Here is a 56,350-nt window from a genome sequence, read left to right on the forward strand (position 1 = left end):
CCTCCATTTTGTCTCCTAACCCCCCCCCCCCCCCAGCACCCCCCCCCCCCCCCCCCCCCGCGGAGGCTCGCGTCGGCGCGGGCCGTCAGAAGATCAACCTGCGGTGACGGGCATCAGCCAGCGCCAGCACAGCAGCAGGGTGACGCCGAAGCCGGCGACCTGATTGATCCAGAGGAACCGCCGCCACCCCCGCGTCGCCGTCTGTGCGGTGTCGTCTGTCACGGCACGGAACGGCCACACGGCGGCGAGGTAGGGGATCACCAGCACCGCCGCGAGGGGACCGGGCCACGCGGTGAAGAGCATGACGACGCCCGCGGCGGTGTAGCAGGCCAGAGCGAACCACACCGTCCAGCGGGCCCCGCGTGCGGTGGCGATCGAAGCGATGCCCGCTTCGTGGTCCGCCACCACGTCCTGCACGGCGCCGAAGGCGTGCGATGCGACACCCCACAGCGCGAACGCCAGGATGACGGCCCACAACGGTGCGGTCCACGACGCGCCCGCGAGGACCAGACCATAGACGGCGGGCGAGAAGAAGTGGATGCTGCTCGTCGTCGAGTCCGCGAACGGCACTTCCTTGAGGCGCAGCGGGGGCGCCGAGTAGAACACGACGAAGAACAGGCTGATCGCCAGGACCAGCCAGGACAGGGGCGAGCCGACGATCGCCAGATAGACCACGAACGGCAGACAGCTCAGGCCGGCGGCCCACAGCGTCAGGCGATGCAGCCGGCGGTCGAGCACGGCTCCGTGCGCACCGCCCTTCCGCGGGTTGCGCAGATCCGACTCGTAGTCGAAGACGTCGTTGATCCCGTACATCGCGAGGTTGTAGGGGATCAGGAAGAACAGCGTTCCGACGACCAGCGTCGCGTCCACGTGGCGCGTGGTCATCAGGTACGCCGCCGCGAACGGGAAGGCCGTGTTGATCCAGCTCACCGGACGAGATGAGACGAACAGGGTCTGCAGGACGGATGCCGCGCTCAGGCGCGCAGCGGATCGGTCGGTCATGCGCGACCGGCCGAGAGATCGGACGGGCCGGGGCGCGCGCGACGGGAGAACAGGGTGAACAGCGCCGGCAGGAGGAACGCGGCACACAGCGGGTAGGAGAAATCCTCGAGAGGTGCCGCGCCGATGCGCAGGCCGCTCAGGTGCACCGGCGGATAGGTGAACAGGCCCGCGGCGATCATCACATTGTCGAAGATGGCCGTCAGGACGAGCAGCACGACCGCGGTGATGCCGGAGGCCGCCATACGGCGGCCGAAACGGGGGCGTGCCAGTGTGCACAGCGTGATCACCGCGGTGACCACGACGAAAGGCAGGACGATGAGCGGGTAGGTCATGAGGCGTCCTCGCGGCGCGCAGCCTTCGACATGGCGGCGGGGGAGCTCCGGCGCCCGGGGTCGCGGCGCGGTCGAGCGAGCAGGCGCTGCACCCCGGCCCAGACCACGATCGCAAGATAGCAGAGGAACGCGAGGAAGAAGGGTTCCTCGATCGGGAGCTGCGGGGCCAGATCGATGCCGACGAGGAGGGGACTGCCGCCTTTCACGAAGACGCCGGTGGCGATGCCCACCGCGTCCCAGACCAGGAAGAACGCTGTGCCGATGACGACGACGAGAGCTGTGCGGCCGGGCGCGCGCCACGCCGCCAGCCGTCCGCGGGCGTCGATCGCCGCGATGCCGGCCGCCGAGACCAGGATGGCCAGGAGGTACAGCCCCGGCACGTCAGACCTTCGCGGGGATCGGTTCGGGGAGGGGTCCGGCGGTGTGGTCGCCTCGCAGTCGCTTCACGACGAGCTCGGCCGAGATCAAGCACATGGGAAGGCCGATACCGGGAAGCACCGATCCACCCGCGTAATACAACCCTGCGACCTTCTTCGAGGCGTTCCGCGGCCGGAACACGGCACTCTGCCCGAGCGTGTGCGCCAGTCCGAGGGAATTGCCGCGCCAGGAATGCAGGTCGTGCGAGAAGTCCCCCGGAGTGACGGTGCGGCGGGTGACGACGCGCTCGGCGAAGTCGGGGATGCCGCACCACTCGCCGATCTGCCGGATCACGTGGTCGGCGGCAGCCTCGATCCGGGCGTCACCGTCTCCGTCGACCCCACCTCGTCCCAGCGACGGGTCTGCCGGGATCGGAACGAGCACGAACAGGTTCTCGGACCCCTCCGGCGCGACATCCGGATCCGTCGCGCTCGGCTTGCACACGTAGATCGACGCGGGTTCGGGGATGTGCGGAGTCGGCCCGAAGATCGCCTCGAAATTCGCCCGCCAGTCGTCCGTGAACACGAGGGTGTGGTGAGCCAGCTCGGGGATGCGTCCGCGGACGCCGAGCATGATCAGGAGCGCGCCGGGGCTCGGGGTCTTCTTCGTCCACCACGATTCGGGGTAGGTCTGAAGCGCGGGCGGCAGGAGCTTCGTCTCGGTGTGGTGCAGATCGGCTGTCGACACGACGATGTCGGCGGTGAGGGCGGTGCCGTCGGCGAGCCGGACCCCGGTGGCCGCAGTCCGATCGGGCCGCCCCGATGCCGCACGCGGCGCGTCGGTGCCGTCGCGGCCTGCGGACGTGGTGATCTCGAGCACCTCGGCGTTCGTCCGGATCTCGACGCCCCGAGCGCGCGCGAGGCCCTCGATGGCCTTGATGATCGTCGTGAAGCCGCCCTGCGGGTACACGACGCCCTCGTCGAGGTCGAGGTGGCTCATGAGGTGGTAGAGACTCGGCACGCCGTACGGAGATCCGCCGAGGAAGACGGCGGGGTAGCCGAGCACCTGGCGCAGCCTCGGGTCGTGGAAGCGCTTGTCGATGTATGAGGCGAGCGTGCGGGTGAGGAGCGGAACAAGCGTGGGCAGCCGCGTGAGCAGCGCGGGGTCTCGGAGGCCCGTCGTGGTCTCGTAGGTGTCGTACAGGAACCGCGTGACGGAGAGCTCGTAGGCGTCCGCCGCGGAATCGAGATAGGCCTCGAGGCGTGCGCCGGCGCCGGGCTCGATGTCCTCGAACAGTGCGGTGGCGGCGCCGCGACCGGAGACGATGTCGAGGGGCGCCCGCTCCGTCTCGGTGTACAGCCGATACGCCGGCTCGAGCGGCACGAGGTCCAACTGCTCCGCCGACGTGGTGCCGAGCAGCCGGAAGAAGTGGTCGAAGACCTCCGGCATGAGGTACCAGCTGGGGCCGGTGTCGAATCGGAAGCCCTCGCTCTCCCACGACCCGGCTCGACCTCCGAGCTCGCCGTGGGCCTCGAGCACCGTCACACGGTGTCCTTCGTCGGCGAGGAGGGCGGCGGTGGCGAGACCGGCGATGCCGCCGCCGATCACGATCGCGTGGCTGCTCATGCGGGCACGTCCTTGTCTGTCGCGGAAGATGTCGTCACCCTCGATTCTCCGCTGTCGCGGGAGGGTGAGGATCGGCTGAGACGGCCGGAAAACGCGCGGGCGGCGATGAGCGCCTTCACGGGGTCGGGGACGCGGACCCGGGTGTAGGGCGGGGAGTCCCGGCGAAGACGTGCGGCCAGTTCGGCGAAGAGGTCGTGTGCGAGGCGCACGGCGCGTCGGGAATCGGCCGGAAGGGCCGGGATCACGGCCGCGGCCGCCGCCAGGTCGGCGTCGATGCGCGCGAGCACCTCTGCGCGACGGACCGTGGAGTTCCGGTCGCCGAGGTAGTCCCGTCCGAGTGCCGCCGTGTCGTCCTCGATGTCGCGCAGGAAGTTGACGTCCTGGAACGCGGCCCCGAGTCGTCGAGCCCCGTCGACGAGCGCGGGGTCGGGTGCGATCGGGTGCGCACGCCCCGCGTTGACGAACACCTGCAGGCACATCAACCCGACGACCTCGGCGGAGCCGTACACGTAGGCGTCGTGCGACGCCCGATCGTGCGCCGCCTGCGTGATGTCCGTGCGCATCGACGCGAAGAACGGTGCGATCTGGTCGGCGCCGATGCCGCACTCGCGCGCCGTCAGGGCGAAAGCGTGCACGACGAGATTGGCGCTGAACCCGCGCGCGATGGCCGCCATCGTCTCGGCTTCGAGCGCGTCCAGCACCTCACGCTCGGCCGCTTGGTCCATGCCCGCCTCCGCGGCGGGTCCGTCCACGATCTCGTCGGCGACGCGCACGAGGGCGTAGATGCTGCGCACGTGTCCCCGCACGCGGGGACCGAGCAGCCGGCACGCGAGGCCGAACGACGTCGAGTAGGCGGTGATGACCGTGGCCGCGGCATCCCGCGCCGTCCTGTCGTACAGCGCGAGCCCGGTGCGCGCGGCGCGACTCACCGGAGCCTCGCCTCGAGCACGTCGGCGAGCTCCCGCAGCAGATCGCGGGCGGACTCCGGGAGAACGGGTGTCGCGGCCTGGGTCCGTGCCCGATTGAGCGTCTGGCCGATGACGGCCTCCAGGCCGATCCTCGCGCCGCTCTCGTCGAGGATCCGCTGCGCTTCGCGGACGGCGATGGGGCCGGTGTGCGCCTGGGAGAGGGCGATGTTGACCTCGGGCCACCACGCCGTGTCCCGTGCCATCGCGACCAGCGGAGTGCGCTTCGCCTCGCGCAGATCTCCGCCGGGTTCACGGCCGGCCTGATCGTGCGTCCCGAAGGCGCCGATGAGGTCGTCGCCCAGCTGATACGCGAGGCCCAGACTGCTCCCGCATTCCAGCAGGGCTTCCGCTTGGATGCTGGTGGCTCCCGCGAGGGCGGCACCGGCGCCGAGCGGGGCGCCGAACGAGTACACCGCCGTCTTGTCGTGCGTGGCGCCCATGATCGCATCGGTGTCGGCGCCGTCACCCGAGAGCGCATTCACGACGTCCGCCAGCTCGCCGGCCACCGACACGAACACGGCCTCGTCGATGAGCTCGAGGAGAGCTGTCCGCAGTGCGGTCTCGAGCGGTGCGAGCGAGATCATGCGCACGGCCTCGTGCAGGAGCAGATCGCCCGCCAGGATAGCGGCGGCGTCACCCAGAGTCGTCGATCCTGCGGCGTCGGCGCCCAGCAGGCGACCCAGCTCGCGGAACTCGCCGGAGATGTTCGGGATGCCGCGTCGCTCGATGTCGTGGTCGATCACGTCGTCGTGCACCACGAAGGCGGTGTGCAGCAGTTCGAACGCCGCTGCCACCGTGTACAGCGCGGGTGTCGCCGCGACGGAGCCGTCGAACGCACGGAAGGCGCTCACGACCAGGGCCGGTCGGAAGCGTTTGCCGCCGCCTGCCGCACGGGCGATGGCGTCGGCGAGTTGGACCGCGTGCGGACCGAGACGGGCGGACCGGTGTTGGATGCGCTGCAGGGCACCGTCGATCTCGGCGTCGATCGCGGCACGCTCGGCGGGGTCTGTGCGCAGCTTCATCAAGACGCTCGGCGACTTTCGAGGGGCGGGGATGCGGAGCGCGTGCCACCGAAGAGGTGCAGCTGCTCGGCCTGGAGGACGAGCCAGGGGCTGAACGCCCACGGCGTCGCGACGAGCGCAGCGGCGAGGTCGGTGGGATCCACCCAGCGGGAGTCGGCCACCTCGAGCGGGTTGAGAACCGGTTCCGCGTGTGCGCGGGCGATGTACACCGGGCAGATCTCGTGCTCGACGATGCCGCTCGCATCGACGGCGCGGTAGCGGAACAGGGGGAGCGACAGCTCGATGTCGGAGAGTTCGAGGCCGATCTCGTAATCCGCGCGACGCTGCACGGCCGACAGCACGGGCTCGGCAGGTCGGGGATGACCGCAGAACGAATTGCTCCAGACTCCCGGCCAGGTCGTCTTCCCCAGCGCGCGCCGCGTGACGAGGACCTGCCCGTCGTCGTTCACGACATGGCACGAGAAGGCGAGGTGCAGCGCGGTGTCCGTGCCGTGCACGCTGCTCTTGAGGGCGGTGCCGATTTCGCGGCCGTCGTCGTCGAGCAGGACGACTCTGTCTGTGTCGATCATGTATTCCTCCGCTCGCTAGCTTAGCTAGCTAAGTCGTGGGACGATATCACTGCAGCGGCGAGGGGGTGTCCGATGGCTGAGCGGTGGGTGCCGCAGACCGAACATGACCATGCTGTCATGTCTGCGCTGCTCGAGGTCCGCGCGTTCGGCGATGCCATGGATCGCATGCACAGCGGTATGAAGAGCGGGATGGACATGAACGCGACCGATCTTGCGGCGTTGCGCATGCTCATCATGCGCGAGCAGCGCGGTGTGGCCGTCAGCCCGCGCGACCTGGCTGATCACCTCCGCATCTCGACGGCGTCCACGACCAAGCTGCTCGATCGTCTGACGGAATCGGGTCATCTCGAGCGGCGGCCGCACCCGCGCGATGGTCGTGCCCGGGTCGTGGTGCTCACGGATGCGTCGCGGCGTGAGTTCTTCCAACAGCTCGGCGAGAAGATCCTCGAGATGCGGGGAGCAGCGCAGAAGTACAGCGAAGACGAACTGGCGGTTGTCACGCGTTTCATGTCCGATGTCGGCGCCGTGATGGACGGCGACTGAACGGGTCGCAGGGCGCCGGCGCCTCGATTCGCCGCCCCCCGGATCGCGTGCTAGGCTCATTTCTTGTGCCGCGGGGTGGAGCAGTTCGGTAGCTCGCTGGGCTCATAACCCAGAGGTCGCAGGTTCAAATCCTGTCCCCGCAACGAAATGACGAAGGCCCCGGTTCGCCGGGGCCTTCGTCATTGTGTCGGAGTGGTCGTGGAGAAAAACATCGCGACGCCCGAGTGCGCCCACCCTATTCACGCCGCACGTGCACCCGGCTTGCCCGAAGACCCCCGCCCGGGCAGGGTGGACGCATGGCCACGCTGCGAGACCCGGACTCCCTGGACGACCGGGCGGACGGGCGCGACGAGAGCCCGGTGGAACGGGCCGACCGCAACTGGCTGGAGGTGCTCCAGGAGTTGCGCGTGCTCCAGACCGGCACGCAGATCCTGACGGGCTTCCTGCTCGCGCTCGCCTTTCAGCCCGCGTTCACGCAGCTCACCACGGGTCAGCGGATGCTCTATCTCGCCCTCATCGTGCTGTCGGCGCTGAGCGCCATCATCGCGCTCGCCCCGGTGGCGCTGCACCGGGCGCTCTTCCGCCGACAGGTCAAACCCACGCTGGTGACGCTGGGACACGTCGCCCTAGTAGCCGCGCTCGGCGCCGTCGCCCTTCTGCTGGTGGGCGTCGTGGCCTTCGTCTTCGACGTCGTCATCGACATCCAGGCCGCGTGGATCGTCGTCGCGGGCCTGGGCCTCGTGATCGCTGTGCTCTGGCTCGTCATCCCCTTCATCGTCCGTCGCCGTCACCCCGCCGAGGAGCATTCATGACCGATCACGCAGACCCGGCGAGGGTCGTGGTGGCGGTCGCGCAGTTCGCACCGACCGCCGACCGTGCGGCCAATCTGACGCTGATCGACGAGCTCACCGGCGAGGCATCCGCTCGAGGCGCACGTGTCGTGCTGTTCCCCGAGTACTCCAGCTACTTCATCGACCCGTTCGACGCGTCATTGGCCGACCACGCGGAAGAGATCGGCGGGGACTTCACGAACGGCCTCGCAGAGATCGCCGCACGATTCGACACGCACGTGGTGGCCGGGCTGCTGGAGCGCGCAGGCGATGATCGGCGTGTACGCAACACGGTGGTCGCCGTGGATGCACAGGGTGTCCGTGCCCGCTATCGCAAGCTGCACCTCTACGACGCGTTCGGACAGCGCGAATCCGACTGGGTCGAGCCGGGGCAGATCGGCGCCCCCGAGACCTTCGAGGTGGACGGTCTGCGGTTCGGCATGCAGACCTGCTACGACCTGCGGTTCCCCGAGGTCTCCAGGACGCTTGCCGATGCCGGGGTGGACGTCATGCTCGTCGCCGCGGAGTGGGTCCGCGGACCGCTGAAGGAGCAGCAGTGGCGAACGCTGCTGCATGCCCGGGCGATCGAGAACACGTCCTACGTGCTGGCCGCGGATCACCCGCCGCCGCTCGGCGTGGGCCACTCGATGATCGTCGACCCGCAGGGGGTCGAGATCGCCGCGGTCGGCGTCACGACCGACGTCGTCGTCGCACACCTCGATCGCGCCGCCGTCGAGCGTGTGCGCCGGGTCAACCCCGCGCTGGCGCTCCGGCGCTATCGGGTGGTTCCCCGCGACTGATCCGCAGGCGGTGCCCCCGCGCCGCTCGAGTGCGCGCTCGTCGTGTCAGGCGAGAACGGCGAGACGGGATGCCGCGTCCTCGAGCACGTCGATGCGCTTGCACGCTGCGAACCTCACGAGCCGGGAGTACTCCGCCCGACGCTCGGGCGTGACGAACGCCGTGAGCGGGATCGCCACGACGCCGGCACGCTCGGGAAGGGAGCGGCAGAAGTCCGCGGCATCCGTCCCCTCATCCGTCGGTATCGCCGCGACCGTGAAGTACGACCCCTGCGGTACGGAGACCTCGAACCCGGCCGCGCGGAGTCCGGCGCCCAGCAGATCGCGCTTGACGCGGAGCTCGTCGGCCACGCCCCGGAAGAAGGCGTCGGGCAACCGCAGGCCGGTCGCGATCGCCGGCTGAAAGGGGGCCCCGTTGACGTAGGTCAGGAACTGCTTGACCGCAAGGACCGCGTCGATCAGGAAGGCCGGGCCCGACACCCAGCCGATCTTCCAGCCCGTCGTCGAGAACGTCTTGCCGGCGGACGAGATCGTCAGCGTGCGCTCCCACGCTCCGGGAAGGGTCGAGAGGGGCACGTGGGCATCACGGAAGACGAGGTGCTCGTACACCTCGTCGGTCACGATCACCGCGTCGTGGCGCTCCGCCAGCCGCACCACTTCGCTGCGCACCTCGGCGGAGAACACCGCACCGGTGGGGTTGTGCGGGTCGTTGACCAGGATCAGGCGTGTCCGGTCGGTGACCGCACGACGCAGATCGTCGAGGTCGGGCTGAAAGTCGGGCCGGCGGAGCGGCACCGTGACGAGGCGAGCGCCGGCCAGGGCGACGCACGCCGCATAGGAGTCGTAGAACGGCTCGAAGACGACGACCTCGTCCTCGGGCCCGGCGATCAACGCGAGGAGCGTGGCCGAGAGCGCCTCCGTGGCACCCGCCGTGACGAGAACGTCCCGCTCCGGGTCGAGAGTCAGACCGTAGAACCTCTTCTGGTGCTCGGTGATGGCCACCCGCAGGTCGAGGATGCCGCGGCCGGGCGGGTACTGATTCACCCCATGCGCGATCGCATCCCGCGCTGCGTCGAGCACGACGGCCGGGCCGTCCTCGTCGGGAAAACCCTGGCCGAGATTGATCGCGCCGGTTCTCGCCGCCAGCGCGCTCATCTCGGCGAAGATGGTGGGGCGGGAGGAGCCGTCCGGAGCGAGCAGTCCCGCGCCTTGCGCGGTGCGGCGCCAGGCGCCTGCGAGGTCGTGCATCTGCTTCACGCTACTCCCATAGGTCCATCCCACCCTCGGCATAAGAAATCCACAGGAACGGTTGACAATGTGAGCAGTGCCTGGAAAGAGGAGCAATCATGAGTGACACCCAGGGCGACCGCCCGGACGAGTTCGCCGCATCCACGTCATCCGACGACGGCTCAGCCGCGTCGGTCACACCCCAGTCCTCGGACGGTTCGCACGGCAGCGATGCCGGAGCGCCGGTCGAGAGCGCGCCGGTTCAGGACGCGCCGGCCCAGCCGGCCGCCGGCCAGCCGACCGCGAGCGGGTCCGCACCCGGCGAGCCCAGCCCGGACGCGCCTGCCCAGAGCGCGCCGGCCGCGCCGCCTGCCCCGCCGGCGTACACCGGGGCACCGCCCTCGGGCACCGGCTACACCGCGCAGGGGTATGACGCCCCCCGCGCCCCCCAGCAGCCGCAGCCATACTCCGGCGCCTCCGCGCCGCAGAGCCCGCAGGCGCCGCAGCAGGGCACGTACGCCTACCCGACCGGTGCCGCGTTCGGTGCTGCGCCTCAGGGCACCCACCCGACGCAGCCCACTCAGCCGCTGCATCCGACGCAGGCGTACGCCGGATCGGTCACGACCGATACGGCCGCCCCGGCCAAGAAGCGCTCCGGCGCCGGTGCCGTGGTCGGTCTGATCGTGGCGGCGGCGCTCGTCGGCGGTGCCGCGGGCCTGGGCGGCGCCTACGCGGGTGTCAACATGTGGAGCACGTCTGCCTCGGCTCCGGCGTCCGGACCGGGCACCGTCACGGTCAACAACACCGACTCGGTGACGGCCACCACGGCGATCGCCGCGAAGGTGACGCCCAGCGTGGTCACGATCGAGGTCTCCGGCGGTACGTCGGGCGGCACCGGGTCGGGCGTCGTCCTCACCGCCGACGGCTACATCGCCACCAACACGCACGTCGTCACCCTCGACGGCGCGACATCCGACCCCACGATCCGCGTCACGACGTCCGACGGCAAGGTGTACTCCGCCACGCTCGTCGGCACCGACCCGACGTACGACCTCGCGGTGATCAAGCTCGAGGATGCGTCGAACCTCACGCCCATCACGTTCGGCGATTCGAGCAAGATCAACGTCGGCGACCAGTCGGTCGCGATCGGCGCGCCCCTCGGACTCTCGAACACCGTCACGACAGGTATCGTCAGCGCGCTCAACCGCTCGATCGAGATCGCCTCGTCGGCCGCTCCGGAATCGGGCGACTCTTCGGGTGACAGCGGCGACAGTGGTGAGAGCAACGGTCAGAACGGCCCGTTCTTCTTCGACAACGGTCAGGGCACGCAGCAGCAGTCCGCGACCGAGACGATCAAGATCGCCGTGATCCAGACCGACGCGGCCATCAACCCGGGCAACTCGGGCGGCGCTCTCGTGAACGGCGACGGCGAACTGATCGGCATCAACGTCGCCATCGCGACGGCCGGCGGCACGACGAGCAGCAGCCAGTCGGGCTCGATCGGCGTGGGCTTCTCGATCCCGTCCGACATCGTCAAGCGGGTCACCACCGAGATCATCGACAACGGATCGGCGACGCACGGTCTGCTCGGCGCCGGGGTGCGTGACGCGGCGTCGGTCGACGGCTCGACCATCTCCGGTGCCTACATCTCCGAAGTCGTCGACGGCGGCGCGGCAGCGGGCGGCGGGCTCCAGGTCGGCGACACCGTGACCGAGTTCAATGGTGTCCCTGTCACCGACGCGACGGACCTGACCGCTCAGGTGCGGGCGGCCGCGGCCGGCAGCCAGGCCTCGGTCACGTACGTACGCGACGGCAAGACGGCGACGGCGGACGTCACCCTCGGGACGCTCGGCCAGTAACCCCGGCCACTCACGATCAGGACGCCACCCCGCGATAGGCTCGCGGGGTGGCGTCCTTCTCTTTCGGCGCGGGTAACGCGCGGAAGCTGATGCGCATCCCGCTGTACGTCGCGGGCCGGCTCGCCACCCTCGTCATCCCGCGCTCGCGGGACGAATGGGTCTTCGGCTGCGGTGTCGGGGTCGCCGACGGAGCGCTCGCCCTCTGGCCGGTCGTCGCCGCCGGTGGGCATCGCGCCGTGTGGCTCGGCGACAGCGCACGCGAGAGGGCGGATGCTGCGGCCCGCGGCATTCCGTTCGTCCGTCGTCACTCGCTGCAGGGGTTCTGGCGGACGGCGAGGGCCCGCGTGGTCGTCGTCACGCACGGCCTCGGCGACGTCAACCGGTATGCCGTCGCCGGGGCGTTCGTCGTGCAGCTCTGGCACGGGATCCCGCTGAAGCGCATCGGGTTGGACTCGCCCGAGACGACGCGTCTGAGCGGGCGCGCACGGCCCTCACTCGCCGCTGTCGTGGCCTCTCGCGTGCTGCACCAGCTGTATCGCCGGACCGTGAGCGGCATCCGCGTTCTGCCCGCCGCATCCCACCTCGTGCGCGGACGCCTGCAGTCCGCCTTCGCGTTGGCCGATGGCTGCGTGCCCGTCACGGGCGAGCCGCGCGTCGACGTGCTGTCGCGAGGCACCGCGGAGGAACGCCGCTCAGCCGCGCGCGCCGGTGTCGTCGCGGCGGTGGGCGAGCTTTCTGACGACACCCGATTGGTGCTCTACGCGCCGACCTGGCGCGACGGACAGGTCGATCCTGCGATCCCCACGCCGTCGGAGTGGAAGCTGCTCGAAGAGGTGCTCGCGGCGAACGACGCCGTGCTCCTCATCCGATCGCACCCGCTCGGCGCCGGGCACTACACCCCTCCCGCGGCCACCCCGCGCGTGCGCCTGATCGGGAGCGACGTCGTCGCCGATGTCACTCCACTGCTGCCGGCACTGGATGCGCTCATCACCGACTACTCGTCGCTGGCATTCGATGCCGCGCTCGTGCCGCTCCCCGTCATCTACCTGGCTCCCGATGTCGAGGAGTACGGCAGCCGTCGCGGCTTCTACGGACGCTTCGTGGACGTGGCCGGCGAGGACTGGGCGAGCGATTGGACGCGCGCGGCCGCCGACCTCGGTGCCGTGCTCGGCGACGCCGTCGAGGCGGAACGGCGCCGACAGCGGTCCCGTGAACTGAGCGACCGCGTGCACGCCTTCCGCGACGGGTCGAACACCCAGCGTGTGTATCGTGCGATCCAGTCGCGGCGGGGGCGCCGGACACCGGTCGGGCGCATCGATGCCCGCACCGGACTCACTGCAGGAGGAAGCTCATGAGCGGTCCCATCGTGTCGGCGTACTTCGAGACCGGCGACGAGCCGGCGCTCGTGCTCACCGGCGAGAAGCCGGTGCCCACGGCGGTGGTGCTGCGCGGACCGCGCGCGCACGTCGACGCCGAGGTGACGACCGACGAGGACGCAGGAACGTGGCGCGCACACGCGCCGCTCAGGGCGTCGCGCTGGGGTGGCCCCGAGCTTCCGCTGCCCGCGGGGGAGTATGCCCTCGATGTCACACCCGACGGCGGGGAGAGCTCGACCCGTGCCGGAGCGGAAGCCGCAGCATCCGTCCCCCTCGCCCAGCTCGGAACCCTGCGTGCGGAGCTGGCTGAAGGCGTGCTGACCGTGGGGCCGCCGATGGACCCCGCCTACGACTCCGGCGAGGGGCAGGACGCCCTCGAGCGACGCTACGCGACTCGTCCGGGCGGCGTGGAGAACGCCGTCTTCTTCGAGAGCTTCTACGGACGGAACGCGAGCTGCAATCCTCTCGCGATCGACCGCGAGCTCGCGCGGCGCGCTCCGCACGTCACGCGGTACTGGAGCGTGATCGACCTCTCGGTGCAGGTGCCCGAGGGCGCGGTGGCCGTGGTCGACGGTACACCCGAGTGGTGGCGCGCCCGCGGCACGGCGCGATTGCTCGTGGTGAACGACTGGCTGCGCCGCCGGTTCTCGCGCCGCACGGGACAGATCGTGCTGCAGACCTGGCACGGCACGCCGTTGAAGCGCCTCGCGCTGCATCGCCCCGGGTTCGATCCCCGGCGGGCGGTCGCGGTCGTGAAGGAGTCGCGGCGCTGGAACGTGCTCCTCGCGCAGAACCCCTACTCTGCGCGCATCCTGAGCAAGGCGTACGCGTTCCTGCGCCGCCCCATCTGGATTGAGGGATACCCGCGCAACGATGTGCTCACGACCGGCGACGGAGCCGCGACACGCGCGACACTCGGCATCGGACCCGACGAACGGGTGCTGCTCTACGCGCCGACGTGGCGCGACGACCGCACCGAGATGGTCGATTTCGTCGATCCGGCGGCGCTGGCCGCGGCATCCGATGCGGTCGTCCTGGTGCGAGGTCACTCGCGCACCCTTCAGCCGGGGCGAGATGCCGAGGGTCCGCGCGTCATCGACGTCACGGGCTTCCCCGACACCGCACAGCTGCTGCTCGCGGCCGATGCGCTCATCACGGACTACTCCTCGGTGATGTTCGACTTCTCCGCGACGGGCAAGCCGATGTACTTCCTCGTCCCCGACATCGAGCATTATCGCGGCGAGCTGCGGGGGTTCTACTTCGACCTGCCGCGCTACGCGCCCGGACCCGTCGTGCGCACGCAGGACGACCTCATCGCCGCTCTGCGCGACACCGACCCCTCGGAGTTCGCCGCACGCTACGCGGCGTGGCGCGCCAAGTTCAACGCGCGCGACGACGGAAGAGCAGCCGAACGGGTGGTCGCGCGTATCATCGATCAGGGACTCCTCGATCCGTCCTGAGCGACGGGCACGGATGCTCCGCCGTCAGGGAAGCGGCGTGTTCCGGTCGCCCAGCCTCGAGGTGTCGACGGTGTCGCGCGCACCGCGCGCCACCCCGACGAGGAAGCCGAAGCCCCAGGACAGGTGCATCGTCGGCAGCACGGCGGCCATCCACAGCTTGTCGCGCCATCCCGTCCCGCCCGAGGGTCCGATGGCGACTACCAGGACGAGCAGGACGTACGCGAGCAAGGGAAGGTAGACCACGGAAAGCACCAGCGACCACCAGCCGATAACGATGCCGGTGAGCTGGAGGACCCCGATCACGATCGCCGCCACGAGGGCGAGCAGAAGGATCGGCGGAGCGAAGAACCGCAGGGAATTGCGTCTGCCGTAGCGCCGCACGAGCTCGCCGCGCCATGCGCCGGTGGCGCGGAACTGACGAGCGAGGCGCACCCAGCTCTCGCGCGGCCAGTAGGTCACCGACAGCGCGGGGTCGAACCAGACGCGGTAGCCGGCGCGGCGGATGCGGAGGTTGAGCTCCCAGTCCTCGCCGCGCCGGATGCTCTCATCGAACAGTCCGACCTCGTCGAGGACCGCCCGGCGCATGACGCCGAGGTACGCGGACTCGGCTTCACCCTCCCGGGTGCCGCCGTGATAGGCGCCGCCACCGAGCCCGATGGGGGAGTTGTAGGCACGCGCGACGGAGCGCTGGAACGGCGTCCTGCCGTCGGCGCGCATGACACCGCCGACATTGGCCGCCCGCGTGCGCGCCAGCACGCCGAGCGCGCGGCGGGTGTAGTCCGCGGAGAGCTCCGAGTGGGCGTCGACACGCACGATGGTGGGATGCGATCCGGCCCGGATGGCGAGGTTGAGGCCGACCGGGATGTCGGCGGCCGGGTTGTCGACGAGCACGATGCGCGAGTCCTCGGAGGCCAACCTCTGCGCGAGTTCGGTGGTGCCGTCGCTCGAGGGCCCGAGGGCGAGGATCAGCTCCGCGGGCCCGGGCACGTCCTGGTCCAGGACCGTCCGCACCGCCCGCTCGAGGTAGGCGCGTTCGTTGAGCACCGGCATGACGAAAGTGACGCCCGCGCTGTCCGGCGTGGCGGGAGCATCCCGTCGTCCCGCTTCGTGCACGTGCATCCGTCGATCATGTCATGTCGCCCCTGCTGGCTAGGGTGGAGTGATGGGCCTCGGATCGGATGTGCAGACCGCCGTGGGCTTCGTCCGCAAGGCGCTGGTGAGCAGATCCGCCGTGCGTGACATCCGCCGCATGACCGCGCAGCGCGCGCCGCACCCTGCTCAGCACTACCGGGTCGCGGTGTATTTCGCGGACGGCGTCGTGAACATGTACCAGATACGCCAGTGGTATCGACCGCTCGCGGACATCGCTGCAACGTGGCCGGTCGTGGTGTTGAGCCGGTCCGCGACCGGCGCGCAGGCGCTGCTGCAGGAGAATTCGCTTCCGGTGGCTTTCGTGCCGTCGGTGCGAGACCTCGAGGACTTCCTCGCCGCGCAGGACATCCGCGTCGTGCTGTACGTCAACCAGAACACGCGCAACTTCCAGATGTTCCGCTACGGGCATCGCTGGCACGTCTTCATCAACCACGGCGAGTCCGACAAGATGTACATGACCACGAACCAGTACAAGGCCTACGACTACGCCTTCATCGCGGGCGAGGCCGCTCGCGAACGCCTCTCGCGCATGCTGTGGGACTACGATCTCGACCGCCGGACGATCCAGATCGGCCGCCCGCAGGCCGACCACTATTCGGGGATCCTCCCGTACACCCCCGACGGACGCATCGTCGTGCTCTACGCCCCGACCTGGGAGGGGGACCGTCCGTCCGCCCGGTACGGGTCGATCGCCACGCACGGCGAAGCGCTCGTGCGTGCGTTGCTCGCCACCGGGATGCATCGGGTGATCTACCGGCCGCATCCTCGGTCGGGCGTGGTCGATCCCGCCTACGGAGCGGCGAACAGGCGGATCGTGGCCGCGCTCGAAGCGGCCAACGCAGCGGATGCGGACGCCCACCACGTCTTCGACGACGGACCCGATCTCGGATGGCAGCTCGCGGCAGCCGATGTCGCCATCGTCGACATCTCCGCCATGGTGTACGACCGCCTCGCCGCCGACAAGCCGCTGCTGATCACCCGACCCGTCGAGGTGGAGGCGATCGTCGACGACCACGGCTACCTCTCGGCATGCGAATGGCTCGAGGCGTCCGACGCGCCGCAGATCGTGGCCGCGTCCGACCGGCTGCTGCGAGACCCGGAGGCGACAGCCCGCCTCGAGCACTGGGTCGGCCACTACTTCGGGGACACGGCGCCGGGCGCGGCGACCGCTCGATTCCGCGCGGCCATCGAACGACTGATGGACGACTGGCAGGTCTGGCATCGTCGGGCTCCCGCTTCCGGTGCGGACACCGTCGGGGAGGACGCGGACCTCGACGATTGACGTGCTCCCCGAGGGCGGACCGGGTCACGGGGCGTCGGCGCCGCGTGCCTCCCACGTCTCGACCGATGTCAGCGGCCCGTCCCACACCTCCGATCGCGTCAGTCCGGCTTCGCGCAAGGCACGGAGGTCGTCGGCGATATCGGCCGCCGACAACGCGCGACTGCGGACGTAGAACACGCGCGCCTTCTCTCGCATCGCGGGAACGGCCGCCGTCGCGGAGGATCGTTCCGCGAAGAGGGTCGCGCGCTCGTCACCGGGTGTGAGAAGGGTCGGATCCGTCAGGTCGGCGACGTCCCCCGGATAGACCAGTCCGATCAGACTCGGCCACGTCCGGTAGTCGATCGGCGTGGAGTAGAGAACGCCGTCGGATGGCGTCGACGAGGATGCCAGGTGGGCCGCGACGAGGGGCCAGTCCGCGTTCTTCGACGTCAGCTCGCGGTTGAGGGGGAATGCGCCGGCACCCGCGACCACGATCACGACGACCAGGACGAGCGGAACCACCCTGCCGAACGCCCGCCGAGTCGCCTCCGCGAGGAGCACGCAGAGGGCGGGCGCCGAGATCACGAGCGCGCGCGGCTGGAGGACGGACGGGCCGACGAAGGAGAGCGCGATGACGGCGACGGCCGGCAGCACCAGCCAGGGCACGAGGACCGGCCATGGGGAGGAAGACGCCGCGTGACCGGATGCCGCCGTCGTCTCCCGATGACGCCGGACCGAGATGACGGCCACGGCCACCGCCAGAGTCGACCAGGCCAGCAGCGCCTGCAGCAGTTCGCGATGGAAGAATCCGCCGACGAGCACATGACGAATGGCGTCGGCATCGAGGGGGAACGTGCCGCCGAGCTGGCCCCGCTGGGAGAGCACGACGAGTCCGAGAGGGATGCTGAGCGCCGCCGCCGTCCCCGCCGCCCCCAGGAGCCGCCACCGGCGCTCGGCGGGGATGCGCAGCCAGAGGATCGCGACCACGTGCGCTCCGACGACGAACACCAGATAGACGAACACGTGGATCGCCACCAGCGCCACAGCGCCGTAGGCGAGGGCCGGCGCGGTCGCGCGTCGCGCGCGCAGCGCGACGACCAGGAGCAGTGTGAGCACCGAGGCGAGGAGCGTCGCCAGTGCGAATGAGCGCGCTTCGGTCGACATCCACGTAGCGCGTCCCAACCCGGCGAACAGGATCGCGGCCGCCGCCGCCGACCAGGCCGTGCCGAAGAGGCGTGCGAGCGCGTACACCGCCGCCGCGGTGGCACCCACGCAGAGCGCCGACGTGAGCCGCAGGGCCGACATGTCCGGACCGACGGCGTGGGCGAGCGGGTGCAGGAGCGCGTAGTAGAGACCGTGCACGGCGTCGATCGAGCCGAGCATCGACCACAGGCTCGACCATGTCCGGGAGGCGCCGGAATAAGTCGCCGCCTCGTCGTACCACGGCGAGGGGACGCCGATGCCCTGGGCGTGCACGACCACCACGAGGACGGCACCGAGCATGACGACGAGGGGCTCGCGGTACCCGATCCGCCGATGAGCGACATCCCCGAGAGCCCGCGGGACGACGGGTGGAGCGGTGCCGGTCATGGTCCCCCTGTCGGCGGCCTTCGGCATGGCGGGTCAGCCGGAACTTTACCCGACCACCGCTGCGTGGCCCCTGGCGTCGCGCGGACGCGGTGTACGTTCGGGTCATCCGGGCTCACCCCGAGCGATCCCGGACGCGGCTTCTCATCGACGAGGACGAGCCGGAGAACGATTGCAAGATCGGCGAAACAGCGACGAAACGTTGGGGCCGAACAATGACAAGCAAGCGACACGACGGAGGCGACAATGGCGATCGTACGAGCGGCCATCACCCAGACGACCTGGACCGGCGACAAGGAGTCGATGCTCGACAAGCACGAGCAGTTCGCCCGGGACGCGGCGGCGGAGGGCGCGCAGGTCATCTGCTTCCAGGAACTGTTCTACGGGCCGTACTTCGGCATCACCCAGGACAAGAAGTACTACGAGTACGCCGAACCCGCCGACGGTCCGATCGTGCAGCGCTTCGCCGCCCTCGCCGCCGAGCTGAACATGGTGATGATCCTGCCGATCTACGAGGAGCAGCAGACCGGGGTCTACTACAACACCGCGGTCGTGGTCGACGCGGACGGCACGATCCTCGGCAGCTATCGCAAGCATCACATCCCGCACGTCGAGAAGTTCTGGGAGAAGTTCTACTTCCGTCCGGGCAACCTGGGGTACCCGGTGTTCGACACCGCGGTGGGAAAGGTCGGCGTCATCATCTGCTACGACCGCCACTTCCCCGAGGCGTGGCGGGAGCTGGGACTGAACGGAGCCCATCTGGCCTTCAACCCGAACGCCACGAAGCCAGGCCTGTCCAATCGTCTGTGGGAGGTCGAGCAGCCCGCCGCGGCCGTCGCCAACGGCTACTTCGTGCTCGCCCCCAACCGGGTCGGGCTCGAAGACAACGAGTACGGCGATGAAGCGGTGAACTTCTACGGCACGAGCCAGGTGGTCGATCCGCGAGGCAACTACGTCGGCGCCCTCGGCTCGGGCGAGCACGAGGAGATCCTCATCCGCGACCTCGACATGGACCTCGTGCGTCAGATGCGGGACGACTGGCAGTTCTACCGCGACCGTCGGCCGGATTCCTACGGCGAGATCACGGCACCGTAGGCGGCGATGATGACCACCACACTCATCTCCGGCGGCACCGTCGTCAGCGCCACCGGACGGACCGCAGCCGACGTCCTCGTCGACGGCGAGCGCATCGTCGCGGTGCTCGCGCCGGGCTCGAACCTCCTCGGAACGGATATCGCGGCATCCGTCGACCGCATCATCGACGCCACCGGGAAGTACGTGATCCCCGGCGGCATCGATGCGCACACCCACATGGAGCTGCCCTTCGGCGGCACGGCCGCATCGGACACGTTCGAGACCGGCACGCGTGCTGCGGCGTGGGGCGGGACGACCAGCATCATCGACTTCGCCGTGCAGCGGACGGGCGAACGCATCCAGGACGGACTGGCGGCCTGGCACGAGAAGGCGGCAGGGAACTGCGCCGTCGACTACGGCTTCCACCAGATCATCGGCGGGGTCGACGGCGATGCACTCGCGGCGATGCCCGGCCTGATCGACGAGGGGATCACAAGCTTCAAGCTGTTCATGGCCTATCCGGGCGTGTTCTATTCGGATGACGCCCAGATCCTCAAAGCGATGCAGGTGTCGCGCGACACGGGCATGCTCACGATGATGCACGCCGAGAACGGCCCGGTGATCGATGTGCTCGCCGAGCAGCTCGTGGCCGAGGGCAAGACCGACCCCTACTTCCACGGCATCGCGCGGGCGTGGCAGATGGAGGAGGAGGCCACACACCGCGCGATCATGCTCGCGAACCTCACCGGTGCGCCGCTCTACGTGGTGCACGTCAGCGCCAAGCAAGCGGTCGAACAGCTCGCAGCGGCGCGCGACAAGGGTCAGAACGTCTTCGGCGAGACGTGTCCGCAGTACCTCTACCTCTCGCTCGAGGAACAGCTCGGCGCGTCCAGCGAGCAGTGGGGGCATTTCGAGGGTGCGAAATGGGTGTGCTCCACGCCGCTGCGCTCCCATGAGGAAGGCCATCAGGGCGCGATGTGGCAGGCGCTGCGCACGAACGACCTGCAGATGGTCTCGACCGACCACTGCCCGTTCTGCATGAAGGACCAGAAGGAGCTCGGCCTCGGGGACTTCCGCAAGATCCCGAACGGCATCGGTTCGGTGGAGCACCGCATGGACCTCATGTACCAGGGCGTCGTCACGGGCGAGATCACGCTCGAGCGCTGGGTCGAGCTGACCAGCACGACCCCGGCCCGCATGTTCGGCCTCTACGGCAGGAAGGGGGTGATCGCTCCGGGGGCGGACGCCGACATCGTCGTCTACGACCCGCGCGGTCACACGTCGATCGGGTACGACAAGACCCACCACATGAACATGGACCACTCCGCGTGGGAGGGGTTCGAGATCGACGGACACGTCGACACCGTGCTCTCGCGCGGACGCGTCGTCGTCGACGACGGGCAGTATCTCGGCGCCGCGGGACACGGATCCTTCCTCAAGCGCGGGTTGAGCCAGTACCTCACGTGATGACCCCACGCCTCCTCCCGCAGAAAGAGGTCCGATGATGGATTTCGGTGCCGTCCTCCAGACCAACCCTCCCGCGTCCCGCACGATCGCGCTGGCCAAGCTCGCCGAGCAGCACGGGTTCTCGCACGTATGGACGTTCGATTCGCATCTGCTCTGGCAGGAGCCCTACGTCATCTACAGCCAGATCCTCGCCGAGACGCGGCGCATCACGGTGGGACCGTTCGTCACCAATCCCGCGACGCGGGATTGGACGGTGACGGCGTCCGTCTTCGCCACCCTCAACGAGATGTTCGGCAACCGCACCATCGTCGGGATCGGCCGAGGCGATTCCGCGGTGCGCGTCACCAACGGCGCGCCGACGACGCTGAAGGCGCTGCGGGAATCGATCCACGTCATCCGCGAACTCGGGAACTCACGCGAGGTCGAGTACAACGGCGCGACCCTGCGGTTCCCGTGGTCGGTCGGCAGCACCCTGGATGTGTGGGTGGCCGCTTACGGCCCCCTGGCCCTCAAGCTGGCGGGAGAGGTCGGCGACGGTTTCATCCTCCAGCTCGCCGACATCGACATCGCGCGGTGGATGATCACGACGGTGCGACGCGCGGCAGAAGCGGTCGGACGCGACCCGATGAGCGTCAAGATCTGCGTCGCTGCGCCGTTCTACATCGGCGAGGACTGGGCGCACATGCGTGATCAGTGTCGCTGGTTCGGAGGAATGGTCGGTAACCACGTCGCCGACATCGTCGAGAAGTACGGGGCGTCCACCGGGTCGGTCCCGGCGGCGCTCACCGACTACATCGCGGGGCGCCAGGGATACGACTACAACCAGCATGGACGGGCGGGCAACACGCACACGGACTTCGTGCCCGACGAGATCATCGACCGGTTCTGTCTGCTCGGGACGGCCCCCGATCACATCGCGAAACTCGAGGAGCTCAAGGCGCTCGGCGTCGATCAGTTCGCCGGCTACCTCCAGCACGACAACAAGGAGGAGACCCTGCGCGTGTACGGCGAGACCGTGATCCCCGCACTCGCCGACCACGTGACGGCGAAGTCGTGACGGCATCGGTCCTCGCAGATCGTGCCGTCCCACCCCCATCCCTGCACCGGCGCCCCCGACGGCGGTCCCGCGCCTGGCTGTGGGGCATCGTCGGACTCGTCTCGGTGGCGGTGCTCTGGGAGGTGTACAAGCTCATCGCTCCGGCGGACGGCGTCGTCGTCGGCGACCTGCGCGTGCTTCCCCGTCCCACCGATCTCGCCATGCCGCACGTGTGGGACATGGCAACCCGTCTGCTCGAGCCCGTCACGAGTGCGCCCGGCGCCCGCCCGCTCTGGGTCGAAGTGCTGCTGGCGGCCCTCGTCACGCTCGGCATCGCGGCCGCCGGGTGGGTGGTCGGCGTCGTCGTGGGCATCGGACTCGCCATGCTCATGCAGCGCTGGCGCCTCGCCGAATGGGGCCTCCTGCCGTGGATCGTCCTCTCTCAGACGGTGCCGCTCATCGCCTTCGCCCCGATCGTGAAGAGCTGGGGGTCACGGATCCAGGTCGGGGCGTTCGAGTGGCAGGACTGGATGAGCGTGGCGCTCATCGCGAGTTACCTGGCGTTCTTCCCCGTGGCCATCGGGGCGCTGCGCGGCCTCCAGGCTCCCGATCGGCTGCACCTCGAACTCATGCACACGTACGCGGTGGGACACTGGTCGACGCTCCGCCACCTCCGGTTCCCCGCGGCGGTGCCCTACCTCATCCCCGCGCTCCGACTGGGCGCCGCCAATGCTGTCGTCGGCGCTGTCGTGGCCGAGGTGTCGACCGGCCTCCAGGGCGGTATCGGCCGCATCCTCATCCAGTACGCGGGCCAGGCCTCCGGCGACCCCGCCAAGGCGTGGGGGCCGATCTTCGGCGCCATCGTCCTCGGGCTCGTCGCCGCGGGTTCCGTCGCCATCCTCGGACTCATCCTCAAGGACTACCGACGCGTGGAGGTCAGCGCATGACTGGAAGCACCGCACGCGACGAGACATCCCGCACCGGTCTTCCGGGGGCGGACGCGGTCACCGTGGAGGGCCTCGAGAAGGTCTTCGACACGCGAACGGGCCCGGTGCACGCACTCCAGGCGATCGACCTCACCGTGTCGGCGGGGGAATTCGTGTCGCTGATCGGACCGTCCGGCTGCGGCAAGTCGACACTGATGCGACTGATCGCCGATCTGGATCAGCCCACGGCCGGAAGTGTGCGGGTGTTCGGGAAGACCGCCGACCGTGCGCGTCGCGATCAGGACTACGGCATCGCGTTCCAGCAGGCGGGGCTGCTGCCGTGGCGCACGGTGGCCGGGAATGTCGGCCTTCCGCTGCAACTGCACGGGACGGATGCCGCAGCCCGACGAGCCCGGATCGCCGAGCTGCTCGAGATGGTGGGCCTCTCGGACTTCGCCGACCGCTACCCCGACCAGCTCTCGGGGGGGATGCAGCAGCGGGTCGCGATCGCGCGGGCGCTGGCGGAGCGACCGAGCCTGCTGCTCATGGACGAGCCTTTCGGCGCACTCGACGAGATGACCCGCGAGCGCATGCAGACCGAGCTCGTGCGCATCTGCGCGGAGACCGGTGCCGCTGTCGTCTTCGTCACGCACTCCATTCCCGAAGCGGTCTTCTTGTCGGACCGCGTCGTCGTGATGTCGCCGCGCCCGGGCCGCATCCAGCAGATCGTGCCGATGAGCCTCGAGCAGACCGCAGCTCGCACCGACGAACTCCGCGAGGACGCCTCGTTCTTCGAGATGGTGACGGCGGTGCGCGAGGCTTTGCATCAGGGGACTCCGACCGCGCGCGGTGTGGAGAACAGATGACGTCGGCCATGTCCGGGGCGGTGCGATCCCTGGCTCGCGCGCGGGACCGGCGGGATGCCTGGCTTCGCGTGATCGCGCCGGCCGTCGTGGGCGCGATCGTGCTGGGCGGCTGGCAGTTCCTGGTGGGGGTCGTGGGAGTGAGCGACTACCTGCTGCCCAGCCCGGCCGCGATCGCCGCTCAGTTCGTCGAGTTCGGCCCCGCGATCCTCTCCGCCACCGCCATCACCGGCACGAACGCGCTGGTCGGATTGATCGTCGGCTCCCTGGGGGGAGTCCTCCTCGCAGCGCTGGCTGCGCGGTGGAGGGTGCTCGACCAGATGGCCGCACCGGTCGTCGCGAGTCTCGCGGTGATCCCCATCGTGGCCCTGGCCCCCGTCCTGAACTCCATGTTCGGCGCCGACAGCCAGTTCGGCCGGCAGGCGATCGCCGCCCTGGCATCGTTCGTTCCCGTGTTCCTCAACACCCTCCGCGGCTTCCGTCAGGTCATCCCCGTGCACCGTGACCTGATGCGCGTCTACGCGGCGCGGGGCGGTCAGGTGCTGCGCACGGTCACGCTTCCCACGGCAGCGCCCTTCGTCTTCACGGGCATCCGCATCGCATCGTCGCTCGCGGTCATCTCCGCGCTCGTCGCCGAGTACTTCGGAGGGCCGCGCGGCGGGCTCGGCGGCCTGATCTCGACGTCCGCCGCGACGAGCGCCTACGCCCGCGCCTGGTCGTACGTGTTCGCAGCCATCCTCCTCGGGCTCGTGTTCTACGTCGTCGCCCTTCTGCTCGAACGACTCGTCACCCGCAGACGGTCAGCGTGACGACCCCGTCGCATCGACCCGACCGCACCCGACCGAACCATCACCGCACGAAGACATGAAAGGGAACGACATGAGACACAGCACACGCCGCATGCTCGCCGCCGGGGCGATCGCCCTCACCGGAGCGCTCGCCCTCGCGGGCTGCTCCGGAGGAACCGACGACGGCGGTTCATCGGCTGACGCAGGCGGAGGTGCAGACCTGACGCCGGTCAAGCTGCAGCTGCAATGGCTGCCGCAAGGGCAGTTCGCAGGGTATTTCGCGGCTGCCGACCAGGGCTTCTTCGAGGAGGAGGGACTGGACGTCGAGATCATCCCCTCCGGCGGTGACATCGTGCCTCAGGATGCCCTGGCCAACGGTGACGTCGATTACGCGATCGCCTGGGTGCCGAAGGTGCTCGGGTCGATCGAGGCCGGCGCGAACCTCACCGACATCGCGCAGATCTTCCAGCGCTCCGGCACCCTGCAGGTGTCGTGGGCGGACTCCGGCATCGATTCGATCGCCGACTTCGAAGGCAAGAAGATCGGCTCGTGGGGTTTCGGGAACGAGTGGGAGATTTTCGCGGCGATGGCGGCCGAGGGGCTCGACGCGACGACGGTGCAGATCATCACGCAGGACTTCAACATGAACGCGTTCCTGCAGGGCGACATCGACGCCGCGCAGGCGATGACCTACAACGAGTACGCGCAGCTCCTCGAGACGACGAACCCCGACACGGGTGAGCTGTACACGCCCGACGACTTCAACGTGGTCAGCTACGAGGACACGCAGGGCGCGATGCTCCAGGACGCGATCTGGGCCGACACCGAGAAGCTCGCGAGCGACACCGCCTACCAGGAGACGACGGTCAAATTCCTCAAGGCCGTCATCAAGGGGTGGGTCTACGCGGCCGAGAATCCGGAGGAGGCGTCGCAGATCACGATCGCCGCGGGCTCCGCCTGGGGTCCGAGCCACGAGCTGTGGATGGTCAACGAGACCAACAAGCTCATCTGGCCTTCGACGGAGGGGATCGGCGTGATCGATGAGGCCGCGTGGGACAAGACCGTTCAGGGAGCCCTCGCCGCCGTGAACGAGACGGGCGCGCACCTGATCACCGAGGATCCGCCCGCGACGGCGTACTCGAACGAGTGGATCCAGAAGGCCCACGACGAATTGGCGGACGCGGGCCTCGACCTCACCGGTGCGGACTTCGCGCCGATGGACGTGACCCTCACCGAGGGCGGTCAGTAGGGGACCGACCGGGATCGGCGGCAGCCGCGCACACCGCGGTGCCGCCGATCCGGCGGCACGGAAGAACGCCGGCGAGCGCGCCGACACCACCGGAGATACCCTTCAACCATGACCGATGCCGCTCAGCCCGATCTCGACGCCCGCACCCGCGAACTGGACCGCGCGCATGTCTTCCACTCCTGGTCCGCGCAAGCGCTCATCTCGCCGCCGGTGCTGGCAGGCGGCCTCGGGAGCACGGTCTGGGATCACGCGGGCAACCGCTGGCTCGACTTCTCCAGCCAGCTCGTGAACACGAACATCGGCCACCAGCATCCGGCCGTCATCTCGGCGATCCACGCGCAAGCCGATCTGATGGCGACCGTGGCCCCTTCGACCGCGTCCCTTCCTCGGGGCGAGGCCGCACGCCGCATCCTCGCCCACGCACCCGACGGGTTCTCGAAGGTCTTCTTCACGAACGGCGGCGCCGACGCGATCGAGAACGCGATCCGCATGGCGCGTCTGCACACCGGTCGCGACAAGGTGCTCTCCACCTATCGCTCGTATCACGGCAACACCGGCGCTGCGATCGTGTCGACGGGGGATTGGCGTCGCATTCCCAACGAGTATGCCCGGGGTCACGTGCACTTCTTCGGGCCGTACCTCTACCGGTCGGAGTTCTGGGCGAGCACGCCGGAAGAGGAGTCGGCGAGAGCGCTGCACCACCTCGAGCGCGTCATCCAGTCCGAGGGCCCGGCCGGTGTCGCGGCGATCCTCCTCGAGTCCGTGCCCGGCACCGCGGGCATTCTCATCCCACCGCCCGGCTACCTGGCGGGGGTCCGCGCCCTGGCGGACAAGTACGGCATCGTGCTGATCCTCGACGAGGTCATGGCGGGCTTCGGTCGTACGGGACGGTGGTTCGCGTTCGACGGCCATGACGTCGTGCCCGACCTCATCGCCTTCGCGAAGGGTGTGAATTCGGGATATGTGCCGGTGGGCGGTGTCATCATCTCCGACGTCATTGCCGCCGACTTCGACGAGACGGTCTTCCCCGGGGGGCTCACGTACAGCGGACATCCTCTGGCGGCGGCGTCGATCGTCGGCGCCCTCGACGCGATGGAGTCCGAGGGGATCGTCCCGCACGCTGCGCACATCGGCTCGGACGTGATCGGTCCGGGGCTGCGCGCCCTGCAGGAGCGGCACGCGATCATCGGGGAGGTGCGGGGTGAGGGCGTGTTCTGGGCCATGGAACTGGTCACGGATCGAGACTCGCGCGAGCCGGTGTCGGCAGGCGCGATGGCAGAGCTCAAGAAGGGCCTCTTCTCGGCGGGACTCCTGCCCTTCGTCCAGGACAATCGCATACATGTCGTCCCGCCGTGCGTCGTCACCGAAGACGAGGTGGCGCAGGCGCTCTCGATCTATGACGACGTGCTCGGGAAGAACAATGAAGGCTGACGTCACGGGCGTCACGACGTCGACGGCCGCGGGAGAATCCGGTGGCGCGGGAAAGGACACGATCTCATGACCGATACGACCACGATCGAAACCGACACCTCCGAGAGGGCGGTTGACACTCTCGACCACTGGGTCGGCGGGGCGAGCTGGGCCGGCGACTCCGACCGCACCGCCCCGGTCTACGACCCGGCGCGAGGGGTGGTGCAAAGACGCGTCCGGCTCGCCTCCGCGGCCGACGTGGACGCTGCGGTATCGGATGCCCGCACGGCAGCGGAGTCCTGGCGGGACGCCTCGATCGCGAAGAGGCAGGGTGTCATGTTCGCCTTCCGCGAGCTCGTCAATGCCCGCCGCGAAGAGCTCGCCGCGATCCTGACTTCCGAGCACGGCAAGGTCACCTCCGATGCTCTCGGCGAGATCGCCCGCGGCATCGAGGTCGTGGAGCTCGCCTGCGGCATGGCGACCATCACCAAGGGCGCCTACTCGGAGAACGTCTCCACCGGCGTGGACGTGTACTCGCTACGGCAGCCGCTCGGGGTCGTCGCCATCATCAGTCCGTTCAACTTCCCCGCGATGGTGCCACTGTGGTTCTTCCCTGTGGCGATCGCCGCCGGCAACGCCGTGGTGCTGAAGCCGTCGGAGAAGGATCCCTCCGCAGCGAACTGGCTGGCCGCCGTCATGAAGGAAGCAGGCCTCCCCGACGGCGTGCTGAACGTGGTGCACGGCGACAAAGAGGCTGTCGATGCGCTCCTGGAGCACCCTGACGTCCGAGCCGTCTCCTTCGTGGGATCCACACCGATCGCCAAGTACATCTTCGAGACCGCGAGCGCGCACGGCAAGCGTGTCCAGGCGCTCGGGGGAGCGAAGAACCACATGCTCGTCCTGCCCGACGCCGATCTCGATCTGGCGGCCGATGCCGCCGTCAACGCGGGATTCGGCTCAGCAGGTGAACGCTGCATGGCGATCTCCGTGGTCCTCGCGGTGGACAGCATCGCCGATCGCTTCATCGAGAAGGTGTCGGAGCGGATGGCGACGCTCCGCACGGGCGACGGAACGCGAGGCTGCGACATGGGCCCGCTGATCACCGGCGTTCACCGCGACAAGGTCGCCGGCTACATCGACATCGCTGCCGCAGACGGCGCGGACGTCGTCAGGGACGGTCGGGATGCCCCCTTCGACGGCGACCCCGACGGCTTCTGGCTCGGCCCCACCCTGATCGATCGGATGCCGACGACCTCGGCGGCGTATCGCGACGAGATCTTCGGACCGGTCCTCTCGGTGGTCCGAGTGTCAGGATACGAGGACGCGCTGGCCATCATCAACGGCAGTCCCTACGGCAACGGCACGGCGATCTTCACGAACGACGGCGGGGCTGCGCGGAGATTCCAGCGCGAGGTCCAGGTCGGGATGATCGGCATCAACGTGCCGATCCCCGTGCCCGTGGCATACCACTCGTTCGGAGGATGGAAGGACTCGCTGTTCGGGGCGTCCAAGGCCTATGGCGAGCACGGGTTCGACTTCTTCACCCAGGAGAAGGCGGTGACATCGCGCTGGCTCGATCCCTCGCACGGCGGCCTCAACCTCGGGTTCCCGCAGCACGAGTGACGCCCCGGGCGCGGGCGCTCAGGTCGTGATGAGCAGAAGCACCCCCGCGACGACGGATGCCACGGCCAGCAGCAGCGCGATGCCCACCAGGACGGCGTGCACGCGCAGGAACGCCGTGGGTCGGCCCGCGGCATCCCGCGCGCGAGGATCGCGCAGCACCCGCCGGAAGAACGACGGCCAGGCGACGATGTTGAAGAGGGCGTTCGCGAACAGGATGAGGGCGATGACGACGGGCACCCCTCGAGGCTAATCGACCGCCATGGCCGCGCATCCTTCCGTGTCTGCGACGATGAGCAGATGGATGAATTGGACACGTGGAGCTATGAGGCCGTGACCTTCGACGGGGAGACGAGGGACGTCTGGCGCAAGGGGTCGGGGACCGGAGTCATCGTCATCCACGAAGTGCCCGGCATCGAGCCGTCGCTCGTCGCCTTCGCCGAAGAGGTGGTCGCGCGGGGTCACACGGTGCTGCTCCCGCGTCTGTTCGGCACACCCGGCGGGGGCCTCGGATTCCGTAACGTCGCGGGCGACCTCGCCCGGTTCTGCGTCCGACGCGAGTTCTCGGTCTTCGCGCGTGGCAAGACCAGTCCGGTCGCGGGCTGGCTGCGGGCGCTGGCACGACGTCTGCACGAAGACGTCGGGGGCCCGGGTATCGGTGTCGTGGGCATGTGCTTCACCGGCGGTTTCGCGCTGGCCATGATGGCCGACGCGCCGGTGATCGCGCCCGTGCTCGCGGAGCCGTCGCTCCCGGCCGCGGTGGGCCTCCCGAAGGGCGCCGCCGCGCGTGGCGCCGACCTCGGCCTGAGCCCCGCCGATCTGCAGGTCGTCCGCGATTCAGGCTGCGAGGTGCTCGGTCTGCGCTATCGGACGGATGCCGCCACGGGAACGCGATTCGACACGCTCCGTCGCGAACTCGGTGATCGGTTCATCGCGGTGGAGTTCGAGGGCAAGGGCCATTCCGTCCTCACGATGGACCGGCAGCAGACCGGCGTCGACAGGGTGCTGGACTTCTTCGACGACAAGCTCTCCGCGGGGGTCTAGTCGGACCCGGTGCTGCCCCCCGGATCGCCGCCGCCCGCGTCCACGCCGCCCTCCGGCGCGGTGTCGACCGGCAGCGGAACGGGGATGAGGATCGACTCGATCGAGCTGCTGCCCTGAAAGGCGAGCAGATCAGCGGATGCCGCAGCATCCGCCAGTTGCTCGGCAGGAGACTTCTCCGACAACGGCTCCGACGGCAGTCCCGCCCACTCGGTGGGTTCTTCGGGACGCGAACTGAACAGGCCCATGAGACCATTCTGCGCCCGCGTCGGAGGTCTTCGGACCGCGCGTCAGGACCTCCCGGTGGCCACCGCCGTCAGGACGGCGTAAGCGACCTGGCGTCCGGTGATGTCGGAATGTCCGGAGATGAACGCGTCGCCGTTCAGCGACGACACGCGCCCGGCCTCGAAGGCGTAGGCCCCGCCCACGTCCAGCAGAGTGCCCGCGGGGAGCGATGCCGCGGTCTTGAGTGCGCCGTTGCGCCCGATGCCTCCGTACGGGTCCTGTTGATCCCCGAGACCGGCGCCGATCTGCCGCGCGAGTCGCGAGGCGATCGGGTACGCCACCCCCACGGCCTTGTCGTTGCGGGTGAAGGTGACGATGATCGGTCCGTCGATCCTCGACGGCACCTTCTCGAAGGCGCCGTCCTTCCCGGTTCCGTCCCAGTCATCCGCCATGCCGAAATGGCTGTACGCGGCCTGCAGGAGGGACAGGGACGACACCTTCGCTGACGTCGCCAACGCCGCTGCGGTGACGGCGCGTCCGCCGAACGAGTGACCGACCAGGTGCAGCCGGGCATCCGGCGCCGCGTCGTGGAGTGCCTCCAGAGCTTTCGCGACACCGTTCCGGCCGACGGCGCCCGCGCGCTCCTTCATCGTGTAATACGTCGTCAGGTTGAGGAGGTTGCGGCCGGCACCCATGATGCTGTCGAAGAACCCCGCGCCGCCGCCGTCATCGAGCGGAGCGACGCCCATCGGATCGATGCCGGCCGCCCCGCCCGCCGCCGCGAGCGCGTCCGGCGCGTCGGTTCCGCCTTTGGCGGCCGACAGCACCTCTCCGACGTCGCCGGTCGCCAGCATCTCGAACGCAGCCTCGTCCTCGCCTTCCGTCGAGGCAGGCAGCGTCTTGCGAAGGAGGGCGACGAACTGCTCCTGCGCCGTCGACGAGGCCTCGAGCCGGGGCACGAGTTCGACGAGCCGGTCGGCGACGGACGCGTCGTCGATGCGCGCGCGGATCATGTCCTGAAGCGTCTCCTGCTCGTCCGCGACACCGGCTCCCGCGCCCGAGTCCACATCGTCCGCCCACTGGATCGACGGCCACAGCACGCCGATGACCACCATTCTGCGGCTGGCGGCACCGGGTACTTCTCCCTGCACCATGTGCATCGATTCCACCACTCGGGTGTACAGGTCGCGTGCCTGGGCCGCGGTGTTGTTCCAGCCGTGACAGATCACGATGACGTCGGTCGCCTTTTCCCGGGAGATGACGGATGCTGCGTCCTTCACCTGCCCCGGGTGTACCCGTTCGCCCGTGTCGTCGAACTCGATCTCCGCATACGGCAGCTTCATCGCGCGCCCTCCTAGGTATCGGTTGCTTTCTGAATCACACGCTCTGGATGGCGCGCATGGCGTCCACCAGTCCGCGACCCTGGAACGTCCGCTCGCGACCGAGGTCGCTCGCGGAGTCCATCAGGATCCGCTTCACCTCGTCGGGCTTGCCGATGAACTCCCTGTGCACAGAGAGGAACGCCGCCGCCACTCCTGATACATGCGGCGCCGACATCGAGGTGCCCGAATCCTCGACGTAGGTGATGTCCGCGGCATTCTGTCCCGCGCCGAGGGCGACATTCGCACGCGCCTTCTCGAGGAGCTCGCCCGACCCGGCGCTGACCACGCGTTCGCCCGGCGCGACGAGGTCGGGCTTGAGACGGCCGTCCCCGGTCGGTCCTTTCGAGGAGAAGTAGGACACCCCTGACGAATACGGATTGATGGATGTCGAGCCGACCGTGATCGCGCGGGCGGCGTTACCCGGGTCGTTGATGGTCATGCCGAACCCGAGGCGCATTTCGCGCCCGCCGGTGTCGCGTGCGGCACCATAGCCCGTGTTCCCCGCGGACACGACAACGCAGACCCCGTCGGCGACGAGCCGATCGACCTCACGGCAGACAGGGGAGAGGCCGGTGGCGAACCACGAGGGATCGAAGGGGTACCCGAGCGAGAGGTTGATGCCGTGGACGGCGATGTCGCGCCCTCCGCGGTTGAGCTCCTGGATGTACTCCAGTGCCTCCAGCAGGGAGGCGAGGTCGCCGGTGCGGTCGTCTCGCAGCACCTTGAGGGGGAGGATCTTGGTCTTCGGGGCCATTCCGCTGATGCGATCGAGCTCGACGCGCTGCACCCCGGTGTTGCCCTCGGCCGTGCGGTACCACGTGGCGGCGCAGATGCGCTTGCCTCGCGGTGTCGCACGCTGACCGCCCGCGATGATGCCCGCGACGTGCGTGCCGTGGCCGTTCGGGTCACGGCGGGCATCGGCATCCGTCGTTCCTGCCACGAAGCTGCGCGGTGCCAGAGCAGCCGGAAGAGCGAGGGTGTCGTACGTTGCGAAGTGCTTGTGGCGGGCGTCGATGCCGGTGTCGAGCACCGCCCACACGATGCCTTCGCCGGTCGCGTCGAATGAGCGGACGGCAGCATCGGACTTGGTGGTGATGACCGAACGGTGGATGGTCGCCCGCACTTCGAAATTCGGCCAGATGCGATTGATGAAGCTGCGCGGCGCGGTGCGCTGCTCCTGCCGACCTGCGCGGGCGCGACCGCCCTTGTCGGAGTCGATCTGCACGAGTTCGAGGATCTCGGACACCGTCAGGGCCACGGTGAGGTAGGCGCCCACTCGTCTCGGCTCATCCGCGTCCTTGCGTTTGCGAGCGGCGATCCGCACGAGAACCGACAGCTCGTGCACCACGTCCTCGAGAGACAGGCCACCGTCCGTGCGCAGCTCGATGACCAGTCCGATCAGTTCGTCCGGGCGCGCGGACGACATCCGTTCCGCGAGCGGGCGGGTGAGCACCGAATCCGTGACGAGCGAGACGGTCGACGGCATGTCGGGCAGAGCGAAAGCCGGCGAGTCGGTGCGTGCGGGCGGCGCCGGCGCGCGGGGCAGATCTTCTCCCGGTTCTCCGAGTGGCCCCGGTCGCGCGGGATCGGGGGCGAGGTCGGCTTCCGGTTCGATGCCCGTGAACTCACGGGGCAGTTCCGGCCGCCGATCCCTCTCTGAAGGCATGTCGCCCTGCACTTTCTCTCCCCGCGGTGAGAGTACCGCTCTCGGTGTCCGGTGTCACTGGGGATCACGGGGCGGAGCGGGGCGTGCAGAGGCTCAGGGGTGGGAGAGCGACCCCTCGGGACTGTCGTCGGGATGCTCGGAGGGAGCGTCTACCGGATCGGCCGACGCAGCGGCCTTCTTCTCGAGGGCCTTGCGCCGGCCCGGGGTGACGGCACCGCCCACCTTGCGACCGGCACCGCCGACGGCGGAGACGCTTCGTGTGAGGCCGCCCGCGATGGCACCGCCGGCACGACGCAGACCGTAGACCGTCGACCGCTCGAGCGGTCGGGCACCGGGACGCGGCTCGAGATCTGCAGGAAGATCCACGGGCGGTGCGCCGAATGCCCGACGGGAGTTGACCAGGACGCGGCGACCCAGGATGTGATTGCCCGTGCCGCCGATGACGGCGCCGATGCCGAAGGGAAGCGCCTTGCCGACGATCGAGGCGCCGCCCTTCGCGGCGAACTGGTGCACGAACGACGTCTTCAGGCGATCGACGAGCGGGGCGAGGGCTGCGCGGGGGAGTGTCTTGGTGATCATCTCGCCCCAGTACTTGTCACGCGTCCCTCCTTTGCCGCCCGCCTGCTTCGCCAACTGGGACACGAGGTCGATGCCTTCACGGCCGAGCATGAGCGTCAGGACGAGTGCACGGGCACGCTCGGGGTTTTCGACCGGGATACCGTGAACTTCCGTCACGGACTGCGCGAAGAGTGCCGTGGCTTCGAGGAAACCCACCGTTTCGACACCGCTCAGGGTGAGGGTGATGGCGGTGCCGATGCCGGGCACCACCGCGGTCGCACCCACTGCGGCGCCGCCCGAGGTGACCGCGGTCAGGTAGCGGCGCTCGAGCATGCGGATGATCTCTGCGGGACCGGCGTCGGGGTGCCGGAGGCGGATGCTGCGCAGGTGCGCGATCACGATGGGCCGCTGGATCGCGAGCACCCTGTCCAGCGCCCTCACGCCCAAGGGGTGCTCATCGGAGCCCATAGGGGGAAGCCCGCCGGCCCAGGCAGCGTCCGGGGGCAGCGAGTGGATGCGGTGAACCTTCTCAGCCATTTCGCCGATCCTACGTGGCCGTGCTGCGAGCGGGCCGAGGGCTTGACAGCCCGTCGGCCGCCGTCATCGTGACTGCCGTGCGATCAGACGTAGAGGTTCGCGCGTTCCAGGTCTTCCGCGAAATCGACCTCGACCGCATAAAGATCCGAGATGTCGAGCGGCTGGAGGCGCAGTCCGTCTTCGGCGATCGAGAGCTCGAGGCCGCGCTCGAAGTAGTCCTGGTCGTCGACCCGCCCGAGCTGGCGGATGAAGGCCCGCTTGTCGGCGGCGGCGATGTAGTTGATCCCGACGGCCTCGCCGATGCCTCCGACGACCGTCTTGGAGAGCTCTTTGACGAAGCCTTCGCCGGTGACCGTGTATTTGACCTCTTCGTCGCTCACCTTGGCGGTGTTGACCGTCACGAACGACTGCTCGCGCTCGATGAGCTCGATCGCGCGGCCCAGGATGCGAGCGTCGAACACGACATCGCCGTTCATCCAGAGCACGCCGCCCTTGCCCGAGCGGTTCAGTGCGCGAAGAAGGCTCTTGGACGTGTTCGTCTGGTCGTACCGCTCGTTGTAGACGTAGTCGGCGTCCGGGAAGGCGTCGACGATGGTCTCGGCGCGGTACCCCACGACGGCCGTGATGCGCGCGCTTTTGCCGAACACGGCGCGGATGTTGTCGTGCTGCTGGCGCATGATCGTGCGTCCATCGCTCAGCTCGGTGAGGGGCTTGGGCAGGGCACGACCCAAGCGCGAGCCCATGCCCGCAGCGAGGATGACTGTGTGAAGTGCCATGTGTGTGCTCCTGGAGTGTGGTGGTTATCTATCGGTTAACCGAACGGACACTCCGTCGTGCCGCTTTCATGGTAGCGAAGTCGCCTGGGAAGGTGCATAATGCGGGCGCGCCGTTGCGCATTCGTGACCAACCGTGTACGGCTGCGGCACGCCGTGGGTGGGTGGGCGTGGGGGAGGGTCTTGGTAGGTTGGTGGCGTGACTGCCTCCCTGCCGCTGCCACATGACTCCTCTCCGGAACACCCGGACGGGAAGTCAGGCAGCGCTCGCATCACGCGGCCGCACATCGTGCGGATTCCGACCGCTCCGCCCGTGACGACGGATGATCCGGCCGCGGACCAGCAGACGTTTTCCGCTCCTTCGGGGGCGCCCGACGACCTGGTCGAGGACGCCGCACCATCCGCGCCGGACGCAGCTCCATCGACGCCCCCCGTCCCGAAGCCACCGGTGCGGAAGACTCCCGCGCGTAAGCCTGCGACACCCCGGAACACGGCCGCGAGGTCGACCACCGCGGCGAGGTCGACCACGGCGAAGACTCCGGCCACCAAGCGAGCGCCGCGGGCGACCCCTGTGCGACAGAAGCCTGCGTCCGACACGGTGGTTCTGGCGGAGGCGCAACCGGATCCGGTGATACCTGCCGAGGTGCCGACGCAGATCGTCCCCCCTGCCGAGGTGCCGGCGGAGACCGCTGACACGCCGACGAATGCAGACGAGGCGTCCCCGCGCCCGCCCGTTCCGCGTCCGGTCGCGCCGGGGCCGCCGCCGCCGCTGCCGGCCGATGTCACGTCGGCATTCTTCATTCCGCCCCGGCCACCGCTGCCTCCGCTTCCGGTCACCGCGCCGGCCTCGGCGCTTCTGCCGACGGCGGACGTCGTCGAGACGGACGTGGAGCCCGCGGACGTCGTCGAGACGGACGTGGAGCCCGCGGACGTCGTCGATACGGACGTGGAGCCCGCGGACGTCGTCGATACGGACGTGGAGCCGGCGGACGGTGCCGGAATCGTCGGAGACGCCGGGACCGAGGTCGAAAGCGACTCGTCGACGGATTCTGTGACGGCGATCGATTCGGCACCGGCAGTCCCATCGACCGAGGATGCGTCGACGGACGATCCTGACGAAGTCGGCGTGCCCGCGGATACGATGACGGCTGCGCAGCGCATCGAGAAGGCAGAACAACCCGAGACTGCGGAGCCTGCCGAGATGGCCGAAGGCGCGCAGCTTGCCGATGATCCTCTGTCGACGGCTGTCCGGGAACTCACGGACGACCCGACCGCCGACGCTCCCGGCGCCGTGGAGCTCGATACGGACGTCGACGCGATCGCCGCCCTCCTCGACGAGCAGACACAGGGCACAGCATCCGTCGATGTCGATGTCGATGTCGATGTCGATGTCGACGTCCCCGCGCTGACGGTGCACAACCTCAGCAAGTCTTTCGGCGAGACGCGCGCGGTGGACGGGATCGATCTGACGGTTCCCGCGGGCACGTTCTACGGTCTCGTCGGACCCAACGGCGCCGGAAAGACGACGACGCTGTCCATGATCGCCGGACTGCTGCGCCCGGACGGCGGCAGCATCTCGATCAACGGGATCGACGCCGGCGCCGACCCTGTCGCGGCCAAGCGGATGATGGGCGTCCTGCCCGACCGGCTGCGGACATTCGATCGACTCACCGGACGTCAGCTGCTGTATTACTGCGGGGTGCTGCGCAAGCTGTCGCCGTCGGTCGTCGAGAGCCGTATGAACGACCTGGCGCGCGCGTTCGACCTCACCGAAGCCCTCGGCAGGGTCGTCTCGGACTACTCCGCCGGGATGGCGAAGAAGGTGATGCTCGCCGGGGCGATGATCCACTCGCCGAGGCTCCTCGTACTCGACGAGCCGTTCGAGTCCGTCGACCCGGTCTCGAGCGCGATCATCCTCGACATCCTCGGTGCATATGTCGCGCACGGCGGCACCGTCATCCTGTCCAGCCACGGGATGGATCTCGTGGAGCGGGTCTGCTCGCGCGTCGCGGTGATCGTGGCGGGCCAGGTGCTCGCCGAGGGCACGATCGACGAGGTGCGCGGCGAACTGACACTCGAGCAGCGCTTCATCGAACTCGCCGGGGGCCTCAGCGACGTGGAGGGTCTCGAGTGGTTGCACACGTTCTCAGACTGAGACTCTCGCTGCTGCTCGGAGCCCTGCGCGGCGATCCGTCGCACGTCGTGCGCACGGTCAGCGGCATCGTCCTGCTGCTCATCGCGGTCGCCGCAGCGTGTGCCGGGGTCTTGACGCTGCAGGACGCGTCGAGCGACGTCGCCCTCGCGGTCGTCGTCATCGCGGGCTCCGCCGTGACGCTGGGATTCGCCCTCGCTCCCCTCATGGCGGGGGCGATCGACCCGCTCGACCCGCGGCGGTTCGCGATCCTCGGTCTCGAACCACGACCGCTCGCGGCCACCCTCGCCCTGGCGGGACTGATCAGCGTGCCCGTCGCGTCGCTCGTGGCCGTGGGGATCTGCCTGGTCATCGTCTGGTCCGCGCACGGCATGGCCTGGATCGTCGCCGTCTTCGGTATCGTGATCGCGGTCGTCACGTGCTCGCTCTTCGCTCGCGTCTGCATGGCGTTGGCCGGCATGTTCCTCCGTGAGCGTCGCTCCCGCGAACTGACCGGTCTTTTCGCGATCGTCGTGCTCGTGGTGGTGGTGCCGGTGGGCGTCTTCCTGGGATCGCTGGACTGGCAGGGGTCGGTACCCCCACAGCTCTCCGAAGCGGTCACGGCCCTCGCCTTCACACCACTCGGAGCCGCATGGGCGCTTCCCGGACGCGCGGCGCAGGGTGCGGCATCCGCGTGGGCATCCGCCGGGATCGCGCTCGCCACGGTGGCGCTGCTCGCGCTGCTGTGGATCTGGGTGGTCCGAAGGGTTCTCACCACGACGGAGCGCCCCGTCGTCGCACGAGAGCGAGGGGGACTCGGGTGGTTCACCGTCGCCCCCGCCACCCCCGCCGGCGGCGTCGCGGCCCGAAGCCTCACGTATTGGCTGCGGGACCGCCGCTACCTCATGAACATCGTCGTCGTGCCTGTCGCCTCGCTGATCATGCTGGTTCCCTTGGTGGTCGCCGGAGTGCCGTGGGCATACGCCGTCCTGGTGCCCGTGCCGATCGCCGCCCTCTTCTTCGGCTGGCTGCCGCACAACGACCTGGCGTACGACTCCACCGCCGTGTGGATGCACATCGCGAGCGGTATCCGGGGCGTATCCGACCGCATCGGGCGGCTGGTGCCCGTGCTGTTGATCGCCGTACCCGTGCTCGCGATCGCTGTTCCGCTCACCACGCTCGCCCACGGACGCTGGGCGCTTCTCCCTGCGATCGCGGGCGTCTGCACGTCGCTCTTCCTCTGCGGCCTCGGCCTCTCCAGCATCTCCTCCGTGCTCGCGCCGTACGCGGTGACGCGCCCCGGCGACAGTCCGTTCCAGCAGCCCCAGCGGACGGGCGCGGCCGGGGGCATGGCTCAGGGCCTCGTGCTGCTCGGTGCCGTCGTGTTCAGCCTTCCCGCACTCTGGTGGGCCTGGCAGGCCCTCACCGGTGACGTGGAACAAGCCATCCCCGCGCTCTGGGCAGGCGTGGGTGCGGGCCTCCTCGTCCTGGTCGCCGGCATCGTGATCGGATCGTTCGTCTTCGAGCGACGCAGCGGGCGGCTGATGGAATTCGCCGAGTCCACCTAGGCCCTTCGCCGCTAAACTGGCTCACCATGAGCACTCCTCTCGACAACCCGGATGCCGGCGGTCTGGCCACTCTCGATCGGGAGCTCGAAGAGCTCATCCGCGAGGAGAGTCTCGAGCCGGGCGACCACGAGCGCTTCTCGCATTTCGTCAAGAAGGACAAGATCCTCGAGTCGGCGATCAGCGGCAAACCGGTCCGAGCGCTCTGCGGCAAGAAGTGGGTCCCCGGCCGGGACCCGGAGAAGTTCCCGGTCTGCCCGACCTGCAAGGAGATCTACGAGTCGATGGTCGGCTGACCGGCTGTCATCCGGGGGTCAGCCCGCGTCGACGAAGATCGTCGGGATCGCCGGATCCGAACGGCTCAGGGCAAGGGCCTGCACGGGGAGTTCTTCTCTGATGCGATGATGGTGCGCCCGTGCGGCACGGACACCCGCGGGGCCCTCGGAGCTGCCGTCGACATCGCCGTGATCCACGAGGGGCACCTGCAGCACCCGCGATCCCGGATGCTCCGCCGCCGTGTCGACGTCTTCGAAGCCGTCCGACACCGTGATGAGTTCGGACGTCGCCGTACCGTTCTCGAGGGTACGGAAGGCGGCCTTCCGACCGCCAGTGGAAGCCTTGTCGGCGGACGCCTTGGCGACCGATACCCACGCGCCTGCGGCATCCTGCCGGGCGACCAGTTTGTAGACCATGCCCGCCGTCGGGGTGCCGGATCCCGTGACCACTGAGGTGCCGACTCCGTACGCGTCGACGGGGGATGCTGCGAGAGCTGCGATCGCGTACTCGTCCAGATCGCTCGTCACCGTGATGCGGGTGCCGGTGGCGCCGAGCTCGTCCAGCTGGGCACGCACCTGCGCCGCCACCGCGGGGAGGTCGCCGGAGTCGATGCGCACCCCGCCCAGCTCGGTGCCCGCGACACGGACAGCCGTGTCGACACCCGTCGGAATGTCATAGGTGTCGATCAGCAGCGTCGTTCCGACGCCGAGCGCGTCGATCTGCGAACGGAACGCGTCTTCCTCGGTGTCATGCAGCAGCGTGTAGGAGTGGGCGGCGGTGCCCATCGTCGGGATGCCCCAGCGCCGACCGGCCTCCAGGTTCGACGTCGCGCCGAACCCCGCGATGTACGCGGCGCGCGCGGCCGCGATGGCTGATGACTCGCCGGCCCGTCGTGAGCCCATCTCGGCGAGCGGCCGGTCACCAGCGGCGACGCTCATGCGCGCCGCGGCCGTCGCGACCGCGGAGTCGTGGTTGAGCACGCTCAGGGCGAGGGTCTCGAGGATGACGGCCTCGGCGAACGTGCCCTCGACCGTCAGGACCGGCGACCCCGGGAAATACGCCTCGCCTTCGCGGTACCCCGTGATCGAGCCCGTGAAGCGGTAGTCCTGGAGATAGCGCAGAGTCGACTCATCGACGACGCGCTCATCCCGGAGGTAGCGCAGTTCGTCGTCCCCGAATCGGAAATCGCGGATGAGGCTGAGCAGCCTGCCCGTCCCGGCGACCACCCCGAAGCGCCGTCCGGCGGAGAGCCTGCGACCGAACAGCTCGAAGACGCAGCGGCGATGCGCCGTGCCGTCCCGGAGCGCCGCATCCAGCATCGTGAACTCGTAACGGTCGGTGTGCAGGGCAGTGCTGTTCGAGACGTCGCTCATGGGGTCACTCTATCCAGCGCCGGCGGTCTCACCGACGCCGCGGAGACGGGTGCCGCGGGCGGCTGGCGTAGGCTGGATCATCGTGAATGACGCGCCGATCGGCATCTTCGACTCCGGGGTCGGCGGTCTCACCGTGGCACGAGCGGTCTCGGCTCTGCTGCCGCGGGAATCGCTGCTCTACATCGGCGACACGGCACGCTCACCGTACGGACCCAAGCCCATCGCCGACGTGCGTCGCTACGCGCTCGAGGTCCTCGACACGCTCGTCGATGAGGGCGTGAAGATGCTGGTGATTGCCTGCAACACCGCGTCCTCCGCGATGCTGCGCGATGCTCGGGAGCGCTACGACGTGCCGGTCGTCGAGGTGATCGGTCCCGCGGTCCGCACCGCGATGTCGACGACGCGCAGCGGACGGATCGGTGTCATCGGCACCGTCGGAACGATCGGCTCGGGTGCCTACCAGGACATGCTCGAAGTCAACGAGCGCCTCACCGTCTTCGCCGAGGCATGCCCGCGCTTCGTCGAATTCGTGGAGGCCGGCATCACCGATTCCGCCGAGGTGCTGGCCGTGGCCGAGGAGTACCTGGCGCCGTTGCGGCATGCCGGCGTCGACACCCTGGTGCTCGGCTGCACCCACTACCCGTTCCTCGAAGGAGCCATCAGCTACGTCATGGGGCCGGATGTGTCACTCGTCTCCAGCGACACCGAGACCGCCAAGGACGTCTACCGCCAGCTCGTCGGCCGCGACCTGCTCGCGGGACCGGATGCCTCGACCACGCATGTCTACGAGGCCACCGGCGACTCCGCCGATGACTTCCTCCGTCTCGCGCACCGCCTGATGGGCCGCGAAGTCAGCACGGTCCGGCTGGTGCAGACCGGAGCCATCGAGTTGCCGCGCTGAGTCGCGGCATCCGCTCGCCCTTCGCTTGTCCACTCCCTGCACGATCCGCGGCGCCAGACCAGGTCACACCTGGACACGCACCACCGAAAGGAACACCCCATGACCGACATCACCCGCGCCGATGGTCGCACCCTCGACCAGCTGCGCACCGTCACGATCGAACGCGGCTGGAGCGCTCAGGCCGAGGGGTCCGCGCTCATCAGCTTCGGCGGAACGAAGGTGCTCTGCACCGCCTCGTTCACGAACGGAGTGCCCCGGTGGCTGACGGGCAAGGGCAAGGGCTGGGTGACTGCCGAATACGCGATGCTGCCGCGCGCGACCAACAGCCGCAACGACCGCGAAAGCGTGAAGGGCAAGATCGGCGGGCGCACCCACGAGATCTCGCGCCTGATCGGGCGCGCACTGCGCGCGGTCGTCGACACGAAGGCGCTCGGCGAGAACACGATCGTGATCGACTGCGATGTGCTGCAGGCCGACGGCGGCACTCGGACGGCGGCGATCACCGGCGCGTACGTCGCCCTCGCTGATGCGATCGAGTGGGGCCGCGCGAAGAAGTTCATCGCTCAGAAGGCCACGCCGCTGGTCGATTCCGTGTCCGCCGTCTCCGTCGGAATTGTCGACGGCGAGCCCATGCTCGATCTCGCGTACGTCGAAGATGTGCGCGCTGAGACCGACATGAACATCGTGGTCACCGGGCGCGGGCTGTTCGTCGAGGTGCAGGGGACGGCAGAGGGGGCGCCGTTCGACAAGCGTGAGCTCGATGCGCTGCTCGAACTGGGTGTGAACGGCTGCGCCGACCTCAGAGACCTCCAGAGCGCGGCCCTGGCGGGAGAGTAGCGTGACCGCGGGGCAGAACTCCTCGGATGCCCTCGCGGCACGCCGCAAGATCGTCCTGGCGACACACAACCCGCACAAGGTCGAGGAGTTCGGCGTGATCGTCGAGGCCACCCGGCCCGATCTCGAAGTGGTCGGGTACGACGGACCCGAGCCCGTCGAAGACGGCGTGACCTTCGCGGCCAACGCGCTGATCAAGGCGCGGGCGGCCGCTGCGCACACCGGCCTTCCCGCGCTGGCGGACGACTCGGGTATCTGCGTCGACGTGCTCGGCGGGTCCCCGGGCGTGTTCTCCGCCTACTGGGCGGGTCATGCGAAGGATGCGGCAGCCAACCGCGACCTGCTGCTCGACCAGCTCTCCGACGTCGCCGACCCGCACCGCGCGGCCTCCTTCGTCTCGACGATCGCCCTGGTCACTCCGACGGGGGAGGAGCACGTCGTAGAGGGACGCTGGCCCGGCCGCCTGGCCACGGTCGCCGCCGGGGACGGCGGGTTCGGGTACGACCCGGTGTTCATCCCCGACGGTCAGCCTGCCGGGTCGCAGCGCTCCGTCGGCGAGTGGACGGCCGAGGAGAAGAACGGTGCCTCTCATCGTGCCCGTGCCTTCGAGAAGCTCGCACCCCTTCTCGAACGCCTGTGACGCCGTCCTGCGGTAGATGAGAAGCACACTCATTCCCGATTACGCGCACATCACCCGGCCGAGCCGCGCGACGTCCTAGCCTGGGCCTATGCACGATCATGCACCGGATGCCGGCATCCGCGGTGCGAGCAACCGGCGGCTCCTCGCCACCTCTCTGGGCATCACGACCATCGTGATGGTCGTGCAGATCGTCGGCGCGGTGCTGTCGGGATCGCTCGCCCTCCTCGCGGATGCGGCGCACATGTTCACGGACGCCGCCGCCCTCATCATCGCGCTCATCGCCAGCGCGGTCGCGGCCCGGCCGGCGAACGAACGCAGCACCTTCGGCTATCAGCGCGCAGAGGTGTTCGGCGCACTGATCAACGGTGTGATCCTGATCGGCCTCTCGGCCTGGGTGGCCGTCGAGGCCATCCTGCGCCTCCTGAATCCCTCGGAGAGCGCGGTCGCGGGCGGGTTGATGCTGATCGTCGCCGTCGTCGGGCTGGTCGCGAACGCCGCGGCGATGTGGCTGCTCAGCGCCGCTCAGCGGACGAGCATCAATGTGCGGGGCGCGTACCTGGAGGTGCTCGGCGACCTGATCGGCTCGGCTGCCGTCATCATCGCCGCCATCATCATCGTGACGACCGGATGGGCTCCGGCCGACGCGATCGCCTCCCTGCTCATCGCCGCGATGATCGTGCCCCGCGCGATCGGGCTCCTGCGCGAAGTCGCGTCGGTGCTGAGCGAGGCGGCCCCTCAGGGCATGCACGTGGAGGAGATCCGCGATCACATCCTGTCGACGCCGGGAGTGGTCGACGCGCATGACGTGCACGTGTGGCAGCTGACGCGCGGCGCCCCTGTGTTCAGCGCGCACGTCGTCGTCGAGGAATCGGCCCTCACCGACGGACGATCGGGCCAGATCCTCGGCCGACTGCAGACGTGCCTGGCCGATCACTTCGACGTCGATCATTCGACGTTCCAGCTCGAGCCGGCCGGGCACATCGAGCACGAGGCCCACGCCTGACCGCGTTCAGCTCTCTCGCGAGACCTCTTCGGGCGACTTGTCGGGACGCAGTCCTCGCCATCGCGAATGACGGAGGATACCGCCCGGAGTGAACTCGCCGAACTCCACCTCGCCGACGAGCTCGGGTCGCACCCACAGCGCGTCGCTCGCGTCGATGGCCGGTACGCCGAGCAGGGGGTTCTCGTCGGTGCGGAGCGGCATGAGGCGTTGCAGCAGGGTGGCGAGCATCGAATCGCTGAACCCCGTGCCCACGCGTCCTGCGTAGCGCAGCCCGTCCTCGCCGGGGATCCCCAGTAGAAGAGACCCAAACGTGTTGCTTCGGCCGCCCTTGCCGGGGCGGATGCCGGCGATGACGACTTCCTGCGTCCGTGTGATCTTGACCTTGAGCCACGACTCCGAGCGCAGCCCCCTTCGGTAGGTCGATGACGGGTCCTTGACCACGATCCCCTCGAGCCGCAGTCGATCAGCCGTTTCGAGCGCAGTGTCGACGTCTTCGGACACCGGCGGGACGATGGCGGATGTCGCGGAGTGCTCCGCGATCTCCTCCAGCACGCGCCGTCGCTCGTGGAGCGGTTCGCCGGTGAGGTCACGATCCCCGCGCACGAGGGCGTCGAAGAGGTAGTACTGCACGGGCGTGCGCCGTGCCTCGCGGGCGATGTCCCCGGCCCGCTCGAGGTTCATGCGGGTCTGCAGCAGCGGGAAGCTCGGGCGGCCGTCCGGTTCGAGGGCGACGAGCTCCCCGTCGACGACGGCATGTTCGTCTCCGAAGCCGAGGTCGGGCCCCGTCAGCTCGGGATAGCGGTGCGTGAGCTCGTTACCGCTCCGCGCGTACAGCCGGAGGTGCGCGCCGTCCCAGACGCCGATCGCACGGATCCCGTCCCATTTCGTCTCGACCCAGGGCGTTCCGCCCCATCGGGCGGCGGCACCGCGCGCGATCCCCGGTGTCGCCGAGGTCGACAGCATCGGTCGGAGCGCGTCCGAGGTCGGCGGCCACGCCGACGAGGCACTGCCGGCGCTCGGCCCGTGCGCGCCGGGAACGACGGAGGGACGACCGCCGGAGCCGGCCTTCGTGCGCACCCTCCCCGGCGTCGGGCGTTCCGTCTCGTCGCCCTGCAGTCCGGCTTCGACGACGGTGCCGTCGGGCTGCACGCGGCCGGCGGCATCCGTCTTCATCCTGTGCAGCAGCCAGCTCGACTTCTCGCCCGCGCCGGACGTGCGGATGAGGGCCAGCCGCACGCGTCCCAGTGGCCCGCCCGGACGACCCTCGAGGGTCACGATCACTTCGTCGTCGCGCCATTTCTCGAGGTCGTAGCGCCCCTCGTCCCAGATGGTCACCGTACCTCCGCCGTACTCGCCGGCCGGGATCGACCCCTCGAAGCCGCCGTAGCTGAGCGGGTGATCCTCGGTCATGATGGCGAGGTTGTTGCGCGTGTACGAGTGCGGGACCCCGCGGGGCACGGCCCAGCTGACGAGCACGCCGTCGTGTTCGAGCCGGAAGTCCCAGTGCAACGCGGTCGCGTGATGCTCCTGGATGACGAAGGTGGGTCGTTCGTTGTGCGGAGTCTCGCCGAGCGGATTGACGGGCACCGGCTCGGGCGTGCGCCCGGCGCTGCGTTTGGAGATGTAGGCCGAAAGCGGGCCCACCTCGGCATCGCGACCGCCCGAGTGGAACCCGAGGGCCGCCATCGGGTCTCCCTCGGTACCCATCCGCTCGAGGACCTCGTCGAACCTCAGCTGCCGGAAGTTCGGCTCGGTGAGCTCCGCCCACGTCCGGGGGGCGGCCACGGTCGGGTGCGGTCGACCCCGGAGCGAATAGGGGGCGATCGTGGTCTTCGCGCCGTTGTTCTGGCTCCAGTCGATCAGCACCTTGCCCGTCCGCTCGGTCTTTTTCATGCTGCTGACGACGAGGTCCGCATGGTCGCTCTCGATCGCGCGCGCGAGCTCGTGGGCGAGGGCCGACGCGTGCTCTGTGGACTGCCCCGCAGGGAGTGCCGCGTAGAGATGGATCCCCTTGCTTCCGCTCGTCACGGGGTACGGTTCGAGGCCCATTCCGGTCAGGATGTCGCGTGCCCACCCCGCGACGATCGCGCACTCCGCCAGTCCCACGCCGGGGCCGGGGTCGAGGTCGAGCACCAGGCGGTCGGCGGGGCCCCGGGAGCCGTCCGGAGCGAAGCGCCACTGCGGGACGTGGAGCTCGAGGCTCGCGACCTGGGCCAGATACACCAGAGTGGGCACGTCCGTGACGAGGGGATAGTACTTCGCGCCGCCCGAGTGCTCGATCGGCATCCGCGCCACCCAGGACGGCGCACCGCGTTCGAGGTCCTTCGCGAAGAAGACCGGTTCGGGGTGGTCCTCTGTGCCGACGCCCTCGACCCAGCGCTTGCGGGTGACGGGCCGACCGATGACATGCGGGATCAGGAACGGGGCGATCCGCGTGTAGTAGTCGATGACCTCGCCCTTGGTGGTGCCCGTCTCGGGGTAGAGCACTTTGTCGAGATTCGTCACGCGCAGGCGACGGCCACCGACACGCACGAGTGTCTCGCCGCTCCCTGCCGCAGACTTCGCCACGGTCCTATCCTGACGGTCGCGGGCGCCGCCGTGTCACAACTCGGGTGGACTGCGTGCCACGCCGCGAGCCGACCCCGGAAATAGGAAGCTTCGACCGCCCGACCGGAGTCGTGTCGCGGGTCGCCGCGCAACCCCTGGCCACAGCATCCGTTCTTCGTGTTCACTGGGGTCATGAGAGCGATCTGGAAAGGCGCGCTGACCTTCGGCCTCGTCAACGTGCCCGTCAAGGTGTATTCCGCGACGGAGGACCACGACGTGTCGCTGCATCAGGTGCACGCCGCAGACGGCGGTCGCATCCGCTACCAGCGCATCTGCGAGATCGACGGGGAGGTCGTTCCCTTCTCCGACATCGACAAGGCCTTCGACGACGGCGAGCGCACGGTCGTCCTCACGAAGGATGACCTCGGGTCGCTCCCGTCGGAACGCAGCCGTGAGATCGAGGTCGTCGAGTTCGTGCCGACCGAGCAGGTCGATCTGCTGACACTCGACCGCGCCTACTACCTCGAGCCGGATTCGGTGTCGCCGAAGGCTTACGTCCTCCTGCGGAAGACGCTCGAGCAGACCGACCGGACGGCGATCGTCCGTTTCTCGCTGCGGCAGAAGACACGCCTGGCCGCTCTGCGAGTCCGCGGTGACGTCCTCGTGCTGCAGACCCTGCTCTGGGCCGACGAGGTGCGGGAGGCCGCATTTCCCGCCCTCGACGAGACCGTGCGCATCTCGGCGAAGGAGCTCGAGCTGTCGGCCTCGCTCGTCGACAGCTTCGCAAGCGACTTCGACCCCTCCGAGTTCGTGGACGAGTACCAGAACGAGCTGCGCACGCTGATCGACGCGAAGCTGGAGAAGGGCGACACCCTCGACACGACAGAGACCTTCGGCGAACCCGAGGAGGCCGAGAGCGGCGGCGAGGTCATCGACCTGATGGAGGCGCTGCGTGCCAGCGTCGAGCGGTCCCGGGCGGCTCGCCAGGGATCGAAGACGACAGACGACGCGGATGCCGAGGCCGAGGCATCCGGAAAGAAGACGTCATCCGCATCGACGTCGTCGACCAAGCCTGCCGCCAAGAAGACCGCGGCGAAGAAGAAGACCGCGAAGGCGTCCTGACGCCGCTCTTCTCATCAGGGGCGGATGCCACCCGACGATCCGCGGTCATCGTGCTCCGGCCCGCGGTCGAAGACATCGGCGTCGAGAACGAGCGCCTCGGCCTCCGCTTCGTCGACGACGTCCGTGCCGGCCGCGGCATCCTTCTTCGCCTTCCGGCGTTCGCTGAAGTAGTGATAGGCGGTGACGAGGAGCGTGCCGACCACGGCGGCGAGGAGGATCACGTCGATGTACTCGGCGACGAAGTCACCGAGGCCCGGGATGAAGCCGATGAGGTAGCCGAGCATGGTCAGACCGAAGCCCCAGAGCATCGCTCCGATGAAGTTGAAGAGGGTGTAGCGACGCCACGGCATGTGCCCCACACCGGCGGCGACAGGAGCGAACGTGCGCACGATCGGCACGAAGCGGGCGATGATGACCGTCAGTCCGCCGTACTTCTCGAAGAACGAGTTCGTCCGTTCGACGTTCTTGCGGCTGAACAGGCCGGATTCCTTACGCTCGAAGATCGCCGGGCCGCCCTTGTGCCCGATGTAATAGCCGACCTCGCCGCCGAGGAAAGCGGCCAGCGCGATCAGCAGAGCCACCCACCACACGCTGATGCCGAAGACGCCGTTCGGGGCGACCGGACTCGGGTGCGACAGGAGGCCGGCGATGATGAGAAGGGTGTCGCCCGGGAGCAGGAACCCGATGAGCAGGCCCGTCTCGGCGAAGACGATGAAGCAGACCACCAGCAGAGCCCACGGGCCCGCCGCGGCGATGAGCGTCTCGGGGTCGAGCCAGGGGATCAGAGCGATGGAGTGCAAGGTCGTTCCCGTCACGCGGTAGCGGTCGTCGTCGGTGGTGGTGGAGCCGGAACCTGAGCACCGGGCCCGTGCGGAAGGTGGGACTTGAACCCACACGCCCGAAGGCACAGGAACCTAAATCCTGCGTGTCTGCCGATTTCACCACTCCCGCTGGTGCGCTCAGTCTATCCAGGCGACTGGACAATGCCTGGGGACATCCGCGGGTGCCGGTCGGGGGGGTCCGCCACGCGGTATGTTGGCGAAACTCGTCGTCATAGGAGCACTCGTGGACGCACTCTGGCAGCTGCCGGTCATCGAAGGCCCAGTCCCGTCGATCGTCTACGCGGTCGGCATCGTCCTTGTGATCGTCTTGCTGTTCCGGCGGGTCACGCCGCGATGGTTGCTCACCGCGGTACTGGGTATCGGCCTGGGCGCGCTTGTGGGCTTCGGCATCTTCTTCCTCGCCAACGTGACCGGCGCCTTCGGCGACGCGCTGCCTCCCGAGGTGGGAGTGTGGGCGACGATCGCCTTCGCCGGCATCGGACTGGCGGTGGTGAGTCTGTGGAGTTCGCCTGTCTGGCGGAAGATCGTGGCGGCGTTCGCCATCCTGTGGTTCGCGATCGTGGGCATGATCGGCGTCAACGCGTTCTACGGATTGAACCCGACGCTCGGCAGCATCTTCGGGGTCAGTTCCGACAATCCCATCGCGATCCCCACACCGAATCCGTCTACGACGGCGAGCGGTCCGCTCTACGCTTCCTGGACACCGCCATCCGGCATGCCGCAGAAGGGCTCGCAGGGAACGCAGGTCATCCCGGGCACCGTCTCGGGGTTCAACGCCCGCCCGGCGGGTCTGTACCTGCCCCCGGCTGCACAGGTGCAGGGCGCGCCGGCGCTCCCGCTGGTGATCTTGATGATGGGGTATCCGGGCAATCCGGATCCGAGCTACATCGGTGCCGTGCTCGACGACTTCGCCGCGAAGAACAAGGGTCTGGCGCCGATCGTCATCGTCGCGGACCAGATCGGAACGGTCGGCGATCCCGCGTGCGCCGATTCGTCCGCCTTCGGCAACGCCGAGACCTATATCAAGACCGATGTCGTGAACTGGGCCAAGAAGAACCTGAACATCATCGAGGATCCCAAGTACTGGGTGATCGCCGGATACTCGAACGGTGGAGGATGTGCGATCAAATACGGCGCCCAGCAGCCGGACGTGTTCAAGAACATCCTCGACATCTCGGGCGAGGAATTCCCCGGTTCCGAGGACGTCGCCTCGGTGACGGCGCAGATCTACGGCGGTGATTCCGCCAAGTTCGAGGCCTCGAAGCCGATCAACATCATGGCGGCGGCCCCCGCGGGCACCTACGCCGGGGTCACCGCCGTCTTCACCGTCGGCGGCAACGACCCCGGCTTCCAGCCGGCTCAGCAGGCGGTCTCGGCCGCAGCGAGCAAGGCGGGCATGACGGTCACGAGCTACACCGTCCCCGGCGCAGGTCACGTCGTGGACGGCCTGAACGGCGGCTTGCAGGAGGGCTTCACCGTCCTGTATCCCGTGCTGGGACTTTCCGCTCCCTGAATCAGCGCTTGTGGCCGAACGCGAAGTAGGCGAGCGGTCCGATCCAGTTGACGAGGATGACCGGGATCCACACCGGCTTGGGGCCCCGGATGTCGCGGGCGGGTCGATGGGCGAGGTCCCAGAACGCGAGGAACGCGAACGCGAGCTGGAGGGTGCCGACCAGGAAGAGCCAGATACGGGCGACGGGGCCGACGGCCTTCACGGCTTTCACGGCCTTGGCAGCGCCGGCGGCCTTCGCCGCATCCAGTGCGATGTCCTTGAGCGATTCCTTCGTGGTGTCGTGAGTCATGGGCTCATCCTCCCACCTGTGGATAACTTCCGCGGCCGTCTCCTCGTCTTGCGAGGATTCACGGATGAGTCTCGCCTCCGCCACTGTGGTCGGCCCTGTCGCCGCCGTGGCCGAGCGTGTGCGCGAACGGCTCCGCGCAGAGCAGACCGATCCCGCCCGGGATCCGGAGGTCGCCGCCCGGATCGCCCGCGCCGAGGTCCTACGGCACAACGACTTCGCGCTCGCCCGGGGACTTGCGACCGTCGACGATGAGGCATCCGCGGTCCGCGACGTGCTCGCGTCGATCGCGGGCTACGGCCCGCTGCAGGCCTATCTCGATGATCCCACCGTCGAGGAGCTCTGGATCAACGCGCCCGACCGCATCTACGTGGCGAGGGCCGGACGGTCCGAGCGGATCCCGGTGGTGCTCACCGACGCGGCCGTGCGTGATCTTGTGGAGCGGATGCTGCATGCCACCGGTCGTCGCGTCGATCTGAGTCAGCCCTTCGTGGACGCATCGCTGCCGGACGGGTCCCGGCTGCACGTCGTGATCCCCGACATCACCCGCCGCCACTGGTCGGTGAACGTCCGGAAGTTCCTGCCGGCCTTCCGTGACCTCGACGCGCTCGTGACGACGGGGTCGATCGAACCCGCGGCCGCACGTGCCCTGCGCGACGCGATGCACGACGGCCGCAGCGTGCTGGTCTCGGGTGCGACGCATGCCGGCAAGACGACGCTGCTCGGCACGCTGATCGGCGTGTGTCCGCCCAGCCACCGGATCGTCACGGTGGAGGAGACCTTCGAGCTCGGTGTCGATGCGGCTGACCTGGTGGCCCTGCAGGGCCGGCAGCCGAGTCTGGAGGGCACCGGCGAGGTGACCCTCCGCCGCCTCGTCAAGGAGGCGCTCAGGATGCGCCCCGATCGCCTGGTGGTCGGCGAAGTACGCGACGCCGAGGCGCTCGATCTTCTTCTCGCTCTCAACACCGGTGTGCCGGGCGCGGCCACCATCCACGCGAACTCTGCGCGTGAAGCGCTGTCGAAGCTGGCTGCGCTGCCGCTGCTCGCGGGCCGCAACATCGACAGCGGGTTCGTGCTGCCTGCTGTCGCCGCGTCGGTCCATCTCGTCGCACACTGCGCGAAAGACGGGGCCGGTCAACGTCGCGTGGTCGAACTGGTCGAGCCGACAGGCCGCGTGGTGGACGGTGTCATCGAGGCGCGGACGGTGTACAGCCGGAGCGGAAGATGATCATCGTGTGGGGAGCGGTCCTGGGAGCCGGCATCCTCCTCCTCATCTCGCCCTGGGTGTGGCCGCATGGCGAGCGCGCGGCTGCCGTGCCGCAGCCGGGCGCGCTCGACCGGCTGCTCGAGGCGGCCGGCTTCGCCCGCATCCCGCCGAGAGCGGTCCTGATCGTCTCGGCCGCGACGGCGCTGCTGGCCGCTTCGACCTCGTGGCTTGTCGCGCCGGTGCCGGCACTCGCCGGCGTTGCCGGAGCGGCGGGCGCGTCGACTCCGTTCCTCTGGCTGCGCGCGAGGGTCTTGCGGCTGCGGCGCTCGCGGCGCGGCCTTTGGCCCGACATCTGCGACCTGTTGATCGCATCGGTGCGGTCCGGCATGGCGCTTCCGGACGCGGTGGCGAGTCTGCAGGATTCCGCGCCGGTCGTCCTTCGTCCCGCCTTCGCGCAGTTCGCGCGCGACCTTTCGGCGTCCGGGCACTTCGATTCCAGCGTGGCTCAGCTCAAGACGACCCTGGCCGACCCTGTCGCGGACCGCATCATCGAGACCCTCCGCATGGCGCGTCAGGTCGGCGGCACGGAACTCACCGCGGTGCTGCGTGCACTATCGGGGTCGGTGCGCGCGGACGCGGCGCTGCGGGCCGAAGTCGAGGCTCGGCAGTCGTGGGTGCGAGGCGCCGCGGTCCTCGGCGTCGTCGCACCCTGGGTCATCCTCGCTCTGCTCGCCCTCCGGCCCGAGGGCGCGGAGGCGTATTCGAGCCCCGAGGGCGTGGCCCTGATCGTGACGGGCGCGGTCGTCTCCTTCCTCGCCTACCGGATCATGCTTCGTATCGGCCGACTGCCCGAGCCGCGGCGGTGGTTCGGGTGACTCCCGTCGACCTCACCCAGATCGCAACGGCCGTCGTCTTGGGTGGGGCGTTCGGGATCGGCGTCTGCCTTCTCGTCTCCCTCGCCCCGCGCTGGGGTGCGCCCAGCCTGTCGCGGCGGATCGCCCCGTACATCCGGGACGTCACCGATCCGCGCGGCACGACCGTATGGGTCGCCGCGCCGTCGGTCGACGTACGAGCCGTGTGGCGTTCGGCGCAGCTGCGATTCGGTGCGGCGATCGGCGGTTCTGAGACCATCGCGCGGCGTCTGAGGCAAGCAGCGTGGCCGATGGATGTCGCGGCTTTCCGCGGGCGGCAACTCGCCTGGGGCGTGGGCGGACTCGTCGTCGGTGGAATCCTCGTCGTCGTCCTGGCGCTCTTCGGACGGCTGTCTGCCGGCGGAGTGCTCATCCCGCCGGTCTCCGCCGTCATCGGGGTCGTCCTCGCCGACGTGCATCTGACACGCGCGGCGCGCGCACGGGTCGGGCGGATCGAGGAAGAGCTGCCGACCGTGCTGGAGTTCCTGGCTCTGTGCCTCTCCGCCGGTGAGGGCCTTCTGGATTCGCTGCGGCGGGTCGGTGCCGTGGGTGCCGGTGACCTCACCAGCGAGCTGCGCGGAGTGGTGCTGGCCGTCGGCACCGGTTCGTCGCTGGGTGGCTCGCTCGCCCGTCTCGCCGAGCAGGTGCAGGTGCCCGCGCTGTCTCGCACCATCGACCACCTGATCGCCGCGATCGACCGCGGCGCACCCCTCGCGCACGTGCTGCATGCGCAGGCGCTCGATGCTCGTGAAGACGCCAAACGCGGCCTCATCGAGCAGTCCGGGCGCAAGGAGATCCTGATGCTCCTGCCCCTCGTCTTCCTCATACTGCCGCTCAGCATCCTGTTCGCCGTCTTCCCCGGCGTTTTCATGCTGCGACTCGGGATCGGTTGACCGCACGCGGTCGGAATGGAGAGAACGATGATGCGTGAACTGTACGGACGGGTGACGGCGCCACTGCGCACAGCCTGGGGCGACACGATCCGTCTGCGCGACGACGAACGCGGTGATGTCCCCGGCTGGGTGCTCATCACCCTCATGACCGCCGGGCTCGTGGTCGTGATCTGGGCGCTCGCGGGACCGGCGCTGGCCGGCCTGTTCGAGCAGGCGATGTCGCGCGTCTCCGGTCTGTAGCCGTGCGAGGCGTCCGCTCGCTCGCGGATGACGAATCCGGCTCCAGTCCCGTCGAGTTCGTCCTGGTGGGGGCGCTGCTGACCCTGCTGACACTCGGCGTGCTCCAGCTGTCGCTGGCCATCTACGTGCGCAACGTGGTGCACGATGCGGCAGTCGAGGGGGCATTCCACGCGGCCTTGGCGGACACGGCGCTGTCGGAGGGCGCAGACCGCACCCGCGCGATCGTCACGCGGGCCGTCGGAGCCACGTACGCGGACGACGTCGACGTGCGCCAGACAGATCGGGGTGGCCGATCCGAGATCGCAGTCACGATCCGCACCACGCTTCCCCTGATCGGGCTTCTCGGCGCTCCTCGGCTGCTGGAGGTGACCGCGCATGCCCCGGTCGAAACGCTGGACTGAGAGGGGTCGGGACGACGAGAGCGCGCCACGCCAGGACCACGGGTGGTTGCCCGGGCAGGGCGATCGCCTGCTCGAGGACGAGACCGGATCAGCGGCCCTCGAGTTCATCCTCGTCGGGCTGGTCCTCCTGGTGCCCGTCGTCTACCTCATCATCGCCCTCGGCCTGATCCAAGGGCAGGCACTCGGGGTCGAGGCGGGCGCGAGGCACGTCGCGCGCACGGTCTCCACCGCGCCGGATGCCGCGACCGCTGCCGTCAGAGCCGACGCCGTCATCGCGGTCGTGACGGAGGAGTACGGAATCGATGCCTCGGCGATCGACGTGTCGATCGCCTGTCGACCCGTGTCAGCGTCGTGCCCGTCCGCCGGTGCCACCGTGGTCGTCACCGTCGCCACCCGGGTGTCGCTGCCCCTCGTGCCGGAAGTCCTCGGCCTCGAGCGGCTCGCGAGTATCCCGGTCGAGGCATCCGCCGCGCAGAAGGTATCGCGCTTCTGGAGCGCGCCATGAGGGGCCCGCGTGGGCCCGTGGACGATGACGAGGGCAGCATCCTGATCCTGACGATCGGCTACGCCGTGCTGGCGCTCGTGGCCGTGCTCGTCTGTGCGAATGCGACGAGCCTCTACCTTGCGCAGAAGCAGTTGGATTCGCTGGCGGACGCTGCGGCCCTCGCCGGCGCGGACGGTTTCACGATCTCGGTCGACGGCACGGGGGAGCCGATCGCCGCCCTCACCAGCGACGGGGTCCGCGCGCAGGCGGAGTCCCTCGTCACGGATGTCGGGAACGGCGCGGCGCTGCTCACGGCGACCAGCCCGGACGGTCTGTCCGCCCGGGTGACGGTCGCAGCCGTCTGGCACCCGCCGGTCATCACGCTGTTCGTTCCCGACGGGGTGCCGCTGCAGGCGACGGCGACGAGTCGCACCGCTCTGCGGTGAGGGATCCCGGCCTCGGTCGACGCCCCACGAGGGCAATCCAGCCGCTGTCAGCGCTTACGCGGAACGAACATCGGCACCCAGCGGATGAACGCCGCCGCTCCGACGAATCCGAGCACGCCCATGGTCGCGGTGGCGATCGACAGGCTGGCCACGGCGGTCACCGCGGACACGATCAGCGGCGCCACCGCGCCGCCCGCATCGGTGAGCGTGCGCCACGATCCGAGGAACGCGGCGGGGGCCGTCTCGGGCGCCACGTCCGCCCCCAGAGTGAGCAGGATGCCGCTCGAGAGGCCGTTGCCCAGGCCGAGCACCGCGGCGAAGATCGTGAACCACATGCCCGCGCCCTCGACGTCGTGCGTGAACGACAGCGCCAGGAATCCGCAGCCCATCAGCACCATCGCGGGCAGCGCCGCCCAGAGTCGGCCGAATCTGTCCATCACCTGGCCGCTCGCGTAGAACAGTGCGAAATCGATGGCACCCGAGATCCCCACCACCAGCGCGATGTTCTGCGCGTCGAGTCCGATCGACAAGCCCCACAGCGGCAGCACCACCTGGCGGGCCGAGCGGATAGCCGAAAGGGATGCGGCGGCCAGGCCGAGCCTCGACAGCACCCGGCGGTTCAGCCACATGGTCCGCAACACCCCCACGCGGGCCGCGGTCGGTATCGACCCGGTGACGGCCTCCCCGGTGTCCTCGACGGCGGAGCCAGTGGCCGCGCCGGTCGGTGCGGCGACCGGCACCGCGGCCTCCGGATCGGGGCCGAGCAGCACGAGCAGTACCGTGGCGACGAGGCAGCCGGCGAAGAACCAGATGGCGGAGTGCTCCTCGCCGAACAGCCCGATCAGGCCCGCCGCGATGAACGGCCCGACGAACATCCCGAGCCGGAAGGATCCGCCGAGGAGCGACAGCGCCCGCGCGCGGAAGGCGAGTGGCACACGCGTCGTCATGAACGAATGCCGAGCGAGGCCGAAGGCCGCGGCGCAGAACCCGATGAGGAAGACGGATGCCGCGAACACGCCGAGGTTCGGAGCCCACAGCATCCCCGTGATTCCTCCCAGGGCGACCGCCCCGGCGATGGCCATCGTGAGGCGTTCGCCGACACGCGCGACCGCCCACCCCGACGGGATGTTGCCGCACAGCTGACCGACCACGAGCGCGGACGCGACGAGGGCGGCGCCGGCGACACCCGCACCGAGCTGTGCGGCGATGACCGGGATCAGGGGGATCACCGCGCCCTCGCCGAGTCCGAACAGGACGGTCGGTCCATAGATCAAGGGGCCGAATCGCCACAGCACGCGGGAGGTGCGTTCCGGATCGGCCATCACTTCAGGCTATTGGCGCATTCCGGCGCCGGTCGTCCGGGCGGCTCCCGTGACCCGGTCGATCGACGGGCCGGAGGTGAGGCCGCATCCGCGATACCCTGGACTGTCATGCTCGAACTAGATCTTTCCGCCGATATCCAGGCGCTGCGCGCCACCTTCGCCGACATCAAGGCCGTGGTCGATCTCGACGCGCTCACGGCGGAGATCGATCGCCTCAGCGCAGAGGCCGGCGTCCCCGATCTCTGGGATGACACGGACAAGGCGCAGAAGGTCACGAGCGCGCTCAGTCACCGGCAGTCCGAGCTCGCCCGCATCCAGAGCATCGAACGCCGCCTCGACGACATCGAGGTCCTCGTCGAGCTCGCGAACGAGATGGGTGACGAGGATTCCGCAGTCGAGGCTCGGGCGGAGCTCGTCGAGCTGGAGGGCCTGATCGGCCAGCTCGAAGTGCAGACGCTCCTCGACGGCGAGTACGACGAACGCCCCGCGGTCGTGACGATCCGCGCGGGTGCCGGCGGAGTGGACGCGTCGGACTTCGCCGAGATGCTGCTGCGCATGTACCTGCGGTGGGCCGAGCAGCACAAGTATCCCGTGACCGTCATGGACTCGTCCTATGCCGAAGAGGCCGGCATCAAATCGGCCACCTTCGAGGTCGACGCGCCCTATGCCTTCGGAACGCTCAGCGTGGAGGCCGGCACCCACCGGCTCGTACGCATGAGTCCGTTCAACTCCGCCGGCAAGCGTCAGACCTCTTTCGCGGCTGTCGAGGTCATCCCGCTCATGGAGGAGGCCGTCGAGGTCGAGATCCCCGAGAACGATCTGCGCGTCGA

General features: G+C 69.2%; 55 protein-coding genes and 2 tRNA genes (1 of these 57 cut by a window edge). 35 read left to right on the top strand and 22 right to left on the bottom strand.

Annotation, left to right across the window (positions count from 1 at the left end):
* Positions 1-93: 93 nt before the first annotated feature.
* Genes ACFM35_RS03980 through idi form a run of 7 tightly spaced genes read right to left on the bottom strand, consistent with a single transcriptional unit; the run spans position 94 to position 5,876 of the window.
* Positions 94-1,002, bottom strand: coding sequence for a prenyltransferase (locus ACFM35_RS03980; RefSeq protein WP_378838685.1), 909 nt, complete (start codon positions 1,000-1,002; stop codon positions 94-96).
* Positions 999-1,334: a lycopene cyclase domain-containing protein gene (locus ACFM35_RS03985; protein WP_378838687.1), complete on the bottom strand. Its 336-nt coding sequence runs from the start codon at positions 1,332-1,334 to the stop codon at positions 999-1,001. Before ACFM35_RS03985 ends, ACFM35_RS03980 begins: the two co-directional genes overlap by 4 nt.
* On the bottom strand, positions 1,331-1,714 hold the full coding sequence (locus tag ACFM35_RS03990) for a lycopene cyclase domain-containing protein (RefSeq protein WP_378838690.1): 384 nt from the start codon (positions 1,712-1,714) through the stop codon (positions 1,331-1,333). Before ACFM35_RS03990 ends, ACFM35_RS03985 begins: the two co-directional genes overlap by 4 nt.
* A 1-nt stretch (position 1,715) precedes the next feature.
* Positions 1,716-3,317 carry a phytoene desaturase family protein gene (crtI, locus tag ACFM35_RS03995; protein ID WP_378838692.1) on the bottom strand — a complete coding sequence of 534 codons (1,602 nt, stop codon included), beginning with the start codon at positions 3,315-3,317 and terminating at the stop codon, positions 1,716-1,718.
* Complete coding sequence (locus tag ACFM35_RS04000) at positions 3,314-4,246, bottom strand: phytoene/squalene synthase family protein (protein ID WP_378838696.1); 933 nt, start codon at positions 4,244-4,246, stop codon at positions 3,314-3,316. Before ACFM35_RS04000 ends, crtI begins: the two co-directional genes overlap by 4 nt.
* On the bottom strand, positions 4,243-5,307 hold the full coding sequence (locus tag ACFM35_RS04005; protein WP_378838698.1) for a polyprenyl synthetase family protein: 1,065 nt from the start codon (positions 5,305-5,307) through the stop codon (positions 4,243-4,245). The genes ACFM35_RS04000 and ACFM35_RS04005 overlap by 4 nt, the downstream gene beginning before the upstream one ends.
* The gene (gene idi / locus ACFM35_RS04010) at positions 5,307-5,876 is read right to left on the bottom strand and encodes an isopentenyl-diphosphate Delta-isomerase (RefSeq protein WP_378838701.1); all 570 of its coding nucleotides are present in this window, start codon (positions 5,874-5,876) and stop codon (positions 5,307-5,309) included. Before idi ends, ACFM35_RS04005 begins: the two co-directional genes overlap by 1 nt.
* 117 nt (positions 5,877-5,993) lie before the next feature.
* On the opposite strand from idi, the gene ACFM35_RS04015 reads away from it, so the two are divergent.
* The 4 genes from ACFM35_RS04015 to ACFM35_RS04030 all read left to right on the top strand — a co-directional run bounded on the left by ACFM35_RS04015 (position 5,994) and on the right by ACFM35_RS04030 (position 8,049).
* Positions 5,994-6,419 (top strand): MarR family transcriptional regulator, encoded by a 426-nt coding sequence (locus tag ACFM35_RS04015; RefSeq protein WP_378838703.1) that lies wholly within the window; start codon positions 5,994-5,996, stop codon positions 6,417-6,419.
* A gap of 69 nt (positions 6,420-6,488) precedes the next feature.
* A tRNA-Met gene (locus ACFM35_RS04020) sits at positions 6,489-6,562 on the top strand.
* A 153-nt stretch (positions 6,563-6,715) separates the two neighbouring features.
* Complete coding sequence (locus ACFM35_RS04025) at positions 6,716-7,231, top strand: DUF6328 family protein (RefSeq protein ID WP_378838706.1); 516 nt, start codon at positions 6,716-6,718, stop codon at positions 7,229-7,231.
* Entirely contained in the window at positions 7,228-8,049 is an 822-nt protein-coding gene (locus tag ACFM35_RS04030) for a carbon-nitrogen hydrolase family protein (RefSeq protein ID WP_378838709.1), read from the top strand. Before ACFM35_RS04025 ends, ACFM35_RS04030 begins: the two co-directional genes overlap by 4 nt.
* 45 nt (positions 8,050-8,094) lie before the next feature.
* On the opposite strand, the gene ACFM35_RS04035 is transcribed toward ACFM35_RS04030, so the two are convergent.
* Positions 8,095-9,294 carry an aminotransferase class I/II-fold pyridoxal phosphate-dependent enzyme gene (locus ACFM35_RS04035; protein WP_378838711.1) on the bottom strand — a complete coding sequence of 400 codons (1,200 nt, stop codon included), beginning with the start codon at positions 9,292-9,294 and terminating at the stop codon, positions 8,095-8,097.
* A gap of 98 nt (positions 9,295-9,392) precedes the next feature.
* Between ACFM35_RS04035 and ACFM35_RS04040 the strand changes: the two genes are divergently transcribed.
* The 3 genes from ACFM35_RS04040 to ACFM35_RS04050 are packed head-to-tail and all read left to right on the top strand — an operon-like array spanning position 9,393 to position 13,968.
* Positions 9,393-11,132: a trypsin-like peptidase domain-containing protein gene (locus ACFM35_RS04040; protein WP_378838714.1), complete on the top strand. Its 1,740-nt coding sequence runs from the start codon at positions 9,393-9,395 to the stop codon at positions 11,130-11,132.
* Between the two features lie 47 nt (positions 11,133-11,179).
* The gene (locus ACFM35_RS04045) at positions 11,180-12,487 is read left to right on the top strand and encodes a CDP-glycerol glycerophosphotransferase family protein (RefSeq protein ID WP_378838717.1); all 1,308 of its coding nucleotides are present in this window, start codon (positions 11,180-11,182) and stop codon (positions 12,485-12,487) included.
* Positions 12,484-13,968 carry a CDP-glycerol glycerophosphotransferase family protein gene (locus ACFM35_RS04050; RefSeq protein WP_378838720.1) on the top strand — a complete coding sequence of 495 codons (1,485 nt, stop codon included), beginning with the start codon at positions 12,484-12,486 and terminating at the stop codon, positions 13,966-13,968. Before ACFM35_RS04045 ends, ACFM35_RS04050 begins: the two co-directional genes overlap by 4 nt.
* 24 nt (positions 13,969-13,992) lie before the next feature.
* Here the strand turns inward: ACFM35_RS04050 and ACFM35_RS04055 are convergent, their stop codons facing one another.
* Positions 13,993-15,087 (bottom strand): glycosyltransferase family 2 protein, encoded by a 1,095-nt coding sequence (locus ACFM35_RS04055; protein WP_378838722.1) that lies wholly within the window; start codon positions 15,085-15,087, stop codon positions 13,993-13,995.
* 43 nt (positions 15,088-15,130) lie between these two features.
* Here ACFM35_RS04055 and ACFM35_RS04060 point away from each other — a divergent pair, with 43 nt between their 5' ends.
* The gene (locus ACFM35_RS04060; RefSeq protein WP_378838724.1) at positions 15,131-16,402 is read left to right on the top strand and encodes a CDP-glycerol glycerophosphotransferase family protein; all 1,272 of its coding nucleotides are present in this window, start codon (positions 15,131-15,133) and stop codon (positions 16,400-16,402) included.
* Positions 16,403-16,426: 24 nt separating this feature from the next.
* Here ACFM35_RS04060 and ACFM35_RS04065 read toward each other — a convergent pair whose 3' ends face one another.
* On the bottom strand, positions 16,427-17,971 hold the full coding sequence (locus tag ACFM35_RS04065; protein ID WP_378838727.1) for a hypothetical protein: 1,545 nt from the start codon (positions 17,969-17,971) through the stop codon (positions 16,427-16,429).
* Positions 17,972-18,214: 243 nt separating this feature from the next.
* Here ACFM35_RS04065 and ACFM35_RS04070 point away from each other — a divergent pair, with 243 nt between their 5' ends.
* The 9 genes from ACFM35_RS04070 to ACFM35_RS04110 all read left to right on the top strand — a co-directional run bounded on the left by ACFM35_RS04070 (position 18,215) and on the right by ACFM35_RS04110 (position 28,404).
* Complete coding sequence (locus ACFM35_RS04070; protein WP_378838731.1) at positions 18,215-19,063, top strand: nitrilase-related carbon-nitrogen hydrolase; 849 nt, start codon at positions 18,215-18,217, stop codon at positions 19,061-19,063.
* Between the two features lie 9 nt (positions 19,064-19,072).
* Positions 19,073-20,509: a dihydropyrimidinase gene (gene hydA / locus ACFM35_RS04075; protein ID WP_378838734.1), complete on the top strand. Its 1,437-nt coding sequence runs from the start codon at positions 19,073-19,075 to the stop codon at positions 20,507-20,509.
* A 37-nt stretch (positions 20,510-20,546) separates the two neighbouring features.
* Positions 20,547-21,566 (top strand): TIGR03842 family LLM class F420-dependent oxidoreductase, encoded by a 1,020-nt coding sequence (locus ACFM35_RS04080; protein ID WP_378839469.1) that lies wholly within the window; start codon positions 20,547-20,549, stop codon positions 21,564-21,566.
* Positions 21,563-22,492: an ABC transporter permease gene (locus ACFM35_RS04085; RefSeq protein ID WP_378838736.1), complete on the top strand. Its 930-nt coding sequence runs from the start codon at positions 21,563-21,565 to the stop codon at positions 22,490-22,492. The genes ACFM35_RS04080 and ACFM35_RS04085 overlap by 4 nt, the downstream gene beginning before the upstream one ends.
* The gene (locus tag ACFM35_RS04090) at positions 22,489-23,337 is read left to right on the top strand and encodes an ABC transporter ATP-binding protein (protein ID WP_378838738.1); all 849 of its coding nucleotides are present in this window, start codon (positions 22,489-22,491) and stop codon (positions 23,335-23,337) included. The genes ACFM35_RS04085 and ACFM35_RS04090 overlap by 4 nt, the downstream gene beginning before the upstream one ends.
* Complete coding sequence (locus ACFM35_RS04095; protein ID WP_378838740.1) at positions 23,334-24,143, top strand: ABC transporter permease; 810 nt, start codon at positions 23,334-23,336, stop codon at positions 24,141-24,143. The genes ACFM35_RS04090 and ACFM35_RS04095 overlap by 4 nt, the downstream gene beginning before the upstream one ends.
* Before the next feature lie 70 nt (positions 24,144-24,213).
* Entirely contained in the window at positions 24,214-25,371 is a 1,158-nt protein-coding gene (locus tag ACFM35_RS04100) for an ABC transporter substrate-binding protein (protein WP_378838742.1), read from the top strand.
* 108 nt (positions 25,372-25,479) lie between these two features.
* Positions 25,480-26,802, top strand: a complete 1,323-nt coding sequence (locus tag ACFM35_RS04105) for an aspartate aminotransferase family protein (RefSeq protein ID WP_378838744.1) — start codon at positions 25,480-25,482, stop codon at positions 26,800-26,802.
* A 66-nt stretch (positions 26,803-26,868) separates the two neighbouring features.
* Positions 26,869-28,404, top strand: a complete 1,536-nt coding sequence (locus ACFM35_RS04110) for a CoA-acylating methylmalonate-semialdehyde dehydrogenase (RefSeq protein WP_378838746.1) — start codon at positions 26,869-26,871, stop codon at positions 28,402-28,404.
* 18 nt (positions 28,405-28,422) lie between these two features.
* Here the strand turns inward: ACFM35_RS04110 and ACFM35_RS04115 are convergent, their stop codons facing one another.
* The gene (locus tag ACFM35_RS04115; RefSeq protein ID WP_378838749.1) at positions 28,423-28,641 is read right to left on the bottom strand and encodes an SCO4848 family membrane protein; all 219 of its coding nucleotides are present in this window, start codon (positions 28,639-28,641) and stop codon (positions 28,423-28,425) included.
* 60 nt (positions 28,642-28,701) lie between these two features.
* Between ACFM35_RS04115 and ACFM35_RS04120 the strand changes: the two genes are divergently transcribed.
* Positions 28,702-29,445, top strand: a complete 744-nt coding sequence (locus ACFM35_RS04120) for a dienelactone hydrolase family protein (RefSeq protein WP_378838751.1) — start codon at positions 28,702-28,704, stop codon at positions 29,443-29,445.
* Here ACFM35_RS04120 and ACFM35_RS04125 read toward each other — a convergent pair.
* The 5 genes from ACFM35_RS04125 to ACFM35_RS04145 all read right to left on the bottom strand — a co-directional run bounded on the left by ACFM35_RS04125 (position 29,442) and on the right by ACFM35_RS04145 (position 34,586).
* Positions 29,442-29,690, bottom strand: a complete 249-nt coding sequence (locus ACFM35_RS04125) for a hypothetical protein (RefSeq protein ID WP_378838753.1) — start codon at positions 29,688-29,690, stop codon at positions 29,442-29,444. The genes ACFM35_RS04120 and ACFM35_RS04125 overlap by 4 nt on opposite strands.
* A 42-nt stretch (positions 29,691-29,732) precedes the next feature.
* Complete coding sequence (locus ACFM35_RS04130) at positions 29,733-31,010, bottom strand: alpha/beta fold hydrolase (RefSeq protein ID WP_378838756.1); 1,278 nt, start codon at positions 31,008-31,010, stop codon at positions 29,733-29,735.
* 34 nt (positions 31,011-31,044) lie between these two features.
* Complete coding sequence (locus ACFM35_RS04135) at positions 31,045-32,715, bottom strand: S8 family peptidase (protein WP_378838758.1); 1,671 nt, start codon at positions 32,713-32,715, stop codon at positions 31,045-31,047.
* Positions 32,716-32,808: 93 nt separating this feature from the next.
* Positions 32,809-33,810: a hypothetical protein gene (locus ACFM35_RS04140; RefSeq protein WP_378838760.1), complete on the bottom strand. Its 1,002-nt coding sequence runs from the start codon at positions 33,808-33,810 to the stop codon at positions 32,809-32,811.
* Positions 33,811-33,893: 83 nt separating this feature from the next.
* A complete protein-coding gene (locus ACFM35_RS04145; protein WP_378838763.1) occupies positions 33,894-34,586 on the bottom strand; it encodes a phosphocholine cytidylyltransferase family protein in 693 nt (230 codons plus the stop codon).
* A 568-nt stretch (positions 34,587-35,154) separates the two neighbouring features.
* Between ACFM35_RS04145 and ACFM35_RS04150 the strand changes: the two genes are divergently transcribed.
* The 3 genes from ACFM35_RS04150 to ACFM35_RS04160 are packed head-to-tail and all read left to right on the top strand — an operon-like array spanning position 35,155 to position 38,575.
* Entirely contained in the window at positions 35,155-36,738 is a 1,584-nt protein-coding gene (locus ACFM35_RS04150) for an ABC transporter ATP-binding protein (RefSeq protein ID WP_378838765.1), read from the top strand.
* On the top strand, positions 36,714-38,282 hold the full coding sequence (locus tag ACFM35_RS04155; RefSeq protein WP_378838768.1) for a hypothetical protein: 1,569 nt from the start codon (positions 36,714-36,716) through the stop codon (positions 38,280-38,282). Before ACFM35_RS04150 ends, ACFM35_RS04155 begins: the two co-directional genes overlap by 25 nt.
* Before the next feature lie 26 nt (positions 38,283-38,308).
* Positions 38,309-38,575 (top strand): DUF3039 domain-containing protein, encoded by a 267-nt coding sequence (locus tag ACFM35_RS04160; protein WP_378838770.1) that lies wholly within the window; start codon positions 38,309-38,311, stop codon positions 38,573-38,575.
* An 18-nt stretch (positions 38,576-38,593) separates the two neighbouring features.
* On the opposite strand, the gene ACFM35_RS04165 is transcribed toward ACFM35_RS04160, so the two are convergent.
* Positions 38,594-39,928: a nicotinate phosphoribosyltransferase gene (locus ACFM35_RS04165; protein ID WP_378838773.1), complete on the bottom strand. Its 1,335-nt coding sequence runs from the start codon at positions 39,926-39,928 to the stop codon at positions 38,594-38,596.
* 82 nt (positions 39,929-40,010) lie between these two features.
* Between ACFM35_RS04165 and murI the strand changes: the two genes are divergently transcribed.
* The 4 genes from murI (at position 40,011) to ACFM35_RS04185 (ending at position 43,306) form a co-directional block, all read left to right on the top strand.
* A complete protein-coding gene (murI, locus tag ACFM35_RS04170) occupies positions 40,011-40,829 on the top strand; it encodes a glutamate racemase (RefSeq protein WP_378838775.1) in 819 nt (272 codons plus the stop codon).
* A gap of 99 nt (positions 40,830-40,928) precedes the next feature.
* Complete coding sequence (gene rph, locus ACFM35_RS04175; protein WP_378838778.1) at positions 40,929-41,666, top strand: ribonuclease PH; 738 nt, start codon at positions 40,929-40,931, stop codon at positions 41,664-41,666.
* A 1-nt stretch (position 41,667) separates the two neighbouring features.
* Positions 41,668-42,303, top strand: a complete 636-nt coding sequence (rdgB, locus tag ACFM35_RS04180; protein ID WP_378838780.1) for an RdgB/HAM1 family non-canonical purine NTP pyrophosphatase — start codon at positions 41,668-41,670, stop codon at positions 42,301-42,303.
* An 88-nt stretch (positions 42,304-42,391) separates the two neighbouring features.
* On the top strand, positions 42,392-43,306 hold the full coding sequence (locus ACFM35_RS04185; protein WP_378838783.1) for a cation diffusion facilitator family transporter: 915 nt from the start codon (positions 42,392-42,394) through the stop codon (positions 43,304-43,306).
* Between the two features lie 6 nt (positions 43,307-43,312).
* Here the strand turns inward: ACFM35_RS04185 and ACFM35_RS04190 are convergent, their stop codons facing one another.
* Positions 43,313-45,874, bottom strand: coding sequence for an ATP-dependent DNA ligase (locus ACFM35_RS04190; RefSeq protein WP_378838786.1), 2,562 nt, complete (start codon positions 45,872-45,874; stop codon positions 43,313-43,315).
* A 171-nt stretch (positions 45,875-46,045) separates the two neighbouring features.
* Here ACFM35_RS04190 and ku point away from each other — a divergent pair, with 171 nt between their 5' ends.
* Positions 46,046-46,975, top strand: coding sequence for a non-homologous end joining protein Ku (gene ku, locus ACFM35_RS04195; protein ID WP_378838789.1), 930 nt, complete (start codon positions 46,046-46,048; stop codon positions 46,973-46,975).
* Between the two features lie 14 nt (positions 46,976-46,989).
* Here ku and ACFM35_RS04200 read toward each other — a convergent pair whose 3' ends face one another.
* Positions 46,990-47,775 (bottom strand): DedA family protein, encoded by a 786-nt coding sequence (locus ACFM35_RS04200; RefSeq protein WP_378838792.1) that lies wholly within the window; start codon positions 47,773-47,775, stop codon positions 46,990-46,992.
* Positions 47,776-47,844: 69 nt separating this feature from the next.
* Positions 47,845-47,926, bottom strand: a tRNA-Leu gene (locus ACFM35_RS04205).
* A gap of 114 nt (positions 47,927-48,040) precedes the next feature.
* Here ACFM35_RS04205 and ACFM35_RS04210 point away from each other — a divergent pair.
* Positions 48,041-49,330: an alpha/beta hydrolase gene (locus tag ACFM35_RS04210; RefSeq protein WP_378838795.1), complete on the top strand. Its 1,290-nt coding sequence runs from the start codon at positions 48,041-48,043 to the stop codon at positions 49,328-49,330.
* 1 nt (position 49,331) lies between these two features.
* Here ACFM35_RS04210 and ACFM35_RS04215 read toward each other — a convergent pair whose 3' ends face one another.
* Positions 49,332-49,619, bottom strand: coding sequence for a PLDc N-terminal domain-containing protein (locus ACFM35_RS04215; RefSeq protein ID WP_378838798.1), 288 nt, complete (start codon positions 49,617-49,619; stop codon positions 49,332-49,334).
* Positions 49,620-49,683: 64 nt separating this feature from the next.
* On the opposite strand from ACFM35_RS04215, the gene ACFM35_RS04220 reads away from it, so the two are divergent.
* Genes ACFM35_RS04220 through ACFM35_RS04250 form a run of 7 tightly spaced genes read left to right on the top strand, consistent with a single transcriptional unit; the run spans position 49,684 to position 54,198 of the window.
* Complete coding sequence (locus ACFM35_RS04220) at positions 49,684-50,844, top strand: TadA family conjugal transfer-associated ATPase (protein WP_378838801.1); 1,161 nt, start codon at positions 49,684-49,686, stop codon at positions 50,842-50,844.
* Positions 50,841-51,698: a type II secretion system F family protein gene (locus ACFM35_RS04225; RefSeq protein ID WP_378838803.1), complete on the top strand. Its 858-nt coding sequence runs from the start codon at positions 50,841-50,843 to the stop codon at positions 51,696-51,698. Before ACFM35_RS04220 ends, ACFM35_RS04225 begins: the two co-directional genes overlap by 4 nt.
* Positions 51,695-52,627, top strand: coding sequence for a type II secretion system F family protein (locus ACFM35_RS04230; protein WP_378838805.1), 933 nt, complete (start codon positions 51,695-51,697; stop codon positions 52,625-52,627). The genes ACFM35_RS04225 and ACFM35_RS04230 overlap by 4 nt, the downstream gene beginning before the upstream one ends.
* A gap of 27 nt (positions 52,628-52,654) precedes the next feature.
* Positions 52,655-52,867, top strand: coding sequence for a hypothetical protein (locus ACFM35_RS04235; protein ID WP_378838808.1), 213 nt, complete (start codon positions 52,655-52,657; stop codon positions 52,865-52,867).
* A gap of 2 nt (positions 52,868-52,869) precedes the next feature.
* On the top strand, positions 52,870-53,268 hold the full coding sequence (locus ACFM35_RS04240; protein WP_378838811.1) for a TadE/TadG family type IV pilus assembly protein: 399 nt from the start codon (positions 52,870-52,872) through the stop codon (positions 53,266-53,268).
* Complete coding sequence (locus ACFM35_RS04245; protein WP_378838813.1) at positions 53,243-53,773, top strand: TadE family protein; 531 nt, start codon at positions 53,243-53,245, stop codon at positions 53,771-53,773. Before ACFM35_RS04240 ends, ACFM35_RS04245 begins: the two co-directional genes overlap by 26 nt.
* Positions 53,770-54,198, top strand: coding sequence for a pilus assembly protein TadG-related protein (locus tag ACFM35_RS04250; RefSeq protein ID WP_378838815.1), 429 nt, complete (start codon positions 53,770-53,772; stop codon positions 54,196-54,198). Before ACFM35_RS04245 ends, ACFM35_RS04250 begins: the two co-directional genes overlap by 4 nt.
* Positions 54,199-54,245: 47 nt before the next feature.
* Here ACFM35_RS04250 and ACFM35_RS04255 read toward each other — a convergent pair whose 3' ends face one another.
* A complete protein-coding gene (locus ACFM35_RS04255) occupies positions 54,246-55,520 on the bottom strand; it encodes an MFS transporter (protein ID WP_378838817.1) in 1,275 nt (424 codons plus the stop codon).
* A gap of 108 nt (positions 55,521-55,628) precedes the next feature.
* On the opposite strand from ACFM35_RS04255, the gene prfB reads away from it, so the two are divergent.
* Positions 55,629-56,350, top strand: partial view of a peptide chain release factor 2 gene (gene prfB, locus ACFM35_RS04260; RefSeq protein WP_378838820.1) — the 5' portion only. It continues 388 nt past the right edge of the window; only the first 722 of its 1,110 coding nucleotides appear in the window; its start codon is at positions 55,629-55,631; the stop codon falls past the right edge of the window.

Origin of the sequence: Microbacterium songi, assembly GCF_042747925.1 — a bacterium.
GTDB lineage: Bacteria > Actinomycetota > Actinomycetes > Actinomycetales > Microbacteriaceae > Microbacterium.

Coding starts and splice junctions, on each gene's coding strand:
- ACFM35_RS03980 (WP_378838685.1), bottom strand. CDS start 1,002: ATGACCGACCGATCCGCTGCGCGCCTGAGCGCGGCATCCGTCCTGCAG.
- ACFM35_RS03985 (WP_378838687.1), bottom strand. CDS start 1,334: ATGACCTACCCGCTCATCGTCCTGCCTTTCGTCGTGGTCACCGCGGTG.
- crtI (WP_378838692.1), bottom strand. CDS start 3,317: ATGAGCAGCCACGCGATCGTGATCGGCGGCGGCATCGCCGGTCTCGCC.
- ACFM35_RS04005 (WP_378838698.1), bottom strand. CDS start 5,307: ATGAAGCTGCGCACAGACCCCGCCGAGCGTGCCGCGATCGACGCCGAG.
- idi (WP_378838701.1), bottom strand. CDS start 5,876: ATGATCGACACAGACAGAGTCGTCCTGCTCGACGACGACGGCCGCGAA.
- ACFM35_RS04015 (WP_378838703.1), top strand. CDS start 5,994: ATGTCTGCGCTGCTCGAGGTCCGCGCGTTCGGCGATGCCATGGATCGC.
- ACFM35_RS04025 (WP_378838706.1), top strand. CDS start 6,716: ATGGCCACGCTGCGAGACCCGGACTCCCTGGACGACCGGGCGGACGGG.
- ACFM35_RS04030 (WP_378838709.1), top strand. CDS start 7,228: ATGACCGATCACGCAGACCCGGCGAGGGTCGTGGTGGCGGTCGCGCAG.
- ACFM35_RS04035 (WP_378838711.1), bottom strand. CDS start 9,294: ATGCACGACCTCGCAGGCGCCTGGCGCCGCACCGCGCAAGGCGCGGGA.
- ACFM35_RS04040 (WP_378838714.1), top strand. CDS start 9,393: ATGAGTGACACCCAGGGCGACCGCCCGGACGAGTTCGCCGCATCCACG.
- ACFM35_RS04050 (WP_378838720.1), top strand. CDS start 12,484: ATGAGCGGTCCCATCGTGTCGGCGTACTTCGAGACCGGCGACGAGCCG.
- ACFM35_RS04055 (WP_378838722.1), bottom strand. CDS start 15,087: ATGCACGTGCACGAAGCGGGACGACGGGATGCTCCCGCCACGCCGGAC.
- ACFM35_RS04060 (WP_378838724.1), top strand. CDS start 15,131: ATGGGCCTCGGATCGGATGTGCAGACCGCCGTGGGCTTCGTCCGCAAG.
- ACFM35_RS04065 (WP_378838727.1), bottom strand. CDS start 17,971: ATGACCGGCACCGCTCCACCCGTCGTCCCGCGGGCTCTCGGGGATGTC.
- ACFM35_RS04070 (WP_378838731.1), top strand. CDS start 18,215: ATGGCGATCGTACGAGCGGCCATCACCCAGACGACCTGGACCGGCGAC.
- hydA (WP_378838734.1), top strand. CDS start 19,073: ATGACCACCACACTCATCTCCGGCGGCACCGTCGTCAGCGCCACCGGA.
- ACFM35_RS04080 (WP_378839469.1), top strand. CDS start 20,547: ATGGATTTCGGTGCCGTCCTCCAGACCAACCCTCCCGCGTCCCGCACG.
- ACFM35_RS04090 (WP_378838738.1), top strand. CDS start 22,489: ATGACTGGAAGCACCGCACGCGACGAGACATCCCGCACCGGTCTTCCG.
- ACFM35_RS04095 (WP_378838740.1), top strand. CDS start 23,334: ATGACGTCGGCCATGTCCGGGGCGGTGCGATCCCTGGCTCGCGCGCGG.
- ACFM35_RS04100 (WP_378838742.1), top strand. CDS start 24,214: ATGAGACACAGCACACGCCGCATGCTCGCCGCCGGGGCGATCGCCCTC.
- ACFM35_RS04105 (WP_378838744.1), top strand. CDS start 25,480: ATGACCGATGCCGCTCAGCCCGATCTCGACGCCCGCACCCGCGAACTG.
- ACFM35_RS04110 (WP_378838746.1), top strand. CDS start 26,869: ATGACCGATACGACCACGATCGAAACCGACACCTCCGAGAGGGCGGTT.
- ACFM35_RS04120 (WP_378838751.1), top strand. CDS start 28,702: ATGGATGAATTGGACACGTGGAGCTATGAGGCCGTGACCTTCGACGGG.
- ACFM35_RS04125 (WP_378838753.1), bottom strand. CDS start 29,690: ATGGGCCTGTTCAGTTCGCGTCCCGAAGAACCCACCGAGTGGGCGGGA.
- ACFM35_RS04130 (WP_378838756.1), bottom strand. CDS start 31,010: ATGAAGCTGCCGTATGCGGAGATCGAGTTCGACGACACGGGCGAACGG.
- ACFM35_RS04135 (WP_378838758.1), bottom strand. CDS start 32,715: ATGCCTTCAGAGAGGGATCGGCGGCCGGAACTGCCCCGTGAGTTCACG.
- ACFM35_RS04140 (WP_378838760.1), bottom strand. CDS start 33,810: ATGGCTGAGAAGGTTCACCGCATCCACTCGCTGCCCCCGGACGCTGCC.
- ACFM35_RS04145 (WP_378838763.1), bottom strand. CDS start 34,586: ATGGCACTTCACACAGTCATCCTCGCTGCGGGCATGGGCTCGCGCTTG.
- ACFM35_RS04160 (WP_378838770.1), top strand. CDS start 38,309: ATGAGCACTCCTCTCGACAACCCGGATGCCGGCGGTCTGGCCACTCTC.
- ACFM35_RS04165 (WP_378838773.1), bottom strand. CDS start 39,928: ATGAGCGACGTCTCGAACAGCACTGCCCTGCACACCGACCGTTACGAG.
- rph (WP_378838778.1), top strand. CDS start 40,929: ATGACCGACATCACCCGCGCCGATGGTCGCACCCTCGACCAGCTGCGC.
- ACFM35_RS04185 (WP_378838783.1), top strand. CDS start 42,392: ATGCACGATCATGCACCGGATGCCGGCATCCGCGGTGCGAGCAACCGG.
- ku (WP_378838789.1), top strand. CDS start 46,046: ATGAGAGCGATCTGGAAAGGCGCGCTGACCTTCGGCCTCGTCAACGTG.
- ACFM35_RS04215 (WP_378838798.1), bottom strand. CDS start 49,619: ATGACTCACGACACCACGAAGGAATCGCTCAAGGACATCGCACTGGAT.
- ACFM35_RS04220 (WP_378838801.1), top strand. CDS start 49,684: ATGAGTCTCGCCTCCGCCACTGTGGTCGGCCCTGTCGCCGCCGTGGCC.
- ACFM35_RS04225 (WP_378838803.1), top strand. CDS start 50,841: ATGATCATCGTGTGGGGAGCGGTCCTGGGAGCCGGCATCCTCCTCCTC.
- ACFM35_RS04235 (WP_378838808.1), top strand. CDS start 52,655: ATGATGCGTGAACTGTACGGACGGGTGACGGCGCCACTGCGCACAGCC.
- ACFM35_RS04245 (WP_378838813.1), top strand. CDS start 53,243: ATGCCCCGGTCGAAACGCTGGACTGAGAGGGGTCGGGACGACGAGAGC.
- ACFM35_RS04250 (WP_378838815.1), top strand. CDS start 53,770: ATGAGGGGCCCGCGTGGGCCCGTGGACGATGACGAGGGCAGCATCCTG.
- ACFM35_RS04255 (WP_378838817.1), bottom strand. CDS start 55,520: ATGGCCGATCCGGAACGCACCTCCCGCGTGCTGTGGCGATTCGGCCCC.